Raw genomic sequence first — 57,671 nt, 5'->3', positions numbered from 1 at the left:
ATTCTTGCAGATGAACCCACAGGTAACCTGGACGAAGACAATGCCGAGCGAGTGCTGCAAGTGTTGCTTGACGCATGTTCAGCACAGGGATGCGCCTTGGTCATGGTGACCCATTCCGTCAAAGCTGCCAGTCATTTGAATCATCGCCTGAATTTGGCAGACCACCATTTGGCCGGGCACTATACGGCTGAATTAAGCACGGCTGAAAATTTGGCTGCCCATGCAGCCACCAAGGCCTGAACCATGGCGTTATCACCAAGCCTGGCTTTAAAGCTGCAACTGTTTGCTGGCGCCTTGCGTGATCAACCGGTGAAGTGGCTGATCGCTACCATTTCAATTGCAGTGGGTGTGGGGCTTGGGTTTGCCGTGCACCTTATTCACAAGCAGGCGCTGGATCAGTTCAACAACGGCGTGAGGCAATTCTCGGGACAAGCTGATTTGCAGTTGTTGCCGCACAGTTCTCTACTGCCTGAAACAATTCTTGAACAACTTGCCGCCTTGCCCGAGGTGGCAGTGGCATCACCAGTCATCGATATCCTCGTACCCATGCAGGGTTTTGACAAACCGGTGCGCTGGCTAGGGTTGGATGTGTTCACCGCTGCGGCGGTCACGCCCAACTTGATTGGGCAAAGCAGTGATGAAACAAACGACACCGCACAACAAGGCGAGATCCCTTTGCTGAGCTCCACTTATGTTTTTGTAAGCCCAGCTCTGAAAGAACAACTGCCCAGTGAACAAAACACACTGACCACACTTCACAACAACTCAAGCCAGGAATGGCAGGCTGCGGGCACGGTACCCGCAGCCGGTAGCGGGCAGCTGCTTGCCGTAGCAGATATAGCAGCGGTGCAATGGCGCTTGGGCACCTTGGGGCAAATTTCCCGCATCGATTTAAAACTTCAAGAAGGCGTGACCCCGGCCAGTTTTCAACGGCAATATGGCGATGAGTTTTCAGAGTTGGGCCGCCTTGAAACGCCGAGTGAACAAGGCACACGAGGAGCCAGTGTCTCGCAGGCCTATCGCGCCAACCTGTCCATTCTGGCCATGGTTGCATTGCTGACGGGTGGCTTTTTAACCTTCTCTACGCAAATGCTGGCAGTGGCACAACGGTCACGGCAGTGGGCACTGCTGGCGGCCTTGGGTGCGCGGGCAGGCGCACTGCGCATGCAGGTGTTGTTTGAATCGATGTGTTGCGGTGTGGTGGGTGGAGTGCTGGGCGTGGCCTTGGGCTGGGGTTTGTCCCTGGCCGTGGTTCGTTATTTGGGTGTTGACTTGGGTGCAGGTTATTTTCAAACCACGCAAAGCACAGTGGCTTTGCCCCCTTTGGATACCTTGCTTTTTGCCGGCTTTGGTGTAATGGCCACCTTGCTGGGTGGTTTGTCGCCTGCCTTGCAAACTGGTCAAATGGCTTTGCACCAACGCCTGCGTGCAGGCACCGAAGAGGCCGGCCTGCAGTTTGCCAACAAGGCGCACTGGGTTGGCCTGCTGCTTTGCGGGGTAGCCGCTGCCTGCTTGTTTATTCCCCCTTACGGAAATATTCCGGTGGGCGGTTACATGGCAGTGGCTTTTGGTTTGTTCGGCGGCATCGCAATGATTGGCTTGGTGGTACGCGGCCTGATACGCCCGCCCGCGCAGCTGGCTCAAATGGCAGATCTCGCAAAATCGCGCTTGGCCAGTACTCCGAATTTACTGGCTGTGGGTTTGTCAGGCGTGGTCGCCAGTTTTGCGCTGGTTGTGGCCATGCATGTGATGATTTACAGCTTTCGCCATTCGCTGGACAACTGGCTTACCCAAGTGTTACCCGCCCCCTTGTATGTGAAACTGAACAGCACAAGCATCCCTGTTTTTCCAGATTCATTTCAACAAAAACTGGCTGAACTACCAGGTGTAGATTTGGTTGAATTTTGGGGACAGCAATCGATCGTACTCGACCCGAAAAGGCCTGCGATTGAACTGATTGCCCGGCCAATTTCAGTTCAGGCTGCTGCACAGCGCCTACCCATGACCGGCAATACAATCGATGAGCCCAAAGCAGGCACATTGCCAGTGTGGGTCAGTGAACCCATGACCGATTTGTATGGCCTGCAAGCCGGTAGCACACTTGAACTGCAACTGGACCAAGGCGTGCTTGTACCCACCACAGTGATGGGCGTGTGGCGCGACTACACCCGCCAACACGGCGCAATTGTGCTGCCCAAAGCGGAACTGCTCAAGCAATTTGGTGTGCAATTCAAAGACACACAAGGTGCTGTTTGGCCACAAGAGAATGTCACTGTGAAAGAGATGGTGGCACGCATTGAACAGGCTGCCAGCACCACAGCGGTTGCGCGAAAAATAGACTTTGCAGAGCCGGGTGAAATTCGACAATTAAGCCTGGATATTTTCGATCGAAGCTTTGCCGTCACCTACTTGCTGGAAATTGCGGCTGTGGTGATTGGCCTGTTTGGCGTGGGCACCACGTTTTCGGCCATGGCCCTGCAACGCAAGCGCGAATTCGCCTTGCTGGGCGCCATAGGGGCCAGCCCAAACTGGATCTTGAAACTGATTGCACGTGAAGCCCTAATTGCATCAGCCCTAGCCGCTTTGGTGGGTTTGATGATTGGTTTGGCATTTGCTGCCATTTTAATTTTTGTGGTGAACCCGCAATCTTTTCACTGGACCATGGAATGGTTCACACCCTGGTACGACCTGGGCGCCATGGTGTTAGTGTTGATTGCCATGAGCAGCGCCACCGTGACGCTGGCTCTGCGCAACAAACTGGGTACTCGCTTGGTCGAGCAATTGAAAGAGGACTGGGCATGAAGCGGCGGGATTTGTTGAAAGCCGGCATGGGCATGCCACTATTCGCACATATGGGCTTTGCGTTGACCGAACGAGGCTTGCAGCGGGTGTATGCCCAACCCAATGTAAACATACCGCCCACCCTGCCCCGTGACCATGGCGCACATCCTGCGTTCCGAACCGAGTGGTGGTACTTCACAGGCTGGTTTGAAAGCCCTGAATTGAGCGAACCTTTGGGTGTGCAAATTACATTTTTTCGGTCTGCGCCCCATGTGAATGTGCTGAACCCCAGCGCCTTTTCACCCAAACAATTGTTGTTCGCCCACGCTGCTGTGGCCATGCCTTCGGCAGGCAAGTTGAAGCACGATCAAATTATTCGCCGTGCGGGCAGCGGTGGGGCCTTGATTCAACGCACAAACCAACAGGTGTTGAACATCCAAATGCCAGGTTGGCAATTACAAACTGCGCAAGGCGAGCAGTGGCAATGCAAAATTAACACCCCGCAATTGACTATCGACTTGCGCATGGAACAAACACAAACACCGTGGATGCAAGGCCAGGGTGGCTACTCGCAAAAAGGGCCCAAAGCGGAGCAATCGAGTTATTACATCACCCTACCCCACATGCGCAGCAGCGGCACAGTTCGCGTGGAGAACAAAACATTGCCAGTGCAAGGCACCTTCTGGATGGACCATGAATGGTCAAGCACGGTGCTGGCCCCGAACGCCCAAGGCTGGGACTGGGTGGGCTTGCATGGCAGCCAAGGCGAAGCCTTGATGGCATTTCAAATTCGCGATCGCGATACCACCAAACCGCCTGTCTGGACCCATGCAGTCCTTCGACAGGCGGACGGCACAGTGCGCAATTTCAAACAGGTTCAATTCGAGGTGTTGAAACGCTGGAAGTCAAGCCGAACCGGCATTGAATACCCGGTGTCTCAAACCCTTAAGCTGGACGATCAGCGCTTTGAACTTAACCCCTTGTTCGATGATCAGGAACTGGACGCGCGCGCCAGCACCGGCACGCTGTATTGGGAAGGCGCGGTGCATGTGAAAAGCACCAGTGCTTCACCTTGGGGCCGCGGCTATCTTGAAATGACAGGGTATGATCGCCCCATGCAACTTTGAGCCACTTACCACTCACCGCATGAGCAACACCAACAAACTTCAAACGCTGGGTTCAACCCTGGCCTCATTGGTCAGCCCCCACAAAGCCTGGGCGTTTGCTGCCCTGGGTGCCCTTCTGCTGGGCTCGGCCATGTCGTTGACCATGCCAGTCATGTTTCGCTGGCTGATCGACAGTGGTTTTCTCGCAGGTGAAAACCCCGAGGGTTTGAACAGTGCATTTGGATACCTGCTGGTGCTGGTGTTTGTGCTGGCCATGGCCAGTGCGGTGCGGTTTTACTTGGTAACCACACTGGGCGAACGCATTTCTGCAGATTTACGCAACCGTGTGTACAGCCATTTGCTGGTGCAACGCCCCGAGTTTTTCGAAACCTTAAAGGTTGGTGAAGTTTTGTCTCGCTTGACCGCTGACACCACGCTGATTCAAACCCTGATTGGCAGCAGCCTGTCATTCTTTTTGCGCAACAGCCTGACAACACTGGGCGGCTTGGTAATGCTGCTGCTCACAAGCCCCTTGCTTTCAGGTGCTGTGCTGTTGTTGGTTGTTGTGGTGATGGTGCCGGTGGTGGTATTGGCACGCAGGGTTCGCAAATTGTCGCGGGCCAGCCAAGACAAACTGGCCGACAGCAGCGCGATTGCACAAGAGGTTTTGAACCAGATTACCACCGTACAAGCCTTCAATCAGGAACACACCGAGGCTTCAAAATTCACCACCTCCAGTGAGCAAACCTACCAAACCGCGCGCAGGCGCACCGTGAACCGTTCCGCTTTGTTGTTCGTGGCGATCGGCCTTGCGTTCGCAGGCCTGGTGGTGGTGTTGTGGATGGGCGCAAAGGCAGTGGCCAGCGGCGAAATGAGCGCGGGTGAACTGGCCCAGTTTGTGATGTACGCGGCCTTTGTGGGTGCGGGTTTCGCTGCGTTATCTGAGGTACTCGGTGAATTTCAGCGTGCTGCAGGTGCGGCCGAGCGCCTGGTTGAGCTGCTCAATCTCGACACGACCATTCACAAACATGGCCTTCCCCCACCCGCGAAACAGGGCGGCTTTTTGATCGAATTCAGTCATGTTGATTTTGCCTATCCTTCAGCGCCGGAAAAATTCATTCTTCAAGATTTCAACTTGAGTATTCAGCGCGGCGAAACTCTTGCTGTTGTGGGACCCTCGGGTGCAGGCAAATCCACCTTGTTCAGCCTGCTTCTGCGCTGGTACGACGTAAACCAGGGGCAGATTTTAATTGAAGGCAAGGCACTGGAAAGCCTGCACCTGGAGCAGTGGCGAGCCAATTGCGCCTATGTGGCTCAGGAAGCAGTCATTTTCTCAGGCAGCCTGCAAGACAACGTAAGGTACAGCAAACCCAACGCCACCGCCGAGGAAGTTGACAAGGCACTGGCCGACGCAGCGGCCACCAATTTCGTGCACCGAATGCCCGAGGGTTTGAATACCAATGTGGGTGAAAAAGGGGTGCGCCTGAGTGGCGGGGAACGCCAACGGGTGTCTATTGCACGCGCCGTGCTGCGAGACGCTGGTCTGCTTTTGCTGGATGAAGCCACCGCAAGCCTGGATGCAGAAAGCGAGCAACTGGTGCAGCAAGCAATCGAGAAAAGCCGCCACGGCCGAACCACCCTGATCATTGCCCACCGCTTGGCTACCGTCATGGCGGCCGACCGAATTGTGGTGATGAATGAGGGCAAAATTGTGGAGATGGGTACTCACCGGGATTTGATGGCGCGTCAAGGTTTGTACGCCAAACTGGCTTCGCTTCAGTTCATCAATGAGCATGCACAGAAAGTGATGGCGTGAATTTTCCGGGTTGGCAACGATTGGGCTTTCCAACAAGGTAAACTTAGGAGACTAACGACCCCCCGGAATTTGCAGCGAAATCAACATGCAACAGTACCTTGACTTGATGCAGCACGTGCTGGACCACGGCACCGATAAAATGGACCGCACCGGCACGGGCACTCGTTCCGTATTTGGCTACCAAATGCGCTTTAATCTGCAAGACGGCTTCCCCATGGTGACCACGAAGAAGCTGCACACCCGTTCCATCATTCACGAGTTGTTGTGGTTTTTGATGGGCGACAGCAACATTCGTTACCTGAAGGAAAACGGCGTCAGCATTTGGGACGAGTGGGCCGATGAGAACGGCAACCTGGGCCCGGTGTATGGCGTGCAGTGGCGAAGCTGGCCCACGGCCGACGGCCGCCACATTGACCAAATTTCCCAGTTGATGCAGCAAATCAAGAACAACCCCGATTCTCGCCGCCACATTGTGAGCGCCTGGAACGTGGCTGAAATCAACAACATGAAGCTGCCACCCTGCCATGCACTGTTTCAGTTTTATGTGGCAGACGGCAAACTGAGTTGCCAACTGTACCAGCGCAGTGCCGATATTTTCCTCGGTGTGCCTTTCAACATTGCCAGCTATGCCCTGCTCACCCACATGGTTGCGCAACAATGCGACCTTGAGGTTGGTGACTTTGTTTGGACAGGTGGCGATTGCCATTTGTACAGCAACCACATGGAACAGGTGGCCGAGCAACTAAGCCGCAAGCCGCACCCGCTGCCTACACTGCAAATCAAACGCAAACCTGAAAGTATTTTCGATTACAAGTTCGAAGATTTCGAAATTCTGAATTACACTTGCCACCCGCACATCAAAGCGCCAGTGGCGGTATAAGGCATGAAAGTATCAATTGTGGCCGCAGTGGCCAAAAACGGCATTATTGGCATCAACAACAGCCTGCCCTGGCACCTGCCAGAAGACCTTGCTTTCTTTAAGCAGACTACTTTGGGCTGCCCGGTGCTGATGGGCCGAAAAACCTATGAATCCATCAACCGCCCACTGCCTGGGCGCCTGAATGTGGTGTTGTCGGGCAATGTACACTGGACACCCGCACCTGCCAAAGATGGCACGCCCCGCAGCGTGATTGCGTACCCTGGAGCGCTACCCGAGGGCGGTGCCACTCAAATTGCAACAGCCACGAATTTGCCCAATGCACTGAATTGGCTTTCAAATTTTGAACAAGTATTTTTGATTGGTGGGAGTAATTTGTATCAGCAGGCCCTGGACCAAAACCTGGTTGATGAACTGATACTCACCGAGATACATCAAAGCTTTGAAGGTGATGCCAGCTTTCCCCAATGGGATCGCCAGCTGTTCAGGGAAGTTGAACGGATTACCAATACAGCCACCCTGGAACGCGCGTGGGCCTTTGATTTTGTAAAATACGCAAGAGTAGACAATTAATCCGCGAAGAATTGAACCCTGTAAGGGGTTAGAAGGAGTAAACAATGGCACGCACAGTGAACTGCATTAAATTGGGTAAAGAGGCGGAAGGCCTAGATTTTCCTCCCGCACCTGGTGAGTTGGGCAAGAAAATTTTTGAGAATGTGTCCAAACAAGCCTGGCAAGACTGGTTGAAACACCAAACCATGTTGGTGAACGAGAACCGCCTAAGTCTGGCAGATGCTCGCGCCCGCAAGTACCTGATGGAGCAAATGGAAAAGCACTTCTTCGGTGATGGTGCCGAACAAGCTGCCGGTTATGTGCCGCCCAGCAACTAAGCGGCAACCAGTCAAACACACCACTCACTGCACATCAAAAAGCCCCTGAACACAGGGGCTTTTTTTCTTGCGCCAGCCGTTGCATACTGAAACCGTCAACCGGAGTTTTCAGCATGACCAGCTTCCAAGACAGCGTGCTGTTTCGCTACTTTTTCTTTCACTGGCTGTTTCGCGATGCCAGCGTGAAAGAGTTGTATCAACGATCTGCGGCAATCGCTCACAACAAAGCCAACCGACACCACTTGCTGGCTTATTTACGCCGCTGGATCGCATTAACCCTGTTGATGTACTTCGCCGGAATCATGCTCGAGCAACTTAACACCACGGCCTGTGTGTTTTTCTACACGATCGCAGCCTTGGGCACCTGTACTATTGCAAAAATTACCGTGGCGTGGGTTTTCCTGGGCAAACATCAGCTTTAAGCAAAACGGCTGCCCAACAAAAAGCCCGCTACACATTTGGTGAAGCGGGCCGCTTGTTTTTTCTGGTTAAAGCCGTTTGCCAATTAACTCTCAATTAATTATCTGAAGCTTCCTGAGCAACAACTTCTGGTCCCTGATGGCGAACGTCACGGCCTTTCACCATATAAACCACGTGTTCAGACATGTTCTTGGAGTGATCACCAATGCGCTCAATTGCTTTGGCAATGAACAAAATTTCGATGGAGCGGGAAATGGTGCGTGGGTCTTCCATCATGAAGGTGATCAGCTGGCGCAAAATCGCCTTGAATTCATCATCCACCTCGATATCGGCCTTGACCACTTCTGCCGCAGAAACCGCGTTAACGCGTGCATAAGAATCCAAAACCTTGCGCAGCATGGCGATGGCGTTGCTGGCAATGCGATGCAAATCGACTTTGGGTACGAAATGCTTGCCCGCATCCGCAATCATCATGCCCATGCGAGCCACTTTTTCAGCTTCGTCACCGATTCGCTCCAGGTCGCGAATCATTTTGATCGCCACAATTACCGAGCGCAGATCAACTGCAGCAGGCTGGCGACGGGCCAAGATGTGATTGCACAATTCGTCGATTTCAAGCTCGATGTCGTTGACTTCTTTCTCACGACGAATAACGTCCTTGAAAATTTGGGTATCGGCCGCGCCTAAACCTTCGATGGCTGACACGATCTGATTCTCCACCAGGCCGCCCATCTGTAGAACGCGAGTGCGCAGCGACTCCAGTTCGGCGTCGTACTGTTTGGAGGTGTGTTCAGTCATTTGTCTTCCTTACCCGAATAATTGTTGTAACAACGCAATGTGGCACAGGCAGATGACAGGAATTTGTCAAATCTGGACCAGCCTTCACTTTATTCTGCCATGTTCTGCACAATTATTCAGGCCTTCGTCCCGCCTGTATGGGGGATTAAAGGGTTTTTATTCCATCTGCTGTTGCGATTAACACCACATCGGCCTTGCGAATCGCGAAAAGACCGTTGGTAACAACTCCTGGCCAATGGTTAATCTCTTTTTCCATGGCAACCGGGTCGGTAATTTTCAGGCCAGCCACGTCCAGAATGATGTTGCCGTTGTCGGTTATAAAACCCTCCCGCAACTTCACTTGACCACCCAGCGCAGTCAGCTTGCGGGCGATCGCATTGCGCGCCATGGGCAACACTTCAACCGGCAAGGGAAAAGCACCGAGTACCTGAACAAGTTTTGACTGATCGGCAATACAAACAAACTTCTCTGAAATGTCAGCCACAATTTTCTCGCGGGTGTTTGCACCACCACCACCCTTGATCAGGCAATTGACTGGGTCCACTTCGTCGGCCCCGTCCACGTAGATCGACAGGCTTTGCACATCATTCATGTCAACAATCGGCACGCCGATTTCACGCAGTTTTTTCTCGGAACGTATGGAGGAAGACACCGCACCTTTCAGTTCAATACCCGACTCAGCCAAGGCATCAATGAAACAATCGACCGTTGATCCAGTGCCAACACCCAACACAGTACCGGGTTGAACATAGTCTAGCGCGGCCTTGGCCACCATTTTCTTAAGTGTTAAAGCATCCATGAAGGTGTCGATATTCCTGAGAGTGATTGAGGTGCTGATGGAGAACCGATATTTTAAAGGTAGAAGTGGACTGTAAAAGAAAAAACCAACTGCACGCAGTTGGTTTTTCCGTGGTTTACAGCAAAAGTGAAGGGATTACTTCTTTTTCTGAGCAGGCAGATCCGTGCACACGCCTTTGTACACTTCAGCGGCCATGCCCACACTTTCACACAGGGTGGGGTGGGGGTGAATGGTTTTACCAATGTCAACAGCATCTGCGCCCATTTCAACAGCCAGGCACACCTCACCGATCAAATCACCAGCATTCATACCCACAATGCCGCCACCCACAACACGCTTGGTTTCTTCATCAAACAACAGTTTGGTGAAGCCATCATCCGCATTGTTGGCAATGGCTCGGCCTGAGGCAGCCCACGGGAACACGGCCTTGCCCACTTTAATGCCCTGGTCTTTGGCTTGGTCCTCAGTAAGACCAACCCAAGCCACCTCGGGATGCGTGTAAGCCACACTCGGAATAACCCGTGCATCGAAAAACGCTTTTTCATCCGCAGCGGCCTCGGCAGCCACATGGGCTTCATGCACAGCCTTGTGCGCCAACATGGGTTGTCCTACCACATCACCAATTGCAAAAATATTGGGCACGTTGGTGCGCATTTGCTTGTCCACTGGAATGAAGCCACGGTCAGTGACTGCAACACCTGCTTTCTCGGCACCAATTTTTTTGCCATTGGGCGTGCGTCCCACTGACACCAATACCATGTCGTAAAGCTGAGGCTCTTTGGGCGCCTGCTCGCCTTCGAAGGTCACGAGAATGCCCTTCTTTGTGGCTTCTACACCCACAGTTTTGGTTTTCAACATGATGTTGTCAAAACGCGGTGCATTGCGCTTTTGCCAGACTTTCACCAGGTCGCGATCGGCCCCCTGCATCAAGCCATCCAGCATTTCTACTACATCCAGTCGGGCACCCAAGGCCGAGTACACAGTGGCCATTTCAAGACCAATAATGCCACCGCCAATAATCAACATCCGCTTGGGGATGAATGGCAATTCCAGTGCGCCAGTCGAATCCACAATGCGAGGGTCTTCAGGAATGAACGGCAGATGCACCGGCTGTGAACCCGCTGCAATGATTGCCTTGTTGAACTGAATAACTTGCTTGCTGCCATCGGCTGCGGTCACTTCGAGGTGATTGGCACTTAGAAAGCTGCCCACGCCCTGCACGGTTTTTACTTTGCGGCCTTTGGCCATGCCAGCCAAACCGCCGGTTAGCTTGCCAACCACACCCGCTTTGTGTGCGCGCAATTTATCAAGATCAATTTTCGGCTTGGCAAAGGCAATGCCATGTTCGCCCATGTGCTGCGCTTCTTCCAGTACCTGGGCGGTGTGCAGCAGCGCTTTGGAAGGGATGCAACCCACGTTCAAACACACACCACCCAAGGTGCTGTAACGTTCGATCAAAATGGTGTTCATGCCCAGGTCGGCACTGCGGAAGGCGGCTGAATAACCGCCGGGGCCCGCGCCCAACACCAGCACATCGCAAGTTTGATCAACTTGGCCGCTGTAATTACTGGCAGAGCCTGCAAACGCGGCAGATGGAGCGGCCACAGGCGTTGAAGTGGCAGACTTGCTTTCAGCAGCGGCGGCTGGTTTGGAGTCCGCTGCAACTGTTGCGGCGGGTGCGGCTGAAGATGTACCACTACCGCTGATTTCACAAATCTCACTGCCTTTGGAAACCTTGTCGCCCACTTTCACGAGCAGCTTGGTGACCACACCATCGTCAGAGGCTGGAATTTCCATGCTGGCCTTGTCAGACTCCACCGTGATCAAGGATTGCTCTTTGCTCACCTTGTCGCCAACTTTGACCAACACTTCAATAATTTCTACGGAATCAAAATCACCGATATCAGGAACGATCAGTTTCATGTGTTCATCCCCTTACAGCAGCACTTTGCGCATGTCGGCCAACACGCCGGCAAGCTCAGTGGTGAATCGGGCCGCCATGGCACCGTCAATGACGCGGTGGTCATAGCTCAGGCTGAGCGGCAGAATGAGACGAGGCTCAAATTCCTTGCCGTTCCAGACCGGCTTCATGGCCGATTTGGACAAACCCAAAATGGCCACTTCAGGTGCGTTGATGATGGGTGTGAACATGGTTCCACCCACACCACCGAGCGAGGACACGGTAAATGTAGCACCTTGCATGTCAGCGCCCTTCAACTTACCATCGCGGGCCTGGGCAGACAATTCACCCAGCTCATTGGCAATTTGCGCGAAGCCTTTCTGATCGACGCCTTTGATCACAGGAACCACCAAACCATTTGGCGTGTCGGCAGCAAAACCAATGTTCCAGTACTTCTTCACAATCAATTTGTCGCCAGCTTCATTCAGCGAGGCGTTAAAGGCGGGGTACTTCTTCAGCACTGCCACACAAGCCTTCATCACGAAAGCCAACATGGTCAGCTTCACGCCTTGCTTGGCCAGCGCGGTATTGGTGTCTTTGCGGAATTGTTCAAGATCAGTAATGTCGGCTTCGTCGAACTGAGTCACATGCGGAATCATGACCCAGTTGCGGTGCAGGTTCGGACCAGACAATTTCTTGATGCGTGACAATTCCTGCTCTTCAATTTCACCAAACTTGGTGAAATCAACCTTTGGCCATGGCAACAAATCGAGGCCAACACCACTGCCGCCTTTGGATGCGCCAACCGAAGCAGAACCCACACCGGCAACAGCCGCTTTCACGAAGTTACGTACATCGTCGGGTGTAATACGGCCTTTCGGTCCGGTGCCTTGCACGGTCGCCAGGTTCACACCCAATTCACGCGCAAACTTGCGAACAGACGGGCTTGCATGTGGTGCATTAACCGATGCAGCAGTCGGGTTGTGTGGTTCAGCGGGCACAGGCGCAGAGGCCGCAGCAGGTGTTGCCTTTGCCGCTACAGCGGGGGCTGCGGCAGCTGCGGGTGGTGGTTCGGCCTTCGGAGGTTCTGCTTTGGGTGCAGGCTCAGCTGCCGCGGGTGCCACAACAGCGGCACCGCCAGCAGCGGGTTCAAGAATCAGCATCAAGGTGCCTTCTTTCACCTTGTCGCCAATTTTCACTTTCATTTCTTTCACCACACCAGCCTGAGGGCATGGAATTTCCATGCTGGCTTTGTCAGATTCCACTGTGATGATGGATTGCTCCGCCGCCACCGTGTCACCTGCTTTCACCAGCACTTCGATAATTTCCACCCCGTCAAAATCGCCGATGTCGGGTACTTTGATTTCGATTGTCATTTCGCTCGTCCTTTTTATGCGTAGGCTGGGTTGGGCTTGTTGGGGTTGATGCCGTATTTCTTGATTGCTTCACCCACGGTGCTCAGTGGAATGTCGCCCTGATCGGCCAAAGCCTTCAGTGCAGCAACAGTTACGAAATGACGGTTCACCTCAAAATGCTCACGCAACTTGGAGCGGAAATCGGAACGACCAAAGCCATCGGTGCCCAAAACTTTGTACTCACGGCCCTTGGGCATGAATGGGCGAATTTGGTCAGCAAACAACTTCATGTAGTCGGTTGAAGCCACAATCGGGCCTTCGGTTTTCGACAACATTTTCTCGACATAACTTTGCTTGGACTTCTGCTCCGGGTGCAGCATGTTTTCACGTTCTACATCCAGACCTTCACGCCGCAGTTCGGTGAAACTTGTGACTGACCACACATCGGCTGCAATACCCCAGTCTTTTTCCAGCAATTCGGCTGCTTCCAGCGATTCACGCAGAATGGTGCCTGAGCCCAGCAGTTGAACACGCTTCTTGCCAGCCTTCTTCAGGGTGGATTCGCGGCACACATACATGCCTTTCAAGATGCCTTCTTCAGTGCCTTTCTTCAGGCCCGGCTGGGCGTAGTTCTCGTTCATCACGGTGAGGTAATAGAACACGTTTTCCTGATCTTCCACCATGCGCTTCAAACCATGCTGAATGATCACAGCCAGTTCATGGGCAAAGGTGGGGTCGTAGCTGACGCAGTTGGGAATGGTCGAAGACAAAATGTGGCTGTGGCCATCTTCGTGCTGCAAACCTTCACCGTTCAGTGTCGTGCGGCCGGCAGTGCCGCCCAACAGGAAACCACGCGCCTGCATGTCACCGGCAGCCCAGGCCAAATCGCCCACACGCTGAAAGCCAAACATGGAGTAGTAAATGTAAAACGGAATCATCACGCGGTTGTTCGTGGAATACGATGTGGCCGCAGCAATCCAGGAGCTGAATGCGCCTGCTTCGTTAATGCCCTCTTCCAGAATTTGGCCGGCTTTGTCTTCGCGGTAGTACATCACCTGGTCTTTGTCGACTGGCTCGTACAACTGACCCTGTGAAGAATAAATACCCAGCTGACGGAACATGCCTTCCATACCAAATGTGCGGGCTTCATCAGGAACAATCGGCACAATCCGTTGGCCAATTTCCTTGTCGCGCACCAAAGCAGTCAACACGCGCACAAAGGCTTGCGTCGTGGAAATTTCACGGCCTTCCTTGGTGGGTTCAAGCACAGCCTCGAATGCATCCAGACCAGGTACTTTCAATTTTTCATCGGCCTCGCGGCGACGCTTGGGCAGGTAACCACCCAAGGCTTGACGACGTTCATGCAGGTATTTGATTTCCGGCGCATCGTCGGCGGGCTTGTAGAAAGGCACGTCTTCAATGATGTCGTCAGACACGGGAATATTGAAACGATCACGGAATTCCTTGATCGACTGAATATCCAGCTTCTTCTGCTGGTGGGTGGTGTTCTTGCCCTGACCCACTTTGCCCATGCCGAAACCTTTCACGGTTTTCGCCAAAATCACGGTGGGCTGGCCTTCATGCTTCATGGCAGCGTCGTAAGCGGCATGCACTTTGTGCGGATCATGACCACCACGGTTCAAGCGCCAGATGTCTTCGTCAGTCATGCGGGCAACCATTTCCAGCAACTTGGGGTGCTTGCCAAAGAAGTTCTTGCGCACGTAGGCGCCATCGTTGGCCTTGCAATTCTGGTATTCGCCGTCGACCATTTCCAGCATGACTTTGCGCATCAGACCGTCTTTGTCGCGGGCCAGCAGTTCATCCCAGTAGCCACCCCAAATTACCTTCAACACGTTCCAGCCTGAACCGCGGAACTCACCTTCGAGTTCTTGAATGATCTTGCCGTTGCCGCGTACCGGGCCATCGAGGCGCTGCAAGTTACAGTTCACCACAAACACCAGATTGTCGAGCTTTTCGCGTGCGGCCATGCCGATTGCGCCCAATGATTCAGGCTCGTCCATTTCACCGTCGCCGCAGAACACCCAGACTTTGCGCTTGGAGGTGTCGCAAATACCGCGTGCATGCAGGTACTTCAAGAAGCGGGCCTGATAAATACCCATCAATGGACCAAGGCCCATGGATACGGTCGGGAACTGCCAGAAATCGGGCATCAACTTGGGGTGTGGGTAACTGGACAGGCCCTTGCCATCGACTTCCTGACGGAAGTTGTTGAGCTGGTCTTCGGTCAGGCGGCCTTCAAGGAAAGCGCGTGCATAAATACCGGGGGACACGTGGCCCTGTAGGTACAACAGATCGCCGCCGTGATTTTCATCTTCTGCGTGCCAGAAATGGTTGAAACCCACGCCCAGCATGGTGGCAAGCGACGCGAATGACGCAATGTGACCACCCAGGTCACCGCCATCGGGCGGGCTTTTCTTGTTGGCGCGCACCACCATGGCCATGGCATTCCAACGCATCCAGGAGCGAAGACGCTCTTCGTATTCCATATTGCCCGGGCAGCGAGTTTCAAGGTGCACAGGGATGGTGTTCACATATTCAGTGTTGGCTGAAAACGGAATAAACGCGCCACTCAGGCGCGCTTTGGCAATCAGTTGTTCAAGCAAGTAATGCGCGCGCTCCGGGCCCTCGCGCTCAAGCACGGCCTCCAGGGCATCTAGCCATTCTTGGGTTTCTTGGAAATCGGGATCGTCCGATCCGGGGAAATTGAGTTGCGCTGACATTGCTTCCTCCTTGGGTCTCTGGGTTCTTTTGCAGAAGTACGAGCTTGTGGCTGTATTTCCTGTTGATATTAGAGTATCACACCTAATTCAGAAAGTTTCAAATTATGATTTGAGTTTTCATATTGTGGAATATCTAAGGATTTTCCCGAATCCACCTGAATCCAGTCCACCCACTTGCCCGCTTGTTTTGTACACTTCAGTCATTATCAGGATTCGAGACCTATTCGACCGTGCGCCTCAGCGATCAACCCCGTACAAGCCCTTTGGTTTGGGCCACCCCGCTGGTGGGCATCATCCTGTTTTTGCTGGCCATGGGCGCGTTTTTCTACACTCTGCATTCCGAAGATCAGAATCAAACGCAGCTGCGCGTCATTCGTGATGTGGAACTGGCCCGTCAAACCATTCGTACCCGTTTATTGGCCTCACAGGAACGACTGAACCAGATCGCTCGCGGGTTTGAGCAGAACAGCAGTGATGTTGAAGGTTTTCGTTTCTCCGCCCAGGCACTGTTAAATGAGTTTCAAGAGGTCAGCAGCGTGCTGATTATTGACGAGGAAAGACGGGTGACCAACTTGGCATTGCCCAGTTTGCGCTCATCCGAAGTACTCCACCCCCTTTACCAAACCATCGAAGATGCCGAAAGTTATTGGGCATTCAACACGGCCAGGGAAACCAGATTGCCAGTGTTCTCAAGGCCATTTCTGGATCCTTCCGGCAAGGTGTTCATTGAAGTTCACAGCCCCATTTTCAGCCGGGGAGATTTCATTGGCACGGTGGCGGCGACCATTCCTCTGGGTGCATTGCTGAATGATGCGGTACCTAACTCATTCGTGCAGCTTTATCTGGTCAGCATCGTAGACGGTGGCGGCAATCCAGTTGCCTCCAATGTGAGCAGGTCAATCGACAATGCAAAGTTAAGCCATGAGGTTCCTCTAGACCCGCCTGGCCATGGGCTTAAATTGCGCGCTGTGCTATACAAAACCAACACCGAGTTGTTTTCCAACATGTTGGCCTGGGCGGTGTTTGGGCTTTCACTGGTGATTGTATGGAGTTTTATCTTGCTGTTTCGGCATGCGAAACTTCGCAGCCAGGCTGAGAAACGATTGCTGGCGGAAACCAAGTTTCGACGGGCCATGGAAAACTCGGTGGTTACTGGCATGCGGGCCATCGACATGCAAGGCCGTATTACCTATGTGAACCCAGCCTTTTGCAGAATGACCGGCTACAAGGAATCGGAGCTGGTGGGCATGGCTCCTCCATTTCCATACTGGCCTGACAGGTCCTACGAAGAACAGCAAACCAATCTGGATTTGATTCTCTCGGGCAACGCGCCACAAAAAGGCATCGAGGTGCAAGTTCGCAGACGCGACGGCAGCGTGTTTGATGCACGCATGTATGTGTCACCACTGGTTGACAGCGATGGGCAGCAAAGCGGCTGGATGACCTCGATGACCGACATCACCGAGCCCCGCCGAATTCGTGACGAACTGGCTGCTGCCCACCGGCGCTTTGTTCGTATTCTTGAAGAACTTGATGCAGCTGTGTGCGTTCAGGGCCCGGAAGCCGGACCCGATGAATATATTTTCGTGAACAGGCTACACAGGGAGTGGTTTGGCAAGGCCACGCCGCCGCGCATGTCAAAAAACCGCCGCAACCGGGTCAATCTGTATGAGCCATTCGAGTGGCTTAATCCAGTGTCGCAGCGCTGGTACGAAGTTCGGCGACGATCCATTTCATGGGTAGATGGTGCAACCGTGGTAATGCAGGTGGCCACCGATATTTCCTCACGCAAGGAAGCGGAAGACATGTCGCGTCAGCAACAGGAAAAACTGCAATTTACCTCTCGTTTGATCACCCTTGGCGAACTGGCCTCTTCGCTGGCCCATGAAATCAACCAGCCGCTGGCCGCCATTTCAAATTACAACATGGGCAGTGTAACCCGGCTGAAAGCGGGCAAAGTAAGCCCGGAAGATCTGCTGCCGGTGCTTGAAAAGGTAAATGTACAGGCCCAGCGTGCTGGTGATGTGATTCGCCGAATTCGGGAATTCGTGAAACAGCAGGAACCTAAACGCGGCCCCTGCCCCATCGGTAAAATTATTGAGGATGCCATCAGCTTTTCCCGCCTGGAGGCCAAACACCAATCGGCCCGGATTGAGATGAACCTGCCGGATGCACTAATGTCGGTAGTGGCTGACCCGGTGCTGATCGAGCAAGTATTGATGAACCTGATCAAGAACGGCCTGGAGGCCATGGGCCATCTGCCACCGGAGCAAAAGTTAATCGAGATTCAGGTGGGTCAGTCGGCCCAGTTTGCCTTGGTTGAGGTTCGAGATCACGGCGTGGGGGTGCCCGAAGAAATTCGCCAACGGCTCTTTGAATCGTTTTTCACCACCAAATCCGATGGAATGGGCATGGGCTTGAACATCTGTCGTACTATTATTGAGTATCATCAAGGCCAATTGTGGGTAGAACCCGCGCAAGGTCAGGGTAGTGTTTTCAAGTTCACGCTGCCGTTGGCCGAAGACTCGGTGCTTGCGCACATCAATCCACCTGTTATGGAATAAAGCCAATGCTGCACACTCAGCCACGCCCCACCGAAATGCAAGAAACCGTGTTCATTGTGGACGATGATGAGGCGGTGCACGACTCGCTCCAATGGCTTATCGAAACCGAGGGCTATCAGGTGAAAACCTATGCAGACCCCGAGTTGTTTCTTGAGCAATTGGTGTGGCCACAACCCTGTGTGCTGCTGCTGGACATTCGCATGCCGAAGCTTTCAGGCCTTGAAGTGCAAAAAACACTGAATGAACGCGGTATTCCCATCCCCATCGTTTTCATCACGGGCCATGGCGATGTCACACTGGCAGTGGAAACCATGAAAAACGGTGCGGTTGATTTTCTGGAAAAACCGTTTGATGAAGGCAAGATCAAAGACCTGATTCATCAGCACATGCGCCTGGCCCATGAGCTTGCCCAAACAGCCAAGCTTGATGAACAAATCAACAAACTGTACTCGAAACTGACCACCCGTGAATTGCAGGTACTGGAGAGAATCGTATCGGGCCGCCTGAACAAGCAAATAGCGGACGACCTGAACATCAGCATTAAAACCGTGGAAGCGCACCGCGCCAACATCATGGACAAGCTGCAAGTGACCACCGTGGCTGATTTGCTGAAAATCGCCTTGCGCAAATCACCGGAACTGGCACAACCCTGAACACCACCAACAAGGCCCGCCAGGCATCTGCTGCTGGGCCTTGTTCAATTGAACCATTTCAAATTTTCGAACTCATTTAATCATGTCTGCACAAATCATCAGCGGAACCGAACTGGCCGCCTCCATTCGAGAAACCATTGCCCAGCGCGCTGCTGAATTGACAGCCCTCGGCCACCAGCCAGGTTTGGCGGTAGTGCTGGTGGGGGAAGACCCAGCGTCGCAGGTTTACGTGCGCAACAAGGTTTCAGCCTGTGAAAAAGCCGGCTTTAAATCGGTGATGCACCGCATGCCCGAGAACACCAGCCAGGACGCACTGGTCGGTTTGGTTGAACAGCTGAATGATGACCCCACCATTCACGGTATTTTGGTGCAATTGCCCTTGCCAAAACACCTGGACTCCCATCTGGTCATTGAATCCATCAGCGCCGAGAAAGATGTAGACGGTTTTCACATCAGCAACGCAGGGTTGCTGATGACGGGCAAACCCCTGTTTCGCCCCTGTACGCCCTATGGCGTCATGAAAATGCTGGAGTTAACCGGGATTGAGCTGCGAGGCGCAGAGGCAGTTGTAATTGGTGCCAGCAACATTGTGGGTAAGCCACAGGCCATGTTGTTGCTGCAGCAGGGCGCCACAGTAACCTTGTGCAACAGCAAAACCAAAGACTTGAAATCGCATTGCCAACGCGCAGATGTACTTGTAGTTGCGGTGGGTCGTCCCAATATGATTACAGGCGACATGATCAAACCGGGTGCTGTCGTGATCGATGTAGGTATCAACCGCTTGCCGGATGGCAAGCTGTGCGGCGATGTTGATTTTGATTCGGCCAAGGAAGTGGCAGGCTGGATTACGCCAGTGCCCGGTGGTGTTGGCCCCATGACCATCACCATGCTGTTGCAAAACACGATTGAAGCGGTAGAACGTAGCATATAAGCGCAGCCTTTCAGAATTTTTTAGCAGGACCCCAAGACCATGAGCATGAAAATGGACACGAACAATCCCCTACTCGACTTTTCCGGACTGCCCCGTTTTTCGGACATCAAAACCGAGCACGTGGAACCCGCCATTGACACGCTGATTGCTGCGGCCAAAAAACAACTAGAAGTGACAGCCAGCACTGCACCTGAACAGGCCACTTGGGAAGAAACCCTGTTACCGCTCGACATTGCCTGTGAACAGCTGAGCCGAGCCTGGGGCGTGGTTGGGCACTTGCATTCAGTGGCAGACACGGAGGAACTGCGTGCAGCCTACAATGCCTGCCTGCCCAAAACCACCGAGTTCTGGACCATGGTTGGGCAAGATGAGCGCCTGTACGCCATTTACAAAGCCATTGAACAAAGTGATGCGGCCCAACAATTCACGCCGGCACGCTTGAAGGTATTGGCCAATTCCATTCGTGGTTTCAAACTGGGCGGGGCTGAACTGCCCGCTGACCAAAAACCACGTTACGCGGAAATTCAAGACCGTCAGGCCGCCATAACGGCAAAGTTTTCCGAGAATGTGCTGGACGCCACCAATGCCTTTGAGTTGATCGTGACCGACAAAGCTGATTTGGCAGGCATTCCTGAATATGCGGTGCAAGCGGCCGAGGAACTTGCAAAATCGGAAGGCAAGGAAGGCTACAAATTTACTTTGCAGTTTCCCTCTTATTTTCCAGTGTTGCAGTACGCCGAGAAGCGTGAATTGCGTGAAACACTTTATGAAGCCTATGCCAAACGAGCCTCCGAATTTGGCCCGGCCGAACTGGACAATACAGCCCTGATTCGCGAACTGCTGCAACTTCGCCTTGAGGAAGCCCAAATGCTCGGTTACAAGAATTTTGGTGAACTGAGTTTGGTTCCGAAAATGGCCAACACACCCGATGAAGTGGTCAATTTTCTGCGGGAACTGGCGGTGAAAGCCAAGCCATTCGCGCTGCGTGATCTGGAAGAGATCAAGGAATTCGCCAAAGCAGAACTTGGTATGGATGACCTGCAAAGCTGGGACATGAGCTATGCCTCCGAAAAGCTGAAAGAGAAAAAATACGCCTTCAGTGATCTGGAAGTTCGCCAGTATTTTCAGGAAGACCGCGTGCTTGATGGTTTGTTCAAGCTCACAGAAAAACTGTTCAGCGTGAACATTGTGAAAGCACAGGCCGACACCTGGCACCCCGACGTGCGCTTCTTTGAAGTTCAGAAGGAAGGCAAGGCGATTGCGCATTTTTACCTCGATCCCTACGCGCGGGCCAGCAAACGCTCTGGCGCCTGGATGGACGACGCACGTGGTCGCAAGCGCACCGAGCAAGGCGTGCAAACACCAGTGGCTTACCTCACCTGCAACTACACCAAACCGGCTGCAGGCAAGGCAGCGCAGTTGTCACACGACGACGTTCAAACCCTGTTCCATGAATTCGGGCACGGCATTCACCACATGCTTACCAGGGTTGATGAACTGGATGTGGCAGGCATCAACGGCGTGGAATGGGATGCGGTGGAATTGCCCTCGCAATTCATGGAAAACTTCGCTTGGGAATGGAGTGTGGTTGAATCGCTCACTGCACATGAAACCACAGGCGAACCCATGCCCAAGGCCCTGTTTGACAAAATGGTAGCCGCAAAGAATTTCCAGAGCGGTCTGCAAACACTGCGTCAAATCGAGTTCTCGCTGTTTGACATGCTTGTGCACACCGAATTTGACCCGCACAGCGAAGCAAATATTCTTGAACTGCTGGCCGAAGTACGCAAAGAAGTGGCAGTGCTGATTCCGCCAGCCTACAACCGCTTCCCCAATTCGTTCAGCCATATTTTCGCGGGTGGTTATGCAGCGGGTTACTACAGCTACAAATGGGCTGAAGTGTTGTCGGCCGATGCTTTTGCCATGTTCGAAGAAAACGGTGTAGTCAGCCCGGAAACCGGCAAAAAGTTTCTGGAAGAGATTTTGTCGGTGGGCGGCAGCCGCCCTGCGGCTGAATCGTTCAAGGCCTTCCGTGGCCGCGAGCCCAATATTGACGCCCTACTTCGCCACACGGGCATGGTCGACAACAGGCAGGCAGCGTAATGACAGACCAAGCAGCAAGCATTCAACTGGCCACCTGGAACGTGAACTCGCTCAAGGTGCGCCTTCCACATCTGTTGCAATGGCTTGAGACCAACCCTGTCGATTTGCTGGGCCTGCAAGAGTTGAAACTGACCGATGACAATTTTCCCGTGGCTGAACTGGAAGCTGCCGGGTACGGTGCAGTATTTGCTGGCCAGAAAACCTACAACGGTGTGGCCATTCTGTACAAGAAAGCCACCATGCCCGAACCGGTAGATGTGCAGGTGAACCTGCCCAGCTTTCCCGATGAGCAAAAGCGCGTCATTGCTGCCACCTTTGGTGATTTACGCTTCGTCAGTGCTTATGTGGTCAATGGCTCGGAGGTGGGCTCGGACAAGTTCGAGTACAAAAAAGCCTGGCTTGATGCCTTGCTGAAAGACTGCGAGGCCTGGTTGGCCAAATACCCACAACTGGCCTTGGTAGGTGATTACAACATCGCCCCCGACGACCGTGATGTGCATGACCCCAAGGCTTGGGCAGGCCAAGTGCTGTGCTCGGATGATGAGCGTACTCGCTTCAATACACTGCTGGGCTTAGGTCTGGTTGACAGCTTCCGGCTGTTTGAGCAGGCCGAGAAAACCTTTTCCTGGTGGGATTACCGAATGTTGGGTTTTCAAAAGAACAAGGGATTGCGAATTGACCATGTGTTACTTTCAAAGCCCTTGGCTGAACGTTGCACTGCCAGCATGATTGACCGTGCACCGCGCAAATGGGAAAAACCCTCGGACCATGCCCCTGCCGTGGCAACTCTCTCAAGATAGCCACTACTCACCCCCCTTTAAAAGGGGGAACACCTTGGTAAAACAGGCGATTTACCCCTCTAATTAGGCAATTAGTACAGGGTAGGCAATGCGATGATCGAAGCTGTTCATAACCTTCCCAATCGCTTCGCACCATGAACCTAAAGACTCTGCCCCTTTCCAAACAGATCAGCTTTACCAGCGCCGCTTTGGTGGCACTGATTGTATTGAGCCTGGTCGGCATTACGGCCGCGTACACCTTCAATGCAGCCACAGCCCGAACCGAACGCGCCGTATCTACCCAGGCCGAGGGTTTGCGACAAACCATGGACATTGCCTACAAGCTGTCAGAAAGTTCTGTAACCCAATTGGCAGAATTGTTTGAGATTGAGTTCAACGGCGAGTTGATAGTTGACCCTGAACAGCAGATTTCGATTACGCCTGAAATTGACGGGCCCATGGTAACCCTGGACTCCACGTTCATTACCGGCAACTACGGTGTGGTGGATAACTTCACAAAAATGACAGGCGGCATAGCAACCGTGTTTGTTCGCACGGGTGACGACTACCTGAGAATTTCAACCAGCCTGAAAAAAGAAAATGGTGACCGTGCCGTGGGCACCAAGCTGGACCGAAGCCACCCCAGCTACGCCAAAATAATTAAAGGCGAAACCTACGTGGGTGAAGCGCTATTATTCGGTAAGCGCTACATGTCGAAGTACTTGCCAATTAAAAGTACAAATGGTGAACATGATTTGGTGCTGTACATTGGCTTTGACATGACCAACCTGTTTGCTGATGTACAAAACGCGGTGTTGAGCACGCGCATTGGTGAAACCGGCATTCCCTACGTGCTGTACACCACGGGTGCCAATGCAGGCAAAGTGATGATTCACTCACAATTCAAGGGTGATGAGTTCAAGGAACTTGCTGCCAAAGAATATGATTTACAAGGCCTGCTCGACAAAATTACAAAAGAAGACAGCGGCATTACCCAAATTAGCTGGAACGACCCGAAATCAGGCGAAAACCGCACCGAGTTTGTAGCATTCACGAAAGTACCCCAGTGGGGCGGTGCAGCCATTGTCGCACCCGCGCTTACCTCCGAGATGTTCAGCACCATTTACGCCATGTCGGGCATGATGGTGATCATGGGTCTGATTGCCTCTGCCATCATAGCGCTTGCCCTCTACTGGGTCACAAGCCGTTTGACCAGCTCAACCAAGGTACTGACCGCTTTGGCTTTGAAACTGGGCAACGGTGACATGACCGCACGTGCCAGCGATGAAGTGACCAACGGCAGCGTGGCCACCAAAAACGAAATCAGCCTGTTGGCCCGCAGCATGAACCGCATGGCCGAAAGCATGGAACAGGCCTTGGGTGCCGTAAAACGCAGCACCGACCAAGTTCAAGAGGCCTCTGAGGACCTGGTTCAAACCAGTGAAGAGCTCAGCAAAGGCGCCGCTTCTGGTAGCGATGCGGCTTCAGGCATGGCGGCTGCGGTTGAGGAAATGTCTTCGTCAATTTCTAGCGTTGGCGAATCGGCCACTGAAGCCAAAGATGTAAGCAACAAGGCACGCCAGTTGGCAGACGATGGTTTGGGTGCGATTAATTCCGCCACTCAACAAATGCATAAAATTTCACAGAATGTGCAAGGCACAGCCGATGTGATTCAACAACTCGGCGAACAATCCCGGGAAATTTCTGAAATCGCTCTGATTATCAAAGGCATAGCTGAACAAACCAACCTTCTGGCCTTGAATGCAGCCATTGAAGCTGCACGCGCGGGTGAACAGGGTCGTGGTTTCTCGGTGGTGGCCGATGAAGTGCGCAAGCTGGCAGAGCGCACTCGCAAGTCGACCGATGACATTCACGGCATGATTGAGGCCATTCAAAACAGCTCTGGCGTGGCCGTTAACAACATGGACATGGCTGTAGAAAGCGTGAAAAAAGGTGTTGAGCTTGTAGACCGCGCTGGCCAGGCCATGAACCAGATCACAGCCGATTCCTCGGCTGTGGCCCATTCGGTTGAAAACATTCACGCGGCGCTGCTTGAGCAAAACCAGGCCTCGGAAAGTATTGGTCACCAGGTTGAAGTGGTTGCTCAGCTTTCGGAAGGCAATTTGGACATGGCTCGCCGTGCGTCCAATGCAGTGTCAGGCCTGAAGGGAGTAGCCACTGACCTGTCCAATATTCTGAAGAAGTTTCAGGTCAAGAACATGTAATTCACCCCGCTGGTTAAAACAAAAAAGCCTCTGCATGCAGAGGCTTTTTTTTGGGCGCTTCAAACACTCTCAATCAATGTCTTTGACATCAATATTCAAGTCCTGAATTTTCCGGGTAATGGTATTGCGCCCTATTCCCAAACGCTGGGCTGCCTCAATCCGTTTGCCATGGGTGGCTTTTAAAGCCGCTTGGATCATGGTGGTTTCAAACTGTGCGGTCAATGCGTCCATTACATCAGGCTGTCCGCTTTCCAGGGCTTTCTCGGCCTCAATAAAAAGCAGCTCCAGCCAGCCGGCGCTGCCCGCCAGTACAGGCGGATTGGAGAAAGCATCGGTTGACGCCGTATTTACTGGATACTTGCCAGCGGACATGCCCGAACTGCTCTGCGAGGCAGGTGTGGCTGTTGCAGGCAATACCGAGCTATTTTCGGCAAGCCAAAGATTGGGGCTTGGGGAATTCCCCGCCATTTTCTCCTGTGCATTGGCACCACCGCTCTGAAATGCCTTCAGCTCAGGGGGCAAGTCACGTGCCTCCACCAGTTGGGCAGGTGCCATTACAGTGATCCAGCGGCACACGTTTTCCAGCTGGCGCACATTGCCTGGGAATGGAAATTCGCTGATGATTCGAATGGCTGAATCCGACAGACGCTTGGTTTCGGTACCTAATTCCCGGGCAGACACATTCAAAAAATGCTTGGCAAGAATGGGAATGTCTTCCTGACGTTCCCGCAGTGGTGGCAAGCGAAGACGAATCACGTTCAAACGGTGATACAAGTCTTCCCGGAACATGCCAAGCTTGACGCGTTCATCCAGATTTTGGTGCGTAGCAGCGATTACCCGCACATTGGCCTTGATGGGCTGTTGCCCGCCAACACGGTAAAAATGCCCGTCTGACAAAACCCTCAACAGGCGGGTTTGCAATTCGGCAGGCATGTCACCAATTTCATCGAGAAACAGGGTTCCACCCTCGGCCTGCTCAAACCGGCCTTGTCGTTGAGCTTGCGCACCTGTGAAAGAACCGCGCTCGTGGCCAAACAACTCGGATTCAAGCAGGTCTTTGGGAATGGCTGCCGTATTCAGTGCGATAAACGGTTTTGAAGCGCGCGGGCTATGGCGGTGCAGGGCACGGGCGACTAGCTCTTTGCCGGCCCCGCTCTCGCCGGTGATCAGTACCGTGACATTGGACTGAGACAAACGGCCAATCGCGCGAAAAACTTCCTGCATGGCAGGCGCTTGGCCCAGAATTTCTGGCGCACTGGAATCGGCTTCTTCAACAAACTCTTCGGTTTGAGATTCACGCACTGCGCGCAAAATCAACTCAACCGCTTTCTCAATGTCGAAGGGTTTGGGCAGGTACTCGAACGCGCCCCCCTGAAAGGCAGACACCGCGCTGTCGAGGTCGGAGTAAGCCGTCATGATAATGACGGGCAAATCGGGCTGAAGCTCTCGCACCTTGGACAACAGCGTGAGTCCGCTTTGCCCCGGCATGCGTATGTCCGAGACCAGCACTTGGGGTACTTCGGTTTCAAGTCGTTCTAATACTTCGGCGGCTGAAGAAAAAATTTCGCAAGGAATACCTTCGCGGGAAATTGCTTTTTGCAAGACCCAACGAATGGAGTGGTCATCATCAACAACCCAAATTGGACGCATTAATTGTGGTTCCTTAAAACCGCTCAGCTGGTAGCGTGATCAAACTGCAGCGGCAATGTGACTTTGAAAAGTGTTCTTCCCGGTGTGGAGCTGCATTCAATAATGCCTTCGTGTTGTTGCACGAAAGTTTGGGCCAGCGTTAAGCCCAAACCACTGCCGCCCTCACGCCCAGAAACCAGCGGGAAAAAAATTCTTTCCATGATCTCAGCAGGTATGCCGGGTCCGTTGTCGATCACTTGCAAGTCTAATGCCAGCCTGTGTTGCTTGCGGTTTAAGGTTACCCTACGCACCACTCTGGTGCATAGTGTTATTTGCGCAGTGCCTTCGGCGATCTGAGGTGCCAAAGCTTGTGCAGCATTGCGCACTATATTCAGGATTGCCTGAATAAGTTGCTCCAGATCGCCCAAGAACTCGGGGATCGAAATGTCGTAGTCCCGGATGAATTTCAAGCCCTTGGGGTGCTCAGCCAAAATCACCGAACGCACACGCTCGCACACTTCATGAATATTCATCATGGACACAATGTGGGGTTTACGGTGCGGAGCAAGCAGGCGATCAACCAAGGTTTGCAGACGATCCGACTCCTTGATCACCACCTGTGTGTATTCTTTCAGTTCAGGCGAAGGCAGTTCAATTTCAAGCAACTGGGCTGCGCCACGAATGCCTCCTAGAGGGTTTTTGATTTCATGTGCCAAATTGCGGATCAGTTCTTTGTTGGCCAGAGACTGGTCCATCATCCGGGCCTCACGGTCTACTTTCAACTGCTGCTCAATTTCACGCAGTTCAATGATGGTTACTCCGCTGGCACCATCGGGACAAGACAGCGTAACGTGAACATGCTCAGAAGTGCCGCTAGGTCGAATCAACTCGAATACCTGCCGCTTCACGCCGAAGGGATCGGCGTGGGATTTGTTGAGAAACTCCCGAAATGCACTGGCCTCGACGAACAAAGCTGCAAGTGCCTGCCCGTCCAGGCTGCGCCTGGATACTTCCAGCAGTGTTTCTGCAGACAAGTTGGCATACAGCACTACACCTTCTGGATTACTTACCACCACCGCAGTGGCCAACAACTCCAGACCTTGAAACCGTTCTTTTTTCACTTCATCCTCATGGCGATGCGGCCGGTTTCAAAAATACTATTTTGACAACCGAATCAATTCAGTTTTAAGTATTTCAATATTGTCATTGGTCACCATGATTTCCTGCTCTAGGCGCGAAACCCGGTCCAGATATTTTTGATAATTTTTTTCATTGCCCAAACGATCAGGCTGCCCATTTTTGTATTCGTCTTGCAAAGACTTCAACTTGCTTTCTTCAATGCGCAATTCTTCCTGCAGAATTTTCATGCGATCGTCCTTCGCATTGAAGTCAGCAGCTGAGCGATTGTCATAAGCCGCCGTGGCACGTCGACCTGAACTCCCCCCCGAAGCAGGCTCGGAAATTCCACCACTTTTCGAGGCTGAACGCGGGGCCGGCACCACGGTAATAGGGTTCAGATTCAAAGGCACGCAGCCGCTGCCACCATCGGAATTTTGATAGGTTCGAACACCGTCTGTACCTGTGCACACAAACATCTCGGTTCCCAAGGCTTGTACCTTGGGTGCGGCAACAAGCCCCGACACCAGGACGATCAGTGAATATTGAATTACGCTCGACTTCACCATGATTGCATCTCTACAAAATTCCGGACGACTTTCATGATACTTGATCCCCTGTGGTAGCCCCTCCCCATTGAAGGCGAGTGCTGATACCAGACGGGTTAGGTTCTTTACAAATCACTGAAAATGAAAAATGGCCCTGCACTTGATCAGTACAGGGCCACTTTCACATTCGATTAATGCGTACGGTCGGAATTACAGGCCGTAGTACATGTCGTATTCGATGGGGTGTGGAGTCATGCGCATGCGCTGGACTTCTTCCATCTTCAGTTCGATATATGCATCAATCATTTCCTTGCTGAACACGCCACCACGAGTCAAGAACTCGTTGTCAGCTTGCAGAGCTTCCAAAGCCTGTTCCAGGCTGTGACACACGGTTGGTACCAATGCGTCCTCTTCTGGAGGCAAGTCATACAGGTTCTTGGTTGCTGCTTCACCTGGGTGAATCTTGTTCTGAACACCGTCCAGACCAGCCATCAACAAGGCAGAGAATGCCAGGTAAGGGTTGGCCATGGGATCGGGGAAACGCGCTTCAATACGGCGGCCTTTTGGATTGGCCACATGTGGAATGCGGATGGAGGCAGAGCGGTTCTTGGCAGAGTAAGCCAACTTCACCGGTGCTTCGTAACCAGGCACCAAACGCTTGTAGGAGTTGGTGGATGGGTTGGTGATCGCGTTCAAGGCACGAGCGTGCTTGATGATACCGCCGATGTAGTACAGGGCGAAATCAGACAGGCCTGCATAGCCATTACCAGCAAACAGGTTCACACCGTCTTTCCAGACTGATTGGTGAACGTGCATGCCAGAACCGTTGTCGCCCCACATTGGCTTGGGCATGAAAGTGGCTGTTTTGCCATAGCTGGCGGCCACGTTCCAAACGGTGTACTTCAAAATTTGTGTCCAGTCAGCGCGCTTGGTCAGCGTGGAGAACATGGTACCGATTTCGTTTTGACCTGCGCCAGCCACTTCGTGGTGGTGCACTTCAACTGGCACACCCTGCTGTTCCAGCAACAGACACATTTCAGAACGGATGTCCTGGAAAGAATCGGTTGGGGATACGGGGAAATAGCCGCCCTTTACTGTGGGGCGATGACCCAGGTTACCGTGCTCGTAATCGATGCCGGTAGACCATGCGGCCTCTTCGGATTTGATCTTGAAGAAACAGCCGGACATCTGGTCGTCCCAGGTCACGCTGTCGAAAATGAAAAATTCGGGTTCTGGACCGAAGTAGGCGGTGTCGCCCAAGCCGGAGGACTTCAAATAGGCTTCGGCGCGACGTGCAATTGAACGTGGGTCGCGGTCGTAACCCTTGCCGTCGGTTGGCTCGATTACGTCACAAGTCAAAATCAGGGTGGGCTCTTCGCGGAAAGGATCCATGCGAGCTGTATCAGGATCGGGCATCAACAACATGTCAGAGGCTTCAATGCCTTTCCAGCCGGCGATGGAAGAGCCATCAAATGCGTGGCCAGACTCGAACTTGTCGTCGTCAAACATCTTAACTGGCACAGACACGTGCTGTTCTTTGCCTTTGGTGTCGGTGAAGCGGAAGTCAATGAACTTCACTTCATTTTCCGCAACCATCTTCATTACATCTTGGGCGGTCGCCATTGAAAATCTCCTGGTACGTGAGGTGGAATAGTGATCTAAAAAAATTCTGATTTGAACTCTTCAATTTAAGCGAAACAATAGCACGTTCGATGCCGCTATATATGACGCTCAGCGCGAATTCAATCTTCGACGTGGAGGGACAAAGCAAAGACCATACCAAGAAGTGAGTAACCCCAGATCAAGGTTTCAGGCGACTTCCTTTGAATCACCTTTCCACTTTTGCACCATATGTGTGCACTATGCACCATAGTAGTGCAAATTAGTATTTGGCCTAATCGATCAAATGCTTGTATTACAATATAGTCATTAATAAATCACTTGTATCTCCGCTTTCATGGCATCCACTTCAGAACAATTAATCGAACTGGCCAAACAATACGCCTCTGAAAAAGGGCTGGGCTATTTGGGTGCGCTAACCCCAAAAGAAGCTTGGGAGTTGCTGAATACCAATGAAAATGCTGTGTTGATCGATGTGCGAACCGATGCCGAGCTTGACTGGGTTGGACAAGTGAGTTTTTCAGAAGACCGGTCTTTTCACGTCGAGTGGAACAATTATCCCGACGGAATACGCAATGCCGATTTCATTGCCCAAGTTGAGGCACGAGTTGAAAAACACCAACCAGTGCTTTTCATCTGCCGAAGCGGGGCCAGATCGCACCACGCGGCCACTTTGGCGGCCAAGCATGGCTTTGAGTATGCAATCAATGTGCTGGAAGGATTTGAAGGTGACAAGAATGACCTTCACCAGCGCTCAAGCATCAATGGCTGGCGTTTTCACAGGCTGCCTTGGGAACAACACTAAGCCGCGTAAGAACCGGTTTTATTGGCCGAAAAGACCAAACAACTTTCCTGCCAAAAAGAATGCAGCCAAACACCCCAGCACATGAACGAGGGCGTGACCCAGGGCTAGCAAGGGCTTGTCCAATAGCAGATTAGCGCCTTCGGCGGTGAAAGCCGAGAAGGTGGTAAGGCCACCCAACACGCCTGTCATGAGAAACAATCCCAGGGGGTTAGACTTCAGCCACGCTGAACCCACGGTTGCAAACAGTGCTCCAGCCAAAAAGCCACCTATCAAATTCACTGCAAGCGTACCTACAGCAAAGGGCAACCAGGCGGGTTGGGCCAACAAAATACCAAGCCCATACCGCCCCACCCCACCCAGGCCGGCCCCAACAAACACAGCCAGTGCACTGAGCGCATTCACTGCGTTTGCTCCCAGCGCTCTTTGGCAGTGTCGTCACTGTCACGTGCAGACACCCAGCGCGCGCCTTCGGGTGTGTCTTCTTTTTTCCAGAAAGGAGCCTCGGTTTTCAAGTAATCCATGATGAATTCACAAGCAAGAAACGCCTGCTGACGATGCTCGCTGGTGGCGGCAGCAAACACGATTTGGTCTTCCGGATACAAAGGGCCCACGCGGTGAATAATCATGGCAGAAGTGATTTCGAACCGCCCGTCAGCCACCTTCAGAATATTCTCGAGTGCTTTTTCAGTCATGCCCGGATAATGTTCCAGCGTCATGGCTCTTACGGTGCTGTTGTCGTTGATGTCACGCACAGTGCCAATAAAAGTGGCCACTGCACCAATTTCGGGCAAACCCTGGCGAAGCCACCGAATTTCCTCAGTCACGTCAAAGTCATTTTCTTGAACCAACACCTTGGAGCGTTTCATTTCAACCCCCTGTCACAGGCGGAAAAAAGGCAACCTCAGCCTGCTCGCCCACCGGGGTTTCGTCGTCGGCCATGTCTTGGTTCACCGCTGCACGCAAACGCCCGACTTCTGAAACAGCTTTGGCAAAACCAGGGTACTGAGCACACAAATGAGCGCGCAAACCACCCACAGTTGCTGGCGAAAATGCCGAGTTTACCTCGAGGCTATCTTGCCCAAACTGTTCTTTCAAACTGGCGAAAAACCGCACTTTTACTTTCATTTCATCAAATCCTGATACGACACGTAATCGACCCAATCACCCGGGTTTACCTGCTGCCCTTTGGCCAGCCTGACCAAGCCGCTGGATCTGGCCAGCGAGGTTAATACCCCAGAACTTTGGTTTGCAAACAAACTCGCCTTGTCCGATTGTACATCCGCCCGCAAAAACTCCTCGCGGCGAGAATCAGGTGTGGGCCAGGTAAACGCAGCCTGCACTTTACGTACGCGCAGGCGCCAATCCACTTCCGCGAGGCCTTGTCCTTCCAGCAAACTCAGAAAAGGCTTCACGATCAGTTGAAAAGCCACTGCACTGGAAACAGGGTTGCCTGGCAAGCCAAAAAACCAACTTTGCCCGCCATCTTGTCGATTGATGTGGCCAAATGCAATCGGCTTGCCCGGCTTCATGGCCACTTTCCATGACCGCAGTTGACCCACTTTTTCGATCGCAGGTTTCACATGGTCTTCCTCACCCACCGACACACCGCCCGAGCTAATCACGGCATCACAATCGGCCAGCGATTCAAGTGCAGTGCATGTGGCCTCAAAGTTGTCGGGAACAATACCTACCGAGCGCACATCGGCGTGCATGGCCTCAAGAAGACCGCACCACACATACTCATTGGAATTGTAGATTTGACCGGGCTGTAAAGCCTGACCCGGGCTTTGAAGCTCGCTGCCAGTAACCATTACACCTACTTTCAAGCGCCTGTTGACAGACACGGTGGGTACACCAATGGAGGCAAGCAAACCCACATGAATGGCATCGAGTCGTGTGCCTTGGGATAGCACCACTTGTCCACTTGCAATGTCTTCACCTGCGCGCCGTATCCATTGCCCTGATTTTGGCAAAGCGCTGAATGTGACGCTGCCATCGTCATTCACCACCACGTCTTCCTGCATCACCACAGAATCCGCGCCGGGAGGAATTGGTGCACCAGTAAAGATTCGCGCCACAGTGCCAGGCTGCAAGGGTTGGGGAGAGACACCTGCGGGCACACGTTGGGAAACCTGAAAAAGCCGGGATGGTTGAATATCAGCGCAACGAACCGCGTAACCATCCATGCCGCTATTGTCGTGTTGCGGCACATTCAAATTGGAAAGAACATCCTGTGCCAACACCCGTCCAAGGGCAGCGTTCAAACTGACAGATTCAGTCGGTATTGCCTGCTGGGTGGCCATGGGCCACACCTGCTCAACCAAGTCATTCAAATCAATCATTCACAAACCGTTTCAAGATGAATTGCGCAATCGAAGCTGGGTCATTCAAGGGAAGAATGGGCAAACCGCGGCACTCAATTTCGGTGTCGCAGGCCACAGCAATAATATTCGGGTCTTGAGGATACAACATGGGCTTGCCATTGGCCTCGCGCCAAATTTCAATTTTGGGAATATCCGCCCGCTTGAATCCCTCAACAATGACCAAGTCACAGGGCGACAATTTTTCCAGTTGATCCTCGAGTGTGGGCTCCGCTTCGTCGCGCAACTCGTGCATCAACACCCAACGTTTGTTGGCGGTAATCAGTACTTCGTAGGCACCTGCCTCGCGATGTCTGTAGGAGTCTTTGCCCGGCCGGTCAATATCAAAATCATGATGCGCATGTTTGATGACAGACACCCGAACTCCCTCACCAATCAGAATGGGCAAGAGCTGTTCAATCAATGTGGTTTTACCCACGCCGGAAAATCCGGCAAAGCCAAACACCTTGGGCACTTCAGTTTCCTTCTGACAATTGCTTTTCGATCAACAACAGTTGCTGACCTGTTTCTTTCAAAATATCTGCGGATGGGCGTGCCTTGCAACGCAATACAATTTCAAAACATGCACCGAATTGTGGCTCAACTTCAGGCAGTACCGGGCTGGTGGCCCACAAATCGCCACCATAACGTTGCACCAACATGCGAGACACGGGCAAACCCAGCCCGGTTCCACGACCTGCCTGCTTGCTGGTGTAGAACATTTTGAAAATAAGCTGCAAACGATCGGGGGGAATCGCTTCGCCGTTGTTTTGCACCAGAATTTGCACAGCTGGCTGCCCGTCACTTAAGCGAACATCGGCAGTTTTTATTGAAATGGTGGGGCCCTCGTTCAATGCTGCGAATTGCGCATCGAACTGTCCTTCCAGAGCGTGGGTTGCATTAATCAACAAATTGACCATGACCTGCTGCAACTCGGTTTTACTGAATTGAACCGTTTGTTGTGCAGAAAAATCAAACTTCAGTTGCGCACGAGCCATATCAATTTCATTTCGAACAAACAGAATACTGTCCTGAATGATTTCATTGACATTGATTTCTTCAGTGTAGGAAGCGTATTCATCGGGCCTGCAAAACTGCAGCAGCTTTTGCACAATGTTGCGCATGCGGTGTACTTGCTCATCCAGCAAACGCACGGTTTTCAGGCTTTCTGGATCATTCAGGGTAATACGAATCAAATCCAGATGCCCCATCATGATTGCCAACGGATTATTGAACTCATGTGCGATACCCGCAGTTAACTGCCCCAAGGCCGCTAGCTTCTCTGAGGCCAGCAACTGCTCCACTGCTTGATGAAGTTTTTGATTCGCAGCCTGCAGGTCGGCAGTTCGCTGTCGCACACGCTCGTCCAGTTGCTCATTCAAGCCGAGCAGTTCGCTGCGCCGTGCATCCAGTTGATCCAGCAGCGCGTCAAAGTGATTGGCCAGGTCAGCAAATTCGTCTTCACGGCGAAGGTCTCCCACACGCGCCGCAGTATCGCCACGTTCCTGCAAGCTCATGATGTAATTCATGCGGCGAAGTGGGTAAAAAATTCCGGATGTCAAACGCACCACCATCATGGCGCCCAACACCATGGCCGCCCCCACCGCCAACAAAAACAAAATCAGCAGTTGTGTTTTTATATTGGCATAAGGCGCTTCCAGAAAGCCCACATAAAACATGCCGATTCGTGCACCCTCGGGGCTAAGCAGTGGTGCATAAGCAGCCACATACCAGTCGTTCACGACGAATGCACGTTCCAGCCACACCTCACCCCGGCCCAAAACACTTTGCCGAACCACATCGGACACGCGGGTGCCCAGCGCGCGCAGTTCGCCGTCGCGACGAACCGTAGTCGCCACTCGCACATCTTCCAGGAAAATGGTGGTGGTGCCAATTGAGCCTTCCAGCAAGGTGTTTGGCGAATAGATCAGGTTGTTGATTTCATCCACCAAACCCAGGTTACCGTTCAACAGCAAGCCGCCTTCCAGGTACCCCAACATGTTTCCATTGTTGAAAACAGGTTGCAGCACCTGAACGACCAAACCACGGTCCTCGGTGCTTTTGGGTGAGGGGCTTGCATTGGAGGTGGGGATAATCGCCTGCACCGCACGCGAGGCGAGATCGGGAGAAATATCCATCAGCTCTTTGTTCGAGAGCAACACGGTGTAGCTGCCCGACTCGCGAAACTTCACCGACTTTTGTACCTCGGAGTCAAGCATGTATGGCAAGCGTGGGGGAAACGAATTCACCACCATGCCGGTTGGACTGATCAAACGCAGGTACGCAAAACCGAGTCGCTCAGCCTGCGCCTGAAGGTCTTTGTTGTTCAGCTTGCCGCCCCGCTGGTTCAGCAAATTCCGAAGATAGGCGCTCTCAGACCAGGATTTCAAAGCCAGTGATTTGCTTTCCTGCACATCGGTGAATTCTTGCTGGGCAAGTACCAGATCACTGCGAACTTTCGAAATCAGGATTTTTGTGTAAGCGGCCTGCCCCGCTGACCACACCAGCATTGCCACAATTGGAACGAGCACCAGCAAAGGGATGCAGGCTGTAACAACCAGTTTGGTTTTAACAGTCCAGTGGCTGGGCCAAAAATGCCCGCGTGGCGGAAATGGCCGCTGACCTATTCTTGGCTCCACGCCATGCACTTTCGTTCAAGTGTTTTTCGGGACACACCCAAGCGGCGCGCTGCCTCGGATTTATTGCCACTGCAGGCGTTCAATACGCGAAGAATATGCGCCTTTTCGACCTGCTCAAGCGACTCATTCTGGGTGTCTTCAGCAGTGTGCTCGCGTTCATCCAGATCCAGATTCAAAGGCAAATCTTCTTTGGGGAAATAACCCAGAATCAATGAACGTTCGATGAAGTTGCGTAGCTCCCGCACATTGCCTGGCCATTCGTAGGCTTGTAGGCGGGCCAGCATGTCCGGGCTTATTTTCAGGGGATCAATACGCAGCTTTTTGGCAAACACCTTGATGAAGTAATTGGCCAGAAGCTCAATGTCCTCGGGGCGGCTGCGCAACGGTGGCATTTCAATCGGCATCACCTGCAAGCGGTAGTACAAGTCTTGCCGAAACCGCCCTCGCTTCACTTCCACATCCAGGTTTACGTTGGTCGCAGCCACAATACGAACATCCACATCCACTTCCTTGGTGCTGCCCACCGGGCGAATTCGCCGGTCTTCGAGCACGCGAAGCAATTTGGTTTGCATGCTGAGCGGCAATTCGCCAATTTCATCAAGAAACAGGGTGCCGCCCTGCGCGTAGTAGAACAAGCCCTGGTGGGATTCATTGGCACCCGTGAAAGCGCCCTTGGCATGACCAAACAACTCGCTTTCAATCAATTCTGGAGAGATGGCGCCACAGTTGATTGGCACAAACGGCCGCTCACTGCGCAGGCTCATGCCATGCAGCGTTCGGGCCAATACTTCTTTGCCCGAGCCAGACTCACCCGTGAGCAACACAGTGGAATCGGTGGGAGCCACTTTGGCCACCAGCTTTCGGAGTTGGCGCACAATCGGGCTTTCACCCACCATCACCTGTTCATTCTGCTGCAAGTTTGAAACCGCGCGTTTCAGCACAAAGTTTTCACGCTTCAAACGGTTTTGATCCGCCGCGCGATCAAGCGCATACCAAAGCTGGTCAATCCGGAAAGGCTTCTGCAAGAAATCTTGTGCACCTGCACGCAAGGCACCAATGGCGGTGTCCATGTCGGCATAGCCGGTGATTAAAATCACATCACCTTCGTAGCCGCCTTGGCGCAATTCGTTCAGCCATTGCAGGCCACTTTTGCCTGGCAGGCTCACATCCAGCACCACCGTGCTATAGTCGTGGCTGTCGAAAAGGGCTTGGGCCATTTCAACAGAACCAGCAGTGTCTACACGTGCAAAACGGGTTTCCAGCGCCTTTTCAAGAAAATGGCGCATGCCGGGCTCATCATCCACCGCCAGCGCAGACAAACCCTTTCTGGGCCGAGCATCTATGCCTTGGCCTGCGGCAACGTTGGGGAGGTCGACAGTGTTGGATTGAGAGGTCAAAACAGTGGCTTCACGGGGTGTTACTTAACCTTGCCATTGTTCATGATTCCGTTTGGACCTGCAAGTTAGGTAAACCCTATTACTTGCAGGCAAACGATTGTTTGAAATGTGCTTTTGTTGGGCTTACAGCCCGGTATTCTCGGCAATGAACGTTTTGACCTGTTCAACGCATATGGGCATTTCAACAACCCGCTGAGGCAACTTTTCAATGCCCTGGAACTGCGCGGGCACTGGCGGTGTTTGGCCAGTGGCCTCTTCAATGGTTTCCGCAAACTTCACAGCCAGGGCAGTTTCCAGAATGACCATGGGTACGCCAGGCTCCACAAGATCGCGGGCCACTTTCACGGCATCGGCCGTGTGGGTGTCAATCAAGGTACCCGTGCGGGCGAAAACTTCCTTGATAGTATCCAGGCGGTTTTGGTGATTCGATGAACCAGACTGAAAACCAAAGTCTTCTTCAACCCGCTTGAAACGTGGATCTTCGGAAAGATCGAATTGACCATTCGCAGCCAAATCTTGCCACAAAGCTTTCAAGGCCTTGGGATCACGACCCAACAGGTCATACACAAAGCGCTCGAAATTCGAGGCTTTGGAAATGTCCATGGACGGGCTGGAAGTGATGTAGGTTTCCGCCGATTTGCGGGGGCGATACACACCGGTTTTGAAAAACTCGTCCAACACATTGTTTTCATTGGTGGCCACAATCAGCTTGCGAATGGGCAGGCCCATTTGCCGGGCAATGTGACCGGCCAGCACGTTGCCAAAGTTACCGGACGGCACTGCGAAGCTGACCGGGTCGCCTATCTTCTCGGCGGTGCGCAAGTAAGCATTGAAGTAATACACCACCTGAGCAGAAATGCGACCCCAGTTGATTGAATTCACCGTGCCAATTTTCTGGCGTGCCTTGTATTCAAGGTCTTCGCTCACCGCCTTCACAATGTCCTGGCAATCATCGAACAAACCTTCAATGGCAATGTTGAAAATGTTCGGATCTTGCAGGCTGTACATTTGGGCGCGCTGAAATGCGCTCATTTTGCCAGCCGGGCTCAACATGAACACCCGCACGCCTTTCTTGCCGCGCATGGCGTATTCGGCCGCCGAACCCGTGTCGCCGCTGGTGGCACCGAGAATGTTCAATTCTCGGTTGGTGCGAGCCAACTGGTATTCAAACAGGTTCCCCAGCAACTGCATGGCCATGTCTTTGAAAGCCAGCGTGGGGCCGTTTGAAAGCTCCAGCACCTTCATGCCGTCGAACAGTTCGCGCACCGGCGTAATTTCTTCAGTGCCGTACACGGCCTTGGTGTAGGTTTTGGTGGTCAGCGCTTTCAGGTCGGCTTCTGGAATGTCGGTGGCATAAGGCTTTAATACCTCAAATGCCAGTTCACCATAGCTGAGGTGTTTCCAGCTTTCCAGCACATGCAAGGCCACTTGAGGATAAAACTCAGGCACGGCCAAACCACCATCGGGTGCCAAACCTTCCAGCAAAATTTCAGAGAAATCTTGGGGATCCATGCCCCCACGGCTGCTGAAGTATTTCATTTCAGCTCAAGTCCTCTACGCGAATTCGGGTCAAGGGGCCATGCACGCTGTCCAAGGCCTCAATTTTTGCGATGGCCTTGTTCACATCACCTTCCACGCAGCGGTGGGTCAACAACACAATTTCAGCGGTTTCTTTTTCGCTGGTAGCCTGGCGCTGAATCATGGCTTCAATTGAAATTTGGTTGTCGGCCAGCAAGCGAGTGACCTCGGCCAGCACACCGGGTTTGTCGTCTACCGCCAAGCGCAAGTAGAAGGCAGTGACCACCTTCTCCATGGGCAACACATCCAGGTTTTGAATGCCTTCTTTCTGGAAAGCCAAAACCGGAACACGACTGGCCAGTGGAGCCTGGCTTGCGCGTGCTATTTCAATAAGATCGGCCACCACAGCCGAGGCTGTGGGCAAGCTGCCAGCGCCAGCGCCGTAGTACAGGGTTGGGCCTACAGCATTGGCTTTCACCAACACTGCATTCATGACGCCTTCCACATTGGCGATCAAGCGCTTGCCAGGAATGAGCGTGGGGTGAACGCGCAACTCAATACCTTGATCGGTGCGCTTGGCAATGCCCAACAGTTTAACGCGGTAGCCCAATTGCTCTGCAAACTGGATATCTTCCTTGGTCAGCTTGGTAATGCCTTCAATGTAGGCTTTCTCGAACTGAACAGGGACGCCAAAAGCCAGCGAGCTCAGCAGGCTGATTTTGTGGGCGGCATCCACACCCTCGATGTCAAAGGTGGGGTCGGCTTCGGCGTAACCAAATGCTTGAGCCTGCGCCAGTACGTCGGCAAAGGGCAGGCCTTTGTCACGCATTTCTGACAAAATGAAATTGCAGGTGCCGTTGATGATGCCCGCTACATATTCAATCTTGTTGGCGGCCAGCCCTTCCTTGATGGCCTTGATCACCGGAATACCACCAGCCACTGCCGCCTCAAAAGCCACCATCACATTCTTGGCTTCAGCCGCAGCAAAAATTTCATCACCATGTACAGCCAGCAGAGCCTTGTTGGCCGTGACTACATGCTTGCCCGCATTGATCGCAGCCAGCACCAGTTGCTTGGCAATGGTGTAACCACCAATCAGTTCAACCACCACGTCGATGTCGTCGCGCTTTACTGCATCGAATGCATCACCCAAAACCTCAACGCCGGGACCAGCCAGTTCGCGCGCTTTTTCCGTGTTCAGGTCGGCGATGACTTTGATCTGAATGGGAAAACCCACACGGCGTTCAATTTCGCTCGCATTGGTGTTCAACACATTGAATGTGCCAGAACCGACAGTACCCAAACCCAGCAGGGCCACTCGAAGAGGTTTGTTCATTTTTAAATCAGCCAAGGTGTTGTTTTCGATAACTTTCCAGGAAGCGTGCAATTCTACCAACTGCGTCCGTCAAATCATCGGTGTTGGGTAGGAAAACCACCCGGAAATGATCCGGATTGATCCAATTAAAGCCTGTGCCCTGCACCACAAGTACCTTTTCAGCCTCCAGTAACTCCAGCACAAAGCGCTGGTCATTCTTGATGGGATAAATTTTGGGGTCCAGGCGAGGAAACAGATAAAGCGCCGCTTTGGGCTTCACACAAGTGACGCCTGGAATGGAAGTCATCAGATCGTAAGCGAGGTCACGCTGACGGGTAAGGCGCCCGCCGGGCCCGACCAAATCGTCGATGCTTTGATAACCACCCAGCGAAGTCTGAATGGCATATTGACCAGGAACGTTGGCACACAGGCGCATGGAGGCCATGATGCCCAAACCGTCGATGTAATCGGTGGCATGGCGCTTGTCGCCAGAAATGACCATCCAACCTGCCCTGTAACCACATGCGCGGTAGTTTTTAGACAAGCCGTTCATGGTAATGAAGAGCACGTCGTCGGCCAGCGATGCAATCGAGGTGTGCTCCGCGCCGTCATACAGCATCTTGTCGTAAATCTCATCCGCGAAAATAATCAATTGATGCTCGCGAGCGATTTGCACCAGTTCCTGCAACACTTCCTCGGGGTACAAAGCGCCCGTGGGGTTGTTGGGGTTGATGATCACCATGGCCTTGGTTTTTTCATTGATCAGGCTGCGCAGGTGCTTGGTGTCGGGGTACCAGTCGCTTTGTTCGTCGCACAAATAGTGGCGCGGTGTACCACCGGAAATACTGACGGCAGCAGTCCACAAGGGGTAGTCTGGCGCAGGCACCAGCACTTCGTCGCCATTGTTCAACAGGCCTTGCATGCTCATCACGATCAGCTCGGATACACCATTGCCCACAATGATGTCGTCGAGCGTTACACCCTTGATTTTCTTTTGCTGGGTGTAATGCATGATGGCTTTGCGCGCCGCAAACAAGCCCTTGCTGTCGCTGTAGCCCGAGGCATCGCCCAGGTTCATAATGACGTCTTGGCGAACTTCATCAGGCGCTTCAAATCCGAACGGGGCCAGATTGCCGATGTTCAGCTTCAGGATGCGGTGCCCTTCCTCTTCCAGCTGCCGCGCTCGCTGCATCACGGGTCCGCGGATGTCATAGCAAACATTGGCCAGCTTGGCAGATTTGAGAATGGGTTTCATGTCGACCTGTGTGTGGATTGTTGTGGTGGTTATTAAGCTGCTTATTCTTTTGCTTGCGCAAAGTCTTATAATTTAACCGTTTAGGCCAATGCCTGCTAGGGTTTGGCCCCATCCTGGAGCATCTTTCGAATGAAATTTCAACCTGAATCGCTCGACAATCAATTCGTCGTTCAGCGGTATGACGAAGAAGGTGTCGTGATCAGCGGCAGGCTTCAAACTGAAAGTGTGGTGTTTGGCACCGACTTCACACCCAGAATTTGGGAAAACGCCGGGTCTGGCCCGCTGGAATTGGACCATTGTGAATGGCTATACAGCCAATGTCCGACAAGTATGGAGGTGTTGCTGATTGGCACGGGTCCAAAACAGGTTTTTCCTGGCATGGACATTCGCAAGTTCTTTGCCAACAAGCGTTGCCCGGTTGAATACATGGACAGCCAGGCCGCCTGCCGCACCTACAACATCCTGATCGGTGAGGACCGGCACGTGATTGCCGCGATTCTGCTATGACCACTTATGCTGCAGTTTTAGTGCTCTCGGGCGTAATTTTGAATGCGCTTGCCCAACTTTTGCTGAAAATGGCCACCAACAAAGTGGGCGTCATCGAGGCATCCAGTGCGCTTAGTCTGGGTGCCATGTCCGCTTTGTTCTTGCAGTGGCCAATGATTCTGGGACTGTTTTGCTACGGATTTTCACTGCTCATTTGGCTAATGGCACTCTCACGGGTCGATGTAACACTGGCCTACCCCATGCTGGCAATAGGTTATGTGATCAATGCCTTTGCGGCGCAATACTTCCTCAATGAACCTGTGAGCCTGCAGCGCTGGGTGGCGATCGGGGTGATCGTACTGGGTGTGGCGCTTTTGGCGCGTTCCTGACACTTCCTGCATTTTGCTGTCAAAAGCTGTGGTTATACTGGACCAAACACGCACACCAGCAGCAAAACCACCACACCTCAGGGAGCAGTACCGTGTCACTTGAAGTCAACAGCAAAGTGCCTGATTTTTCAGCAGCTTGCACTGGCGGCGGCAATTTTACCCTGTCAGCCCACGCTGGCAAAAACCTGATCATTTATTTTTACCCCAAAGACAGCACGCCAGGCTGCACCACCGAGGGCGAAAACTTTCGCGATCTACACCCCGAGTTTCTGAAAGCCAACTGCCTTGTTTTTGGCGTTTCACGCGATTCCCTGAAGTCGCATGAAAATTTCAAAGCCAAACTGGAAATGCCGTTTGAATTGATTTCAGATCCCGACGAGAAGGTGTGCACAATTTTCGACGTGATGAAAATGAAAAACATGTACGGAAAACAAGTACGTGGCGTGGAAAGAAGTACCTTTGTAATCAACAAGAAAGGCATTCTTGTGCAGGAGTGGCGCGGCTTGAAGGTGCCGGGCCATGCACAAGCGGTGCTTGACTTTGTACGCACAATCGGGGACTAATATCCTCACGGGCGCGGGCGTGACGACCCCGCGCGATTTATGAGCTTCCTACTTCAGATCGTTGACAATGCCTCTGCCAAAAGAACCCAGCAAACCAGCAACTACACTGAACGAAATCCCACCAATCACGGCACCCAGACCCAAGAAGCCGGCCAAAAAAACTGATGCGTCTGACACCACCACTACGACCGGCAAAGCACCGCTGACCTTGGCCGCCGACAACACTGTCACCGCCAAAGCACCTGCGACAAACCGCACCCGAAATGTTCCAGCCGCAGCTTCAGGCAAAGCACGCAAACCAGTGGCCACGCCCATTGCCAAAACCAGGCGACAGGTTACCCACACCGGCAAGAAAATTTTTGTGCTAGACACCAACGTGTTGATGCACGACCCCACTTCGCTGTTTCGCTTTGAAGAGCACGATGTATTTTTGCCGTTGATTACGCTGGAAGAACTGGACAACCACAAAAAAGGCATGTCTGAAGTGGCCCGCCATGCACGGCAAGTAAGCCGTTCGCTGGATGCCTTGATGGAGAACATCGAGGACATCGAAAAAGGTGTGGCACTGGACCGGCTGGGCAATGTGGACGCCCTTGGACGTTTGTTGGTACAAACCACCGAGTTGGCTGCTGAACTGCCGAAAACCTTGCCCGTGGGCAAAGCTGACAACCAGATTCTGGGCGTGGTTTTTGCACTGAGTAAACAGCACCCTGATCGCGAAGTTGCGTTGGTCTCGAAAGACATCAACATGCGCATCAAGGCCCGCGCCTTGGGCTTGCTGGCCGAGGATTACTTCAACGACCAGGTACTGGAAGACCGTGATCTGCTGTATTCAGGCATCATGGAATTACCCGCCGATTTCTGGGAAAAGAACAGCAAAGGCATTGAAAGCTGGCAGCAAGGTGGAAGCACCTTCTATCGCATCAGCGGCCCTGCCGTAAAAGACATGATGGTGAACCAGTTTGTATATTGCGAAACTGGTATTCCATTGATCGCTCAGGTATTGGAAGTGAGCGGCCGCACCGCCGTGCTAAAAACCCTGCGGGATTTCAGCCACAACAAAAACAGCGTATGGGGCATCACTGCACGCAACCGCGAACAAAACTTCGCACTGAATTTGTTAATGAACCCCGAATGCGACTTCGTGACGCTGTTGGGCCAAGCCGGTACAGGCAAAACCCTGCTGGCGCTGGCTGCGGGTTTGTCGCAAGTGCTTGAAAGCAAGCAATACTCTGAAATTATTGTGACCCGTGCCACCGTGCCGGTCGGTGAGGACATCGGCTTTTTGCCAGGTACGGAAGAGGAAAAAATGGCCCCCTGGATGGGCGCTTTTGAAGACAACCTGGAAGTACTGAACAAGCCCGACCCCAGCAGTGGTGACTGGGGCCGCTCAGCAACAACCGACTTGATCCGCACCAAGATCCGCATCAAATCAATGAACTTCATGCGCGGCCGCACCTTCATCAACAAGTTTTTGATTATCGATGAAGCGCAAAACCTGTCGCCCAAGCAAATGAAAACCCTGATCACACGTGCCGGTCCCGGTACCAAGGTAATCTGTTTGGGTAACTTGGCGCAAATTGATACGCCTTACTTGACTGAAGGCTCTTCAGGCCTCACCTACGTGGTGGATCGATTCAAGGGCTGGCCACATGCAGGGCACATCACGCTGCAACGTGGTGAGCGTTCGAGGCTGGCTGATTTTGCGTCAGATAACCTTTGATAGATTGATGGGCATGTAAGAAATTGCATGCCCTTTTAATGCATTAGCAAAGTCGAACTCCCTCTTCCGCCTGAGAGCCTGAATACCTCTTTTTTGAAATTCACACTGTAGCGAGCGCTTGATGATGACTCTACGGCGCGCTGGCAATGTGTTGCGCATTACGCTCTCGTTGAAGTTGTGAAAGCTTGCCCCCTCTTTTCCACACCACCAACCCTACCACCCCAAGTATCCAAACAATTGCTGCGGCATGGGCATTTATTGAATTTGGGAAAATTTATCAAGCACTTCTGCTTGCGCATAAAGCGGCAAAAAACAGCAAGCGGTTGCAAAAACAATTTTTTCAACATTGGTTTCCAAAGACACGGCCAAACCCACATAGTGCAACAACACTCTGTTTTTCATCCCTCCTACTGCAATGATTGGGCTGAAAATTTGTACCCCTTGAACTGAATATGTTGATATACGCGGTCAACTTAAAATCAAAAAAATTAGTCATGACTTTTGATATCAATAAAGCAATACAGAAACTCAGTAGCATCGCCAATACCTCGTCACAAGGCAAATGCGCACTGCATGTGCGCCTGGCCCTGGACGCAGGCGGCATTGAAGTGAGGCCCACTCTTGGGCAAGCTCGGCTTTATGACCCGGTACTGTCAAACTACGGATTCAAACGAAGCCGATATAGCAAAGGGGTGCTGATCGATTCCTCAAGTTGCAGGAATTATTCGCCAGAAGCAGGTGATATTGCAGTCATCCCAAATGTTGCTGGAAGCCGACCGGAGGGACACATCGCAATGTTCACCGGTAAAGAATGGATTTCAGATTTCAAACAGCGCGATATGTGGGGTGGTCCGACATACAGAAAAGCCGACCCCGATGTAGCCATTTATCGTTACTCCAAGGTCCAATAATGAAGCTATCAAAGAATTTTTTAGCTGTAATCGGACTGCTGTCCTCTATTAGCATCGCGCTTGGTTTGTGGATTTCAAATGAAAACGCAAACCCCAGCGCCATTGATTTTATTCAACGTACGTATGCTGGCCTGTATCACGACAATTCCAATTCATCTTCGCTGGACAAAGCCGATGAAATTTTCTCATCATCGCTTTTTGATTTGATTAGAAAGGAGCAGCAACAACAAATTGAATCGGGAGAAATCGGTGAACTCTCGGCAGATCCCTTGTGCAATTGTCAGGACCCAACTTCTGTTCAAATTATTGAAATCACCGCTGAAGTTGTAGAGCAAGATCATGCAACGGTTCTTGTTACTCTCTCGGTGTCAGGAATAATCGAAAAGCTACGCATCAATCTGGTTCAGGAAGCGCAACGCTGGAAAATTGATGATGTTGCTGGTAACCAGATTCCAAGTTTACGCAAAAGCTTGATTGAAAATTAAAGTCGGCAGGCGTGGTTTTTCGGGGATGCAAACTGGCTTTGCTCGGTCTGCCGATTCAAGATCAAGTCGCCCGGTTTGGCACGCAGCGAAGGGCGACCTGAAAGGTCGATGCGAAGACGCGCTCGCGTGTCGCATGCCCTGAGCCAGTGACAAGCAGGGGAATTCGACTTGATCAAGGCAGCACGAGCAAAGCCGGTTTGCATGAGAAGAAAAGCAGATTGAGCACAAGCAATACCCGCTTACTCCCCTTCCGGCTGCATCCCTGCATAGTTCTCAAACTTGGTGTACATGCCTAAGAAGGTTACGCGCACCGTACCAATTGGACCGTTACGCTGCTTACCAATAATGATCTCAGCCGTGCCTTTGTCAGGTGAATCAGGGTTGTACACCTCATCACGGTAAATGAACAAAATCACGTCGGCATCCTGCTCAATCGCGCCTGATTCTCGCAGGTCACTCATCACCGGGCGCTTGTTTGGCCGCTGTTCCAGCGAGCGGTTCAACTGCGAAAGCGCGATCACCGGGCAGTTCAATTCTTTTGCCAAACCTTTCAATGAACGTGAAATTTCTGAAATTTCAGTGGCACGGTTTTCACCCGGAGACGAAGAGCCCATCAACTGCAAATAGTCGATGATCACCAAACCAAGCTGACCACACTGGCGTGCCAAGCGCCGACAACGGGCGCGCACTTCCATCGAAGACAAGGCGGGGGTTTCATCAATAAACAATTGCGCATTCTGCATCTTCTCGACTGCGTAGGTCAGTCGCGGCCAGTCCTCATCCGTCAATCGCCCAGTTCTTAGGCGATGTTGATCCAAACGCCCCACGGAACCCAGCAAACGCATCGCCAATTGGGTGGCGCCCATTTCCATGGAGAACACAGCCACTGCATGACCCTCTTCCACAGCCACGTGTTCGCCAATGTTCAAGCTGAATGCAGTATTGTGCGTCACCACAAAATCGTTGGTGATGTATGTACGCGTGGGGTGGCTTACAGAAATGCACTGCGCTTGCGCCATGCGCACAGGCTCAATGCTTTGAAAAGTGATTCGGCGTGTGCGCTGCCAGTCGGTGCGCAGTCGCGCCTTCTTTTCTTCAAGCGTAAACACCTGCTGCCCATCGGCAAAGCTCATGTTCAACACATAAGCCAAGCGCCCTTCTTTGTGTTCGCCCTTGCTGGTGTAATGCGTATTTTTGGTTGCAATTGAACAAAACCCACCCAGTGAACGTGCAAGGTAGGCCACATCATTGGCCAGTTGCTCGCTTACCGTGGCAAATCGAATCGAACCCCAGGATTCTATCCAGCCATCGGTATCCAACAGGCCCTGTAACAAGGCCAACCGCGCCGCCTTATTGGCTTTCAGATAATGTTCAGGAATAAATTTATTGTGGCTGACACAACCCAGCACACCCAGATCGTTCAGAGCTTGGCGGAAGTAACTTGGCTGACTGGTGCGAGCACCATTGGCAAGCATTCTGCCTTTCCACACCACCCGATAGTCGTAGGCCTGTGCATGAACCAATTCCATGTCATGTCCAAGTAATGCATTCATTCTGTGCACTAACTCTTCCGACTTGGTGGAAAACATCACACTGCTGTGGCTGAAGGCCAAAGTGCCATCGCCCAGCAGGGCACCCAGTACCCAGGGGTCAATTGACAACACATCGTTGTGACCGAAATCACCAGTCACAGTGTCGATCCACAAGCGGTTTTTGTAACGAACACAGCCCAGCATTTCCGTCAGGCGCTTGGTGCTAATCACGCGGGGCTCGGCCCAGTCGCGGTACATCACACGCCACAAATGTTCATCACAGCACTCGGCACTGCGACCGTCTGAAAATACCACTTTATAAATCTGCTTTTCGCCTTGGGGAAATACCCCCGTGACCAGGGATGACTTTCCATCCATAGATGCCAAAGCATCGCCCACGCGCAATTCACCCATGGTAGTCCAGCCGCTTGGCGTTTTAACCAAGGCATCAAGTGGCTGCGCTTTACCCATTGAGGGTCTTCCGGCAACAATAATCAAGTCACCGGGCTGCAAGCCCGATGTTTTGCCATCCAAATCTACAAAACCAGTTGAAATACCGGTGATGTCGCTGGTGCTGTCGCGGTGATAAAGCTCATCGATTCGCTCGACCACTTTGCTGAGCACAGGCTGCAATTCTTGAAAACCACCCGCGCCGCGCGCCCCGTCTTCGGCAATCTTGAAAATCTTGCTTTCCGCTTCGTCGAGAATGGTTTTGGTGTCTTTGCCCTGGGGGTTCAGCGCAGTCGTGGCAATGTCGTCGCTGATCGTAATCAGCCTGCGCAACACGGCGCGGTCGCGCACAATTTCTGCGTAGCGGCGAATGTTGGCAGCAGATGGCGTGTTGGTGGCCAAAGTGTTCAAGTAGGCCAAACCACCCACATCTTCAGCCTTGCCGGAGGACTGCAGCGATTCATACACAGTAATGACGTCAGCCGGCTTGGAGCCGTCAATCAACTTGGCAATGTGCTCAAAAATAACCCGGTGATCGTAGCGATAGAAGTCATCTGCTCGAATCACATCGCCAATTTTATCCCAGGCTTGGTTGTCCAGCAGCAAGCCGCCCACCACCGATTGCTCCGATTCGAGCGAGTGAGGCGGAACGCGCAGGCCCGTCATTTCTTGTTCTGTAAGTCGATTTTCGGACATAGTTTCGCAATAGAAAAAGGCCACCCTGAGGTGACCTTTTTTGTGGGTTCAGGCAGACCGAAAAGTATAACCGAATGTGGCTAAACCCTATGGTCTAATTCGCCTTAAAACCGGGTATGGCTGAAGCGCTTTGATTAAGCTGCTTCGCCAGCCACCACAACTTTCACGTCTACAACCACGTCGGGGTGCAGGGCAACAGTCACAGTGTGCTCGCCAGCAATTTTCAGCGCGCCGTTGGGCATGCGTACTTGTGCTTTCTCAACTTTCAGGCCAGAGGCATTCAGTGCGGCAGCGATGTCGTGATTGGTTACCGAACCAAACAAACGACCATCCACAGCAGCTTTTTCGCTCAGTTGGACAGTGGTTTCGCTCAACTTGGCACCCAGGGCTTGGGCGGCGGCCAGCTTTTCAGCAGCAGCTTTTTCCAGTTCGGCGCGGCGTGCCTGGAATTCAGCGATTGCAGCTTCAGTGGCGCGCTTGGCTTTGCCGTAAGGGATCAGGAAATTACGTGCGTAGCCGTCTTTTACGCGAACCACGTCACCCAGTTGACCCAAATTGGGCATTTTTTCAAGAAGAATTACTTGCATGGTGTTCTCCCGTACTGCTTAGTGGTTGTCGGTGTAAGGCAGCAAAGCCAGGAAACGTGCGCGCTTGATCGCTGTGTCCAACTGGCGCTGATAATTCGCCTTGGTACCAGTGATACGAGCGGGCATGATCTTGCCGTTTTCGCTGATGAAATCCTTGAGCGTGTCGATGTCTTTGTAATCGATTTGCTCTACCTTGCCCACTGTGAAGCGGCAAAACTTCTTGCGCTTGAACAAGGGGTTTTGTTGTGGACGACGTCCCTTGCGATCATTTTTACGACCAAAAGCCATAATATTCTCCAACTATTTCAAGTCCTCAACATTCGCGCACTGCGCAAACATGGAATCGAAGACTTTTTGATTTGTGCGAACGAAGCGCTATGAATCCGGTCCAGTTTTTCAGGCTTCCCACTTCAAGGCCACTGACTTGGTTGGCTGCCACACCCAGCGCGACCGCTGAAACTGTGCACTTCACCATTCTTGGCTTGCTGGCTTCAAGCTGCTCACTGTCGTGTTCAAGCTCGAATTCGCAAATGGGCAAACCTGCCGGGGTGTATCGCAATATTGATTTTGCAACCAATTTGGCGGTCAAGGTGAACTGGTTGATGCCAGCCTTTCCTTCTTCCCCAACCTTATCTGGATTTTCCGCTGCTTCCTCCTGATTCATTGATTCAGTGTTGTGTTAAGACGAAATTACTCGTCGTCACCCTCGTCTGAATCGGAACTGTCGTCGTTCGAAGACGCAGTGGCAGAAGCGGCTTTACGCTCTTGCTCACGCTGAACTTCCTTCATCATTGGAGAAGGCGCGGTTTCAGCTTTTTTCATCTTCACAGTCAAGTGACGCAGTACGGCATCATTGAATTTAAACGCAGTTTCCAGTTCTTCAAGAACTTCCTGGCTGCATTCAATGTTCAACAACACATAGTGTGCTTTGGCCAATTTCTGGATTGGGTAAGCCAATTGGCGACGGCCCCAATCTTCGTGGCGGTGTACTTTGCCGCCGTTGGCTTCGATGGTTCCACGATACTTCTCAACCATGGCAGGCACTTGCTCGCTTTGGTCGGGATGCACGATGAAAGCAATTTCATAGTGACGCATTGATTAACTCCTATGGATTTTCCACAATTGGAAAAGCCGCCGCACCCCCGTGGTGCAGCAGCAGGTAACCCAAAATTATAGTGGGTTTTCAGAAAACAGGCAACGACACAGGGCCATTACCTGCTAAAAACGAAGAAAATCAGCTGACTTGCTCTTGCAAACGCTTCTTTTCCATGTCGCGAAGCTCGCGGCGCAGCACTTTGCCTACCGGGCTCTTGGGCAGTTCCTTCATGAATTCCACGTGTCGCGGAATTTTGTATGCCGTCATGTGCTTGCGGCAATGCTCGATTACCTGCTCCGCCGTTAAATCGGGGTCTTTTTTAACCACAAACAGCTTCACAGCCTCACCGGTTTTGCTATCGGGCACGCCCACAGCGGCCGCTTCAAAAATACCATTCAATAGCGTGGCCACAGCTTCAATTTCTTTGGGGTACACGTTAAAGCCCGACACGAGAATCATGTCTTTCTTGCGATCGGTGATATAGAAGTAGCCGTTTTCGTCCATGTAGGCGATATCGCCTGTTTTCAGCCAACCGTCTTGGGTCAGAATTTCAGCGGTTTCACGTGGCTTGTTCCAATAACCGCGCATCACCTGCGGGCCTTTCAAGCACAATTCGCCCTCCTGGCCCACCGGCAATTCGTTAAAGTCATCGTCACGAATTGTCACGTCAGTGGACGGTACGGGTAAACCGATCGATCCGTTGTATTCCTCGTGCAGGGGATTAATACACACCGCAGGCGAGGCCTCGGTTAAACCATAAGCCTCTGACAAACGCGTACCCGTGACTTTCTTCCAGCGATCAGCCACCGCAGGCTCAATGGCAGCACCACCGCCCAACACCAGCTTCACATGGGAAAAGTCGACTTGCTCAAAACCAGGGGTATTCAATAAGCCATTGAACAAGGTGTTAACACCTGTAAGCGCCGTAAATGGCACGGCAGCCAGCGTTTTCACAAAAGCTTTCATGTTTCTGGGGTCAGTAATCAACAGACAATGACCGCCCACCTTGATAAACACCAGAATGTTCGCAGTCAGGCAGAAGATGTGATACATCGGCAGCGCAGTGATCGCAATTTCCTTGCCCTCTTCAATGTCCTGGTTCAACCAGGCCGATGCTTGCTGCAGGTTAGCCACAATATTGCCATGAGTCAGCATGGCGCCCTTGGCTACACCAGTGGTTCCGCCGGTGTATTGAAGAAAAGCCAAATCGTCGTGGGTAATATTGACCTTGCGTAGCTCGCTATTACGCCCAAAAGCGAGTGCTTTCTTGAAGGTAATGGCCCCGGCAATGTTGAACGCCGGCACCAGCTTCTTCACATAGCGCACCACAAAATTCAGCAAAACACGCTTGAAGAAACCGTGCATTTCACCCATGGAAGCCAGCACAATATGCTCGACAGGCGTATTTTTGATTACCTTTTCCAGCGTGTGAGCCACGTTCTCGAACACCACAATCACCTTGGCGCCTGAGTCCCGCAGTTGATGTTCAAGCTCGGTGGGGGTGTACAACGGATTCACGTTCACGGCGACGAAACCAGCGCGGATTGCACCCAACATGGCAACAGGGTATTGCAGCAGATTGGGCATCATGAAGGCGACACGGTCGCCTTTTTTCATGCCAGGCAGGCTTTGAAGGTAGGCACCGAAATCGCGGGTTAGTGAATCCAGGCGCTCGTAGGTCAGCGCCGTACCCATGTTGCTGAATGCGGTTTTGTCGGCGAACTTGCGACTTGCGTCCTCAAAAATATCCCGAATAGACGGGTACTGATCCAAATCAACCGACGTGGGTACGCCCGGCGGGTAGCTCTGAATCCAGGCTTTATCTGTCACAAATGTCTCCTTCTTGTGGGCACTGCCGTGCTTCGCAACTGTTTTGTATTGATGGAAAACAATACCGGAATATCAAAGAGCATGGATTCTAATGCACTACGATTGCGATGTGTACCTGCACCGTGGGCGCGGTCAAGGAAATTTCGACAAGGTTCCTTGTCGAATCCCTTCAAGGATGGACATTTCACGTTCTTGAATCAACTGAAAAAACAGGGTTGGCTTTTCTAGCGAGGCGAAAGCATCCAGGCCTTGACTTAGAAAATCGTGGAAATCCTCTAAATTCGCCTTTTGCGCTGCACCACGTGTCATCTTCATCAATGGCCGTAAAAAAGGCAGGCGCATCAACTTGCGCAAGGATTCACCCACCTCGCGAACCAACAAAATTTGACGCTCTCGCAAATCAAATTGCCCTTGTTTTCTAAAAGCTTCAATGTAAGATTTTTCTTTAAGTAAATTATCAGAATAAAACTCTTTCTCATTGATAAACATGGTTATTTCATCATCCAGAAGCTCAGCAAGATAATCCATATAAATCACTTTTCGAACCGTATCTACCGCCCCACCTGGCAGCAACTTCTCCAATTTGGGCAATACCCTTTCGACTTGATGGTCTCGCGTGCTGACATCGTGCGTGCAGTACAGTTGATCCAGGAAAAAGCGACAAGCTGCGCGCATGCCCTGATCTTCAAGCAGATCCTTATAAGTAAATTCCAACCTACTGTTTTGAAATACTTTTATTTCTTTCTTTAAGCGCATAAATTCGACTGAACGCCCCTCACCCACGCGAAGGGCTGTGATGGCTTTTTGTAATTCCAAGGGCGAGCTTTGAATATCAATCATAGGGATTCAATTGCCGTTAAATGGTGAAGCTCCACATCGTTTGTTGCACAGCAGCACAAATCAGACATGGAAAATAGTCAAAATTTATGTTTACATCCGTTAATGTTAAACCGGAGAGTGAGACAACAATGAACGCCCCATCCAAAGCACACGGCCAAGAATTGACAGCAGCAGAACTAAAAGCAACTTTGGAGTCTTTGAAGCAAGCTTACCGCATCAACCCCTTCCCGGAATGGAGCCAGCGCAAAGCCTGGCTGATGGCGTTGAGCGACATGATTTACGACAACAAGCTGAGAATTGCTGAGGCCATTTCAGAGGACTTCGGCTACCGCTCAAAAAATGACACCTTGTTGGCAGAGGTATTCCCTTCGCTGGAAGGCATTCGCCACGCCATCAAACACGGTAAAAGCTGGATGAAGCCTCGCAATGAAGGCGCCAGCATTTGGTTCAAGCCGGCGAGCACTTGCCTGATGCCACAGCCTTTGGGCGTGGTGGGTGTGATCGTGCCCTGGAATTACCCCTTGTTTTTATCCATCGGCCCCATGATTGCCGCACTTGCGGCGGGTAACCGTGTGTTTATCAAGATGAGCGAATACACCCCCCGCTTCAGTGCCCTGCTCGATGAATTGCTGGCCAAAGCCCTGGGCCGCGAGGTGGTACAGGTCATCAATGGTGGCCCTGAGGTTGCTGCGGAGTTTTCCCGTCTGCCATTCGACCACCTGCTGTTCACCGGCTCAACGCCAGTGGGCAAGATGGTGATGAAGGCCGCCAGTGAAAACCTGGTGCCCGTGACGCTTGAACTTGGCGGTAAAAGCCCTGTAATCATCACCGCGCCCACCGTGGCCAACCCAGGCCGGTTTGAAAATGCAATTGCGCGTACATTGTCCGGAAAGTCGATCAATGCAGGCCAAACCTGCATTGCCCCCGACTACCTGATGGTTCCCGAAGGCTGTGAAGAGCAATTGATTTCACACGCCAAGGCAATTATTGATCGCCGCTTCCCGGACGGCATTTTGTCCAAAGACTTCACTGGCATTGTTTCTGACCGCCATGCCACCCGCCTACAACGCTTAATTGACGAAGCCGCGGAACAAGGTGCGCGCGTGGTGACACTCATGAAAACTGCCGACAGCCCAGGCCGTAAAATTCCAATGACGCTGGTATTCAACGCCAAACCAGATTCCATGCTGATGCAAGAAGAAATTTTTGGTCCGGTGCTGCCTGTGATCACCTACAAACGTTTGGATGAAGCCCTGGATTACATCAACGATCGCCCTCGCCCGCTGGCTTTGTATTTGTTTGACGATGAATCAAAAACCCAAGACATGGTGATGAAGCAAACAATCGCCGGCGGCGTGTGCCTGAATGAAACACTGTTTCATATTGCTCAGGAAAACCTGCCATTTGGCGGCGTGGGCGATTCAGGCATGGGCCATTACCATGGCAAGTTTGGTTTTGACACCATGACCAAGCTGAAGCCTATTTTTAAACAAAGCCGTTTCCATGTCATGGAAATGTTGTCGCCACCCTATGACAACAAAATGTTTGCCTTCATGACCAAACTGCTGACCCGCAAGGTATAAACAGAAGCTTCATGAACAGACGTCAATTTTTTAAATTCGGTGCCGCTGGTCTGCTGCTGGCTGGCGGCCTGAGTTGGCTGGGCAAGCACTTTGCCAAAGTGGAAGTGGTCGCAGGTCAGTCTGTTGTGCAACAACAGCACATACCCATGCTGAAGGCCATTGCCGAAGGGCTACTAGACCCTGCGCTACCAGCCTCAGGGAGAACCCAAGCAATTGAAGCGGCGGTAAACGCGTTTGTAGGTGCAACCAATACATTGGCACCGAACGCGCAAGCCGAGCTTGGGCAACTTTTGAATATTCTTGAAAACCCGGTGGGAAGAAGACTGATTGCCGATTTGGGCAGCAGTTGGGAGCAAGCCTCACCAGCGCAGGTGCAAGCCTTCCTGGTGTCGTTCCGGGACCACCCCATTCCGGCACTCCAACCCGGCTACCATGCTCTTCACGACCTGATGATGGCAAGCTGGTATGGACTGCCCGACCAGTGGGTCGACATGGGCTATCCGGGCCCGCCCTTCCAAGTTCTCTGACCTTCACCTTTGCCAATGACTGAACAAGAAATCAAACCCATGGGGACCCTGGCGGGCGGCTTAGTGCCCGACCTGTTCGCGGCGGGTATCGCAAACGGCTGGAAAGCCTATGAAGCACACAAGCGAGAGATGCCCAAGCAGATGAGTGCCGATGTAGTGATTATTGGCACCGGTGCGGGTGGCGGTATTACCGCTGAAATATGCGCCAAGGCAGGCTTGAAGGTGCTATTAATTGAGGAAGGTCCGCTAAAGACATCAAAAGATTTCAAAATGCTGGAATCAGTGGCCTACCCCACGCTGTACCAGGAAAGCGCTGGCCGCAAAACAGCTGACAAGGCCATCAATATTTTGCAGGGCCGCACTGTGGGCGGTTCCACCACCGTGAACTGGACATCGAGCTTCAGGACACCAGCCGAAACGCTGGCGTTCTGGCAAAACCAGTTTGCCCTGAAAGACATGACTGTGGAGGCCATGGCCCCGTGGTTTGAACAAGCAGAAAGGCGCTTGAACATTGCCGACTGGCAAGTACCACCCAATGAGAACAACGACATTTTGCGCCGTGGCGCTGAAGCCAAAGGAATTTCCTGGGGTGCGATTCGCCGCAACGTGAAAGACTGCTGGAACTTGGGCTACTGCGGCATGGGCTGCCCCACCAATGCAAAGCAATCCATGCTGGTTTCAACCATTCCAACTGCGCTTGATCATGGTGCGGAACTGGTCGCTTCCCTGCGCGCGCATTCCTTCAAAATTTCCCAGGGCCGCATTAGAACCCTACGCTGCCAGGTTATGAATCCCGATGGCGTGCTGCCCTCTGGCAAGGAGGTGGAAGTCATCGCCAAACATTTTGTGCTGGCTGGTGGATCAATCAACACCCCCGCGGTGTTGTTGCGCTCGAACGCGACTGATCCGCACGACCGTTTGGGCGAACGCACCTTTTTGCATCCCGTTGTCATTTCAGCCGCAAGAATGGAACAGGAAGTGCGCGCCGATGCAGGCGCTCCCCAAACCATTTACAGCGACCATTATTTGCACACAGACCCGATTGATGGCCCGGTAGGCTTCAAGCTGGAGGCACCACCCCTGCACCCAGTCATTTTTGCTTCAACCCTGCCTGGTTTTGCGAAAAAGCATTCAGACGTGATGCGCAACTTCTCGAAAACGCACATGCAACTGGCTTTGCTGCGCGATGGTTTCAATTCCGGCAGTGTGGGCGGACAGGTGCGCTTGAACAGTGACGGCAGCCCGGTGCTGGACTACAAGCTAACCCCTGCAATTTGGGATGCTGCACGCAGAGCCTTGTTAGCCATGGCGGAGTTGCAGCACGCTGCCGGGGCGCTAAGCACCCTGCCAGTGCATGAGTACTCCAAACCGGCCAACAACATTGATGAAGCCTTGAAGCAGATCAATGAACTCGACATGAAACCACTGAGTATGAAAGTAGTTTCCGCCCACGTGATGGGGGGTTGTGCCATGGCAGGCGAAGAAAAGCTGGGTGTTGTACGCCCTGACGGACGCCATTGGCAAATCGAGAATTTGTCGATTCACGATGGTTCGTTGTTCCCCACCAGCATTGGTGCAAACCCACAACTGTCCATTTACGGTTTGACCAACAAACTGAGCCAGCAATTGGTGGCTGAGCTCACCGGCCAAGCCGCCACAGCGCTGGCTTAAGCATCATGATTCGCCACCTGAACAGGCTTTACTGGATTGGATATATTGCAGTCATGTTTGGCCTGTATTGGGCACTTCATCATTGGTTTGGTGTTCGAGCCGACGATGCGGCCGTTGTGGCAGTTACCGTGGTGGCAGGCCTGCTGTTTGCAGCACACATCGGCTTTAACATTTCGGGTTTCGCCCTTTCCTACAGTGTTCGCCAAATTCCGCAAGTGCGTGACAAAGGTCTGCACTTCCACAGCACCGAGGGAGAAGGATTTCACCGACTCAGCCTTGCACGTTGGGTTAAAGCAGTGCTTGCAGAAAGCCTTGCGTCGCTCAAGTTAATCACGCTGCTTCAACCCTGGGCACCCAAGCCGGACGGCATACAATTGGCTGGCAAAACCTGGCGCAAGAAAAAGCCACTGCCCGTGTTGCTGGTGCACGGGTATCTGTGCAATTCCGCTGTGTGGGCGGGTACACGCGCCCTGCTTGATCGCGCCGACGTAAGCACCCATGCAATTACTCTTGAACCGGCCATCGGTTCAATCCGCAATTATTCCGATGCGATTCATGAAGCAATCGACGAATTGCTTGTGGCTACAGGCGCGCCACAGGTGAAAATCATTGCGCACAGCATGGGCGGTGTAGCAGTGCGCTACCATGCCACGGAATACGGGCATCACAGAATTGCCGGCATGATCACCATTGGCAGCCCACACTACGGCACGGCTTTGTCTACCTTAGGTATTGGCAAAAATGTGAAACAAATGGCCTGGGGAAGTTTCTTCTTGAAAACCTTGCGCGAGCACCCAACCGACAGGGAATTTCAAACCAAAATTTGGTCCCTCTGGAGTCCGCAGGACAACATTGTGTGCCCACCGGCGTCAAGCAAGCTGGAGTTTGGAAAAAACACCGCTGTGCCCGGTTGCGGGCACGTGGCTCTAGTGAATGACTCCACCACGGAAGACCTGATTCTCAACTGGCTTGCAGAAGATGCACAGGCCTACCCGTTGGCGGAAAACCGGGCCTGACCCGAATACTTAGAAGTGGATACCTTGCATCAGGGTTGAGAACGCAACCTGTTCTGCAGACGGACCGCCGCCCTTCTTGCCTTTGGCCGCCGATTCCGAATCCGGGAACATGCGGAAAGACGTATTCATCAAAATTTGGGCCGGCTTGGGGATCAGTGCATGCATCACCTGCCCCAACACACCCAAGCGCGTTGCAATCCGAACTGGCTTGTGAATCACTGCTTGCGCAATCAAATCGGCTGCCTGCTCGGGGCTTAGGGTGGGTACGTTGTTGTACAGCTTGGTCGGCGCAATCATGGGAGTACGCACCAGCGGCATGTTGATGGTGGTAAACGTAATGTTCAAG

52 protein-coding genes (2 of these 52 cut by a window edge) are annotated in these 57,671 nt (G+C 52.5%); 25 read left to right on the top strand and 27 right to left on the bottom strand.

Annotation, left to right across the window (positions count from 1 at the left end; translation table 11 throughout):
• From PY990_RS07270 to PY990_RS07235, 8 genes are all read left to right on the top strand, one after another.
• Nucleotides 1–240 carry the 3' portion of an ABC transporter ATP-binding protein gene (locus PY990_RS07270; protein ID WP_275271042.1) on the top strand. It extends 495 nt beyond the left edge of the window, so the window shows 240 of its 735 coding nt (coding positions 496–735); its start codon lies off the left edge, out of view; its stop codon occupies nucleotides 238–240.
• A gap of 3 nt (nucleotides 241–243) precedes the next feature.
• Nucleotides 244–2,802 (top strand): ABC transporter permease, encoded by a 2,559-nt coding sequence (locus tag PY990_RS07265; RefSeq protein WP_275271041.1) that lies wholly within the window; start codon nucleotides 244–246, stop codon nucleotides 2,800–2,802.
• Complete coding sequence (locus PY990_RS07260; protein WP_275271040.1) at nucleotides 2,799–3,908, top strand: lipocalin-like domain-containing protein; 1,110 nt, start codon at nucleotides 2,799–2,801, stop codon at nucleotides 3,906–3,908. The genes PY990_RS07265 and PY990_RS07260 overlap by 4 nt, the downstream gene beginning before the upstream one ends.
• A gap of 19 nt (nucleotides 3,909–3,927) precedes the next feature.
• A complete protein-coding gene (locus PY990_RS07255; protein WP_275271039.1) occupies nucleotides 3,928–5,703 on the top strand; it encodes an ABC transporter transmembrane domain-containing protein in 1,776 nt (591 codons plus the stop codon).
• A gap of 85 nt (nucleotides 5,704–5,788) precedes the next feature.
• Nucleotides 5,789–6,583 carry a thymidylate synthase gene (thyA, locus tag PY990_RS07250; RefSeq protein ID WP_171098694.1) on the top strand — a complete coding sequence of 265 codons (795 nt, stop codon included), beginning with the start codon at nucleotides 5,789–5,791 and terminating at the stop codon, nucleotides 6,581–6,583.
• Between the two features lie 3 nt (nucleotides 6,584–6,586).
• Nucleotides 6,587–7,153 carry a dihydrofolate reductase gene (locus PY990_RS07245; RefSeq protein ID WP_275271038.1) on the top strand — a complete coding sequence of 189 codons (567 nt, stop codon included), beginning with the start codon at nucleotides 6,587–6,589 and terminating at the stop codon, nucleotides 7,151–7,153.
• Nucleotides 7,154–7,197: 44 nt separating this feature from the next.
• Nucleotides 7,198–7,470 (top strand): oxidative damage protection protein, encoded by a 273-nt coding sequence (locus PY990_RS07240; protein WP_008249931.1) that lies wholly within the window; start codon nucleotides 7,198–7,200, stop codon nucleotides 7,468–7,470.
• Between the two features lie 113 nt (nucleotides 7,471–7,583).
• A complete protein-coding gene (locus PY990_RS07235) occupies nucleotides 7,584–7,892 on the top strand; it encodes a hypothetical protein (RefSeq protein WP_275271037.1) in 309 nt (102 codons plus the stop codon).
• Between the two features lie 94 nt (nucleotides 7,893–7,986).
• On the opposite strand, the gene phoU is transcribed toward PY990_RS07235, so the two are convergent.
• The 5 genes from phoU to aceE form a co-directional block, all read right to left on the bottom strand.
• Complete coding sequence (gene phoU, locus PY990_RS07230) at nucleotides 7,987–8,688, bottom strand: phosphate signaling complex protein PhoU (protein WP_105028868.1); 702 nt, start codon at nucleotides 8,686–8,688, stop codon at nucleotides 7,987–7,989.
• 145 nt (nucleotides 8,689–8,833) lie between these two features.
• Nucleotides 8,834–9,487 carry a ribose-5-phosphate isomerase RpiA gene (gene rpiA / locus PY990_RS07225; protein ID WP_275271036.1) on the bottom strand — a complete coding sequence of 218 codons (654 nt, stop codon included), beginning with the start codon at nucleotides 9,485–9,487 and terminating at the stop codon, nucleotides 8,834–8,836.
• 135 nt (nucleotides 9,488–9,622) lie between these two features.
• Nucleotides 9,623–11,410, bottom strand: coding sequence for a dihydrolipoyl dehydrogenase (gene lpdA, locus PY990_RS07220; protein ID WP_275271035.1), 1,788 nt, complete (start codon nucleotides 11,408–11,410; stop codon nucleotides 9,623–9,625).
• Nucleotides 11,411–11,422: 12 nt separating this feature from the next.
• Entirely contained in the window at nucleotides 11,423–12,763 is a 1,341-nt protein-coding gene (aceF, locus tag PY990_RS07215) for a dihydrolipoyllysine-residue acetyltransferase (protein WP_275271034.1), read from the bottom strand.
• Nucleotides 12,764–12,777: 14 nt separating this feature from the next.
• Nucleotides 12,778–15,483, bottom strand: a complete 2,706-nt coding sequence (aceE, locus tag PY990_RS07210; protein ID WP_275271033.1) for a pyruvate dehydrogenase (acetyl-transferring), homodimeric type — start codon at nucleotides 15,481–15,483, stop codon at nucleotides 12,778–12,780.
• Between the two features lie 230 nt (nucleotides 15,484–15,713).
• Here aceE and PY990_RS07205 point away from each other — a divergent pair, with 230 nt between their 5' ends.
• The 6 genes from PY990_RS07205 to PY990_RS07180 all read left to right on the top strand — a co-directional run bounded on the left by PY990_RS07205 (nucleotide 15,714) and on the right by PY990_RS07180 (nucleotide 24,738).
• Nucleotides 15,714–18,047 (top strand): PAS domain-containing sensor histidine kinase, encoded by a 2,334-nt coding sequence (locus PY990_RS07205; RefSeq protein ID WP_105028863.1) that lies wholly within the window; start codon nucleotides 15,714–15,716, stop codon nucleotides 18,045–18,047.
• Nucleotides 18,048–18,052: 5 nt separating this feature from the next.
• Nucleotides 18,053–18,700 carry a response regulator transcription factor gene (locus PY990_RS07200; RefSeq protein WP_275271032.1) on the top strand — a complete coding sequence of 216 codons (648 nt, stop codon included), beginning with the start codon at nucleotides 18,053–18,055 and terminating at the stop codon, nucleotides 18,698–18,700.
• 82 nt (nucleotides 18,701–18,782) lie between these two features.
• Entirely contained in the window at nucleotides 18,783–19,631 is an 849-nt protein-coding gene (gene folD, locus PY990_RS07195) for a bifunctional methylenetetrahydrofolate dehydrogenase/methenyltetrahydrofolate cyclohydrolase FolD (RefSeq protein WP_275271031.1), read from the top strand.
• Between the two features lie 39 nt (nucleotides 19,632–19,670).
• Nucleotides 19,671–21,734: a M3 family metallopeptidase gene (locus tag PY990_RS07190; protein WP_275271030.1), complete on the top strand. Its 2,064-nt coding sequence runs from the start codon at nucleotides 19,671–19,673 to the stop codon at nucleotides 21,732–21,734.
• Nucleotides 21,734–22,534 (top strand): exodeoxyribonuclease III, encoded by an 801-nt coding sequence (gene xth / locus PY990_RS07185; RefSeq protein WP_275271029.1) that lies wholly within the window; start codon nucleotides 21,734–21,736, stop codon nucleotides 22,532–22,534. The genes PY990_RS07190 and xth overlap by 1 nt, the downstream gene beginning before the upstream one ends.
• 134 nt (nucleotides 22,535–22,668) lie before the next feature.
• Nucleotides 22,669–24,738 carry a methyl-accepting chemotaxis protein gene (locus tag PY990_RS07180; RefSeq protein ID WP_275271028.1) on the top strand — a complete coding sequence of 690 codons (2,070 nt, stop codon included), beginning with the start codon at nucleotides 22,669–22,671 and terminating at the stop codon, nucleotides 24,736–24,738.
• Between the two features lie 69 nt (nucleotides 24,739–24,807).
• On the opposite strand, the gene ntrC is transcribed toward PY990_RS07180, so the two are convergent.
• The 4 genes from ntrC to glnA form a co-directional block, all read right to left on the bottom strand.
• The gene (ntrC, locus tag PY990_RS07175) at nucleotides 24,808–26,388 is read right to left on the bottom strand and encodes a nitrogen regulation protein NR(I) (protein WP_275271027.1); all 1,581 of its coding nucleotides are present in this window, start codon (nucleotides 26,386–26,388) and stop codon (nucleotides 24,808–24,810) included.
• Nucleotides 26,389–26,411: 23 nt separating this feature from the next.
• Nucleotides 26,412–27,488: a nitrogen regulation protein NR(II) gene (gene glnL, locus PY990_RS07170; protein WP_275271026.1), complete on the bottom strand. Its 1,077-nt coding sequence runs from the start codon at nucleotides 27,486–27,488 to the stop codon at nucleotides 26,412–26,414.
• Nucleotides 27,489–27,524: 36 nt separating this feature from the next.
• Nucleotides 27,525–28,052, bottom strand: coding sequence for a DUF4124 domain-containing protein (locus PY990_RS07165; RefSeq protein ID WP_275271025.1), 528 nt, complete (start codon nucleotides 28,050–28,052; stop codon nucleotides 27,525–27,527).
• A gap of 189 nt (nucleotides 28,053–28,241) precedes the next feature.
• Complete coding sequence (glnA, locus tag PY990_RS07160) at nucleotides 28,242–29,654, bottom strand: type I glutamate--ammonia ligase (RefSeq protein WP_275271024.1); 1,413 nt, start codon at nucleotides 29,652–29,654, stop codon at nucleotides 28,242–28,244.
• A gap of 334 nt (nucleotides 29,655–29,988) precedes the next feature.
• Between glnA and PY990_RS07155 the strand changes: the two genes are divergently transcribed.
• Nucleotides 29,989–30,456, top strand: a complete 468-nt coding sequence (locus PY990_RS07155) for a rhodanese-like domain-containing protein (protein ID WP_275271023.1) — start codon at nucleotides 29,989–29,991, stop codon at nucleotides 30,454–30,456.
• 18 nt (nucleotides 30,457–30,474) lie between these two features.
• On the opposite strand, the gene PY990_RS07150 is transcribed toward PY990_RS07155, so the two are convergent.
• The 10 genes from PY990_RS07150 to PY990_RS07105 form a co-directional block, all read right to left on the bottom strand.
• The gene (locus PY990_RS07150) at nucleotides 30,475–30,858 is read right to left on the bottom strand and encodes a fluoride efflux transporter FluC (protein WP_275271022.1); all 384 of its coding nucleotides are present in this window, start codon (nucleotides 30,856–30,858) and stop codon (nucleotides 30,475–30,477) included.
• The gene (gene moaE, locus PY990_RS07145; protein ID WP_275271021.1) at nucleotides 30,855–31,322 is read right to left on the bottom strand and encodes a molybdopterin synthase catalytic subunit MoaE; all 468 of its coding nucleotides are present in this window, start codon (nucleotides 31,320–31,322) and stop codon (nucleotides 30,855–30,857) included. The genes PY990_RS07150 and moaE overlap by 4 nt, the downstream gene beginning before the upstream one ends.
• 1 nt (nucleotide 31,323) lies before the next feature.
• Nucleotides 31,324–31,581 carry a molybdopterin converting factor subunit 1 gene (gene moaD, locus PY990_RS07140; protein ID WP_275271020.1) on the bottom strand — a complete coding sequence of 86 codons (258 nt, stop codon included), beginning with the start codon at nucleotides 31,579–31,581 and terminating at the stop codon, nucleotides 31,324–31,326.
• Entirely contained in the window at nucleotides 31,578–32,798 is a 1,221-nt protein-coding gene (locus PY990_RS07135; RefSeq protein ID WP_275271019.1) for a molybdopterin molybdotransferase MoeA, read from the bottom strand. The genes moaD and PY990_RS07135 overlap by 4 nt, the downstream gene beginning before the upstream one ends.
• Nucleotides 32,791–33,291 carry a molybdopterin-guanine dinucleotide biosynthesis protein B gene (mobB, locus tag PY990_RS07130; protein WP_105028852.1) on the bottom strand — a complete coding sequence of 167 codons (501 nt, stop codon included), beginning with the start codon at nucleotides 33,289–33,291 and terminating at the stop codon, nucleotides 32,791–32,793. The genes PY990_RS07135 and mobB overlap by 8 nt, the downstream gene beginning before the upstream one ends.
• A gap of 1 nt (nucleotide 33,292) precedes the next feature.
• Nucleotides 33,293–35,455 carry a sensor histidine kinase gene (locus PY990_RS07125; protein WP_275271018.1) on the bottom strand — a complete coding sequence of 721 codons (2,163 nt, stop codon included), beginning with the start codon at nucleotides 35,453–35,455 and terminating at the stop codon, nucleotides 33,293–33,295.
• Nucleotides 35,440–36,852 carry a sigma-54-dependent transcriptional regulator gene (locus PY990_RS07120; RefSeq protein ID WP_275271017.1) on the bottom strand — a complete coding sequence of 471 codons (1,413 nt, stop codon included), beginning with the start codon at nucleotides 36,850–36,852 and terminating at the stop codon, nucleotides 35,440–35,442. The genes PY990_RS07125 and PY990_RS07120 overlap by 16 nt, the downstream gene beginning before the upstream one ends.
• Before the next feature lie 123 nt (nucleotides 36,853–36,975).
• Complete coding sequence (gene thrC / locus PY990_RS07115; RefSeq protein WP_275271016.1) at nucleotides 36,976–38,391, bottom strand: threonine synthase; 1,416 nt, start codon at nucleotides 38,389–38,391, stop codon at nucleotides 36,976–36,978.
• A gap of 1 nt (nucleotide 38,392) precedes the next feature.
• Nucleotides 38,393–39,706 (bottom strand): homoserine dehydrogenase, encoded by a 1,314-nt coding sequence (locus tag PY990_RS07110; RefSeq protein WP_275271015.1) that lies wholly within the window; start codon nucleotides 39,704–39,706, stop codon nucleotides 38,393–38,395.
• Nucleotides 39,707–39,713: 7 nt separating this feature from the next.
• On the bottom strand, nucleotides 39,714–40,940 hold the full coding sequence (locus PY990_RS07105) for a pyridoxal phosphate-dependent aminotransferase (RefSeq protein ID WP_171098655.1): 1,227 nt from the start codon (nucleotides 40,938–40,940) through the stop codon (nucleotides 39,714–39,716).
• Nucleotides 40,941–41,069: 129 nt separating this feature from the next.
• Between PY990_RS07105 and PY990_RS07100 the strand changes: the two genes are divergently transcribed.
• The 6 genes from PY990_RS07100 (at nucleotide 41,070) to PY990_RS07075 (ending at nucleotide 45,497) form a co-directional block, all read left to right on the top strand.
• Entirely contained in the window at nucleotides 41,070–41,447 is a 378-nt protein-coding gene (locus PY990_RS07100) for an Mth938-like domain-containing protein (protein ID WP_275271014.1), read from the top strand.
• Nucleotides 41,444–41,815 carry an SMR family transporter gene (locus PY990_RS07095; protein WP_275271013.1) on the top strand — a complete coding sequence of 124 codons (372 nt, stop codon included), beginning with the start codon at nucleotides 41,444–41,446 and terminating at the stop codon, nucleotides 41,813–41,815. Before PY990_RS07100 ends, PY990_RS07095 begins: the two co-directional genes overlap by 4 nt.
• 92 nt (nucleotides 41,816–41,907) lie before the next feature.
• Nucleotides 41,908–42,378: a peroxiredoxin gene (locus tag PY990_RS07090; protein ID WP_275271012.1), complete on the top strand. Its 471-nt coding sequence runs from the start codon at nucleotides 41,908–41,910 to the stop codon at nucleotides 42,376–42,378.
• A 67-nt stretch (nucleotides 42,379–42,445) separates the two neighbouring features.
• Nucleotides 42,446–44,101: a PhoH family protein gene (locus PY990_RS07085; RefSeq protein WP_275271011.1), complete on the top strand. Its 1,656-nt coding sequence runs from the start codon at nucleotides 42,446–42,448 to the stop codon at nucleotides 44,099–44,101.
• A gap of 452 nt (nucleotides 44,102–44,553) precedes the next feature.
• Complete coding sequence (locus PY990_RS07080) at nucleotides 44,554–45,012, top strand: hypothetical protein (protein WP_275271010.1); 459 nt, start codon at nucleotides 44,554–44,556, stop codon at nucleotides 45,010–45,012.
• On the top strand, nucleotides 45,012–45,497 hold the full coding sequence (locus PY990_RS07075; RefSeq protein ID WP_275271009.1) for a DUF3828 domain-containing protein: 486 nt from the start codon (nucleotides 45,012–45,014) through the stop codon (nucleotides 45,495–45,497). Before PY990_RS07080 ends, PY990_RS07075 begins: the two co-directional genes overlap by 1 nt.
• A gap of 239 nt (nucleotides 45,498–45,736) precedes the next feature.
• On the opposite strand, the gene dnaB is transcribed toward PY990_RS07075, so the two are convergent.
• The 7 genes from dnaB to PY990_RS07040 all read right to left on the bottom strand — a co-directional run bounded on the left by dnaB (nucleotide 45,737) and on the right by PY990_RS07040 (nucleotide 52,528).
• The gene (dnaB, locus tag PY990_RS07070; protein ID WP_343075070.1) at nucleotides 45,737–48,145 is read right to left on the bottom strand and encodes a replicative DNA helicase; all 2,409 of its coding nucleotides are present in this window, start codon (nucleotides 48,143–48,145) and stop codon (nucleotides 45,737–45,739) included.
• Between the two features lie 164 nt (nucleotides 48,146–48,309).
• The gene (rplI, locus tag PY990_RS07065; RefSeq protein WP_275271007.1) at nucleotides 48,310–48,762 is read right to left on the bottom strand and encodes a 50S ribosomal protein L9; all 453 of its coding nucleotides are present in this window, start codon (nucleotides 48,760–48,762) and stop codon (nucleotides 48,310–48,312) included.
• Between the two features lie 18 nt (nucleotides 48,763–48,780).
• Nucleotides 48,781–49,050 (bottom strand): 30S ribosomal protein S18, encoded by a 270-nt coding sequence (rpsR, locus tag PY990_RS07060; RefSeq protein WP_008249877.1) that lies wholly within the window; start codon nucleotides 49,048–49,050, stop codon nucleotides 48,781–48,783.
• Nucleotides 49,051–49,075: 25 nt separating this feature from the next.
• The gene (priB, locus tag PY990_RS07055; RefSeq protein WP_275271006.1) at nucleotides 49,076–49,426 is read right to left on the bottom strand and encodes a primosomal replication protein N; all 351 of its coding nucleotides are present in this window, start codon (nucleotides 49,424–49,426) and stop codon (nucleotides 49,076–49,078) included.
• Nucleotides 49,427–49,452: 26 nt separating this feature from the next.
• The gene (rpsF, locus tag PY990_RS07050; RefSeq protein ID WP_105028835.1) at nucleotides 49,453–49,857 is read right to left on the bottom strand and encodes a 30S ribosomal protein S6; all 405 of its coding nucleotides are present in this window, start codon (nucleotides 49,855–49,857) and stop codon (nucleotides 49,453–49,455) included.
• Nucleotides 49,858–49,996: 139 nt separating this feature from the next.
• The gene (locus PY990_RS07045) at nucleotides 49,997–51,688 is read right to left on the bottom strand and encodes an AMP-binding protein (protein WP_275271005.1); all 1,692 of its coding nucleotides are present in this window, start codon (nucleotides 51,686–51,688) and stop codon (nucleotides 49,997–49,999) included.
• A gap of 132 nt (nucleotides 51,689–51,820) precedes the next feature.
• Nucleotides 51,821–52,528: an FFLEELY motif protein gene (locus PY990_RS07040; RefSeq protein ID WP_275271004.1), complete on the bottom strand. Its 708-nt coding sequence runs from the start codon at nucleotides 52,526–52,528 to the stop codon at nucleotides 51,821–51,823.
• Nucleotides 52,529–52,656: 128 nt separating this feature from the next.
• On the opposite strand from PY990_RS07040, the gene PY990_RS07035 reads away from it, so the two are divergent.
• From PY990_RS07035 to PY990_RS07020, 4 genes are read left to right on the top strand one after another with little or no spacing between them, the layout of a single operon-like run.
• Nucleotides 52,657–54,111, top strand: a complete 1,455-nt coding sequence (locus PY990_RS07035; RefSeq protein WP_275271003.1) for a coniferyl aldehyde dehydrogenase — start codon at nucleotides 52,657–52,659, stop codon at nucleotides 54,109–54,111.
• An 11-nt stretch (nucleotides 54,112–54,122) separates the two neighbouring features.
• Entirely contained in the window at nucleotides 54,123–54,638 is a 516-nt protein-coding gene (locus PY990_RS07030) for a hypothetical protein (protein WP_275271002.1), read from the top strand.
• Between the two features lie 15 nt (nucleotides 54,639–54,653).
• Nucleotides 54,654–56,309, top strand: coding sequence for a GMC family oxidoreductase (locus PY990_RS07025; RefSeq protein ID WP_275271001.1), 1,656 nt, complete (start codon nucleotides 54,654–54,656; stop codon nucleotides 56,307–56,309).
• Nucleotides 56,310–56,314: 5 nt separating this feature from the next.
• Nucleotides 56,315–57,325, top strand: coding sequence for an alpha/beta fold hydrolase (locus tag PY990_RS07020; protein WP_275271000.1), 1,011 nt, complete (start codon nucleotides 56,315–56,317; stop codon nucleotides 57,323–57,325).
• Nucleotides 57,326–57,334: 9 nt separating this feature from the next.
• Here PY990_RS07020 and PY990_RS07015 read toward each other — a convergent pair whose 3' ends face one another.
• Nucleotides 57,335–57,671, bottom strand: the 3' end of a protein-coding gene (locus tag PY990_RS07015; RefSeq protein WP_275270999.1) for an SDR family oxidoreductase. It continues 1,649 nt past the right edge of the window; only the last 337 of its 1,986 coding nucleotides appear in the window; the start codon falls outside the window, past its right edge — the gene reads right to left on this strand; the stop codon is at nucleotides 57,335–57,337.

The organism is Limnobacter olei (assembly GCF_029087225.1).
Taxonomy (GTDB): domain Bacteria; phylum Pseudomonadota; class Gammaproteobacteria; order Burkholderiales; family Burkholderiaceae_B; genus Limnobacter; species Limnobacter olei.
Note: the sequence above shows the minus strand (reverse complement) of the source record. Positions and strands in the feature narration are given on the sequence as shown.

What these genes read in the sequence shown, in the direction of transcription:
- PY990_RS07265 (WP_275271041.1), top strand. Translation starts at nt 244, where the DNA reads ATGGCGTTATCACCAAGCCTGGCTTTAAAGCTGCAACTGTTTGCTGGC.
- PY990_RS07260 (WP_275271040.1), top strand. Translation starts at nt 2,799, where the DNA reads ATGAAGCGGCGGGATTTGTTGAAAGCCGGCATGGGCATGCCACTATTC.
- PY990_RS07255 (WP_275271039.1), top strand. Translation starts at nt 3,928, where the DNA reads ATGAGCAACACCAACAAACTTCAAACGCTGGGTTCAACCCTGGCCTCA.
- thyA (WP_171098694.1), top strand. Translation starts at nt 5,789, where the DNA reads ATGCAACAGTACCTTGACTTGATGCAGCACGTGCTGGACCACGGCACC.
- PY990_RS07245 (WP_275271038.1), top strand. Translation starts at nt 6,587, where the DNA reads ATGAAAGTATCAATTGTGGCCGCAGTGGCCAAAAACGGCATTATTGGC.
- PY990_RS07240 (WP_008249931.1), top strand. Translation starts at nt 7,198, where the DNA reads ATGGCACGCACAGTGAACTGCATTAAATTGGGTAAAGAGGCGGAAGGC.
- PY990_RS07235 (WP_275271037.1), top strand. Translation starts at nt 7,584, where the DNA reads ATGACCAGCTTCCAAGACAGCGTGCTGTTTCGCTACTTTTTCTTTCAC.
- phoU (WP_105028868.1), bottom strand. Translation starts at nt 8,688, where the DNA reads ATGACTGAACACACCTCCAAACAGTACGACGCCGAACTGGAGTCGCTG.
- rpiA (WP_275271036.1), bottom strand. Translation starts at nt 9,487, where the DNA reads ATGGATGCTTTAACACTTAAGAAAATGGTGGCCAAGGCCGCGCTAGAC.
- lpdA (WP_275271035.1), bottom strand. Translation starts at nt 11,410, where the DNA reads ATGAAACTGATCGTTCCTGATATCGGTGATTTTGATTCCGTAGAAATT.
- aceF (WP_275271034.1), bottom strand. Translation starts at nt 12,763, where the DNA reads ATGACAATCGAAATCAAAGTACCCGACATCGGCGATTTTGACGGGGTG.
- aceE (WP_275271033.1), bottom strand. Translation starts at nt 15,483, where the DNA reads ATGTCAGCGCAACTCAATTTCCCCGGATCGGACGATCCCGATTTCCAA.
- PY990_RS07200 (WP_275271032.1), top strand. Translation starts at nt 18,053, where the DNA reads ATGCTGCACACTCAGCCACGCCCCACCGAAATGCAAGAAACCGTGTTC.
- folD (WP_275271031.1), top strand. Translation starts at nt 18,783, where the DNA reads ATGTCTGCACAAATCATCAGCGGAACCGAACTGGCCGCCTCCATTCGA.
- PY990_RS07190 (WP_275271030.1), top strand. Translation starts at nt 19,671, where the DNA reads ATGAGCATGAAAATGGACACGAACAATCCCCTACTCGACTTTTCCGGA.
- xth (WP_275271029.1), top strand. Translation starts at nt 21,734, where the DNA reads ATGACAGACCAAGCAGCAAGCATTCAACTGGCCACCTGGAACGTGAAC.
- PY990_RS07180 (WP_275271028.1), top strand. Translation starts at nt 22,669, where the DNA reads ATGAACCTAAAGACTCTGCCCCTTTCCAAACAGATCAGCTTTACCAGC.
- ntrC (WP_275271027.1), bottom strand. Translation starts at nt 26,388, where the DNA reads ATGCGTCCAATTTGGGTTGTTGATGATGACCACTCCATTCGTTGGGTC.
- PY990_RS07165 (WP_275271025.1), bottom strand. Translation starts at nt 28,052, where the DNA reads ATGGTGAAGTCGAGCGTAATTCAATATTCACTGATCGTCCTGGTGTCG.
- glnA (WP_275271024.1), bottom strand. Translation starts at nt 29,654, where the DNA reads ATGGCGACCGCCCAAGATGTAATGAAGATGGTTGCGGAAAATGAAGTG.
- PY990_RS07155 (WP_275271023.1), top strand. Translation starts at nt 29,989, where the DNA reads ATGGCATCCACTTCAGAACAATTAATCGAACTGGCCAAACAATACGCC.
- moaE (WP_275271021.1), bottom strand. Translation starts at nt 31,322, where the DNA reads ATGAAACGCTCCAAGGTGTTGGTTCAAGAAAATGACTTTGACGTGACT.
- moaD (WP_275271020.1), bottom strand. Translation starts at nt 31,581, where the DNA reads ATGAAAGTAAAAGTGCGGTTTTTCGCCAGTTTGAAAGAACAGTTTGGG.
- PY990_RS07135 (WP_275271019.1), bottom strand. Translation starts at nt 32,798, where the DNA reads ATGATTGATTTGAATGACTTGGTTGAGCAGGTGTGGCCCATGGCCACC.
- thrC (WP_275271016.1), bottom strand. Translation starts at nt 38,391, where the DNA reads ATGAAATACTTCAGCAGCCGTGGGGGCATGGATCCCCAAGATTTCTCT.
- PY990_RS07110 (WP_275271015.1), bottom strand. Translation starts at nt 39,706, where the DNA reads ATGAACAAACCTCTTCGAGTGGCCCTGCTGGGTTTGGGTACTGTCGGT.
- PY990_RS07105 (WP_171098655.1), bottom strand. Translation starts at nt 40,940, where the DNA reads ATGAAACCCATTCTCAAATCTGCCAAGCTGGCCAATGTTTGCTATGAC.
- PY990_RS07100 (WP_275271014.1), top strand. Translation starts at nt 41,070, where the DNA reads ATGAAATTTCAACCTGAATCGCTCGACAATCAATTCGTCGTTCAGCGG.
- PY990_RS07095 (WP_275271013.1), top strand. Translation starts at nt 41,444, where the DNA reads ATGACCACTTATGCTGCAGTTTTAGTGCTCTCGGGCGTAATTTTGAAT.
- PY990_RS07085 (WP_275271011.1), top strand. Translation starts at nt 42,446, where the DNA reads ATGCCTCTGCCAAAAGAACCCAGCAAACCAGCAACTACACTGAACGAA.
- PY990_RS07080 (WP_275271010.1), top strand. Translation starts at nt 44,554, where the DNA reads ATGTTGATATACGCGGTCAACTTAAAATCAAAAAAATTAGTCATGACT.
- PY990_RS07075 (WP_275271009.1), top strand. Translation starts at nt 45,012, where the DNA reads ATGAAGCTATCAAAGAATTTTTTAGCTGTAATCGGACTGCTGTCCTCT.
- dnaB (WP_343075070.1), bottom strand. Translation starts at nt 48,145, where the DNA reads ATGACGGGCCTGCGCGTTCCGCCTCACTCGCTCGAATCGGAGCAATCG.
- rplI (WP_275271007.1), bottom strand. Translation starts at nt 48,762, where the DNA reads ATGCAAGTAATTCTTCTTGAAAAAATGCCCAATTTGGGTCAACTGGGT.
- rpsR (WP_008249877.1), bottom strand. Translation starts at nt 49,050, where the DNA reads ATGGCTTTTGGTCGTAAAAATGATCGCAAGGGACGTCGTCCACAACAA.
- priB (WP_275271006.1), bottom strand. Translation starts at nt 49,426, where the DNA reads ATGAATCAGGAGGAAGCAGCGGAAAATCCAGATAAGGTTGGGGAAGAA.
- rpsF (WP_105028835.1), bottom strand. Translation starts at nt 49,857, where the DNA reads ATGCGTCACTATGAAATTGCTTTCATCGTGCATCCCGACCAAAGCGAG.
- PY990_RS07040 (WP_275271004.1), bottom strand. Translation starts at nt 52,528, where the DNA reads ATGATTGATATTCAAAGCTCGCCCTTGGAATTACAAAAAGCCATCACA.
- PY990_RS07035 (WP_275271003.1), top strand. Translation starts at nt 52,657, where the DNA reads ATGAACGCCCCATCCAAAGCACACGGCCAAGAATTGACAGCAGCAGAA.
- PY990_RS07030 (WP_275271002.1), top strand. Translation starts at nt 54,123, where the DNA reads ATGAACAGACGTCAATTTTTTAAATTCGGTGCCGCTGGTCTGCTGCTG.
- PY990_RS07025 (WP_275271001.1), top strand. Translation starts at nt 54,654, where the DNA reads ATGACTGAACAAGAAATCAAACCCATGGGGACCCTGGCGGGCGGCTTA.
- PY990_RS07020 (WP_275271000.1), top strand. Translation starts at nt 56,315, where the DNA reads ATGATTCGCCACCTGAACAGGCTTTACTGGATTGGATATATTGCAGTC.